Source organism: Pararobbsia alpina, from assembly GCF_965118125.1.
Classification (GTDB): Bacteria; Pseudomonadota; Gammaproteobacteria; order Burkholderiales; family Burkholderiaceae; genus Pararobbsia; species Pararobbsia alpina_A.
In genome coordinates this window covers 1,037,296-1,094,966 of record NZ_OZ221288.1, presented here as the reverse complement: position 1 = coordinate 1,094,966, position 57,671 = coordinate 1,037,296, and the positions used below count along the sequence as shown (strand labels likewise).

Sequence of the window (57,671 nt, the reverse complement as noted above, 5' to 3'; positions counted from 1 at the left end):
CTTCGAAGGCCTTGGCGATCCGCGCCGCGGTTTGTTCGACGACCGCGATAAAGCGTGTGTCTTCGGTTTCGACGCCCGTCGCCGCGGTCAATTCGATGAGGGTTTCCGACACGCTGAGCAGCTTGCCGAGGCGCGTTTTCGCTTGCGTGAAGTTTTCGCTCGAGTCCTGCACGTCTGACGCCATGTCGAGGACTTGTGCTTCAAGCCCCGTGCATTGCGTTTCGATATCGCCGGTTAACGTGGCGATATGGTCGGCGTCTTCATTGAGCTGCGTGATTGCATTGCCGGTCGCGTGAACGATGTCGCTGATCATGCGCGTGCCTTCGCGCACGCGATGCGCGCGTTCCGTGTTCACGGTGCCTTCGCTGATCAGCTGCTCGGTCTGTTGCCGGAGCTTGCTCAGTGTGGCTTCGATCTGGCTGGTGGCTTGCGAGGTTTTTGCCGACAGGTTTTTGACCTCGGCTGCCACGACCGCAAAGCTTCTGCCCGACTCGCCGGCCCGTGCAGCTTCGATCGCCGCGTTCAATGCGAGCAGGTGCGTCTGGCGCGCGATGGTCGAGATCTCTTCCGAGACCGTGTTGACGTGCGCGAGTGCGGCGCGTAACGAGCCGATCTGGCTTTCGATCACCGTCACGCCTTCGACCAGGCCGTGAATATCCGCGAGCGAGGCTTCGAGCGTTTGTTGGGATTGCTGCATGCCGGTCGCGGCGTGCAGCGAGACTTCGCGCATTTCGCGCGCGGCATTGGCGATGCGGCGGTTGCCGTCCATCGTCTGCGCAGCCGATTCGCGCAAGGCCTGGCAGACCTCCGCCTGACGTCCGACGCGAGTGGCGACTTCGTCTACGTGTCCGGACACGTCACAGATTTCGATGCCGAGCTCGCCTGCTTGTGCCGCGATATCGCCGACGACGGCGGGCGCGCGGCCTCCCCGTAGAAACCCGAAACGCATGGTGTGACTGTCTCCGTGAATCGTTATCTCCGTCCGGGCTCTGCCGGTCCGCTCGACACGCGTTCAGGCCGACATGCGATGGCCATGCCCACGTCTCATTCACGGGATATCGACGCGGGGAGGGGCGTAATGCATCGGTGACAACCCTTGAGTAATTATGGGAATACTCAAGCCCTAGTTAGCGAAAGACGTGCGGCCCTCCGAGTCCGATACCCCGCGCGGATTGCGCGACTGACTCGTCGATCAGTGCCCTCCGTTTTTTTTGGATTTCATGCACGAGGCTTTGGCAGAACCAACGCGGGCAGACGCGTAATTCGAGACTTTGAGCGTTCTTGACAAGGCAGAAGGCAGGTTGGACGGCCAATATCCTGCAATCGGATTTGCGATCCAAGTAGCGAGTGCATGGAGATCCAGCGCCACAAGCGGGATGACATTCTCTGTTGTCTGTTGCGAACGAGGCATCGCGAGTGTTCGATGCTAGGCAACTGAATGGATATTTAAATGATGAAAATTACGCGTCGTCTCGCGCTTTTAGTTTTCTCATCTCTTATGGCTTCTGTATCTCGCGCAGAGTCATTGCACATCGCGCCACACGCGTTTCGCTTTGATGCAAGTCACGCCAATGTTACTCGAACGGAACGATTTTATGTGAAGGAGGAAAAAAACTGGAGATTCTCGCTGGTCTTCGATTATGCGGCGGGCGAAGACCAGGGGAAGCTAAATAGGCTTCACGACGCACAGTATGCATTGTTCTTCGCGAACACTGTGGAATGGGGGGCTCCAGTTCGTGCGACTCGAGAAGATTTTATGAGTCGAACTCCCCGCATCGGTTGCCGCGCCATAAAGCAGGCACATCAACTATATTTGAATGCTTTAGCCGAAGCAGTTACTGCGATGATGTGCGGAGGACGAAGTGAATTTATATTGCATCCGCAGAATAAGGCGGGTCGGATTCCAATCGAAATCAAGCTTATACGCATTGATGCTGACGGGCTGCGTGAGACAGTTTACGAGGGAGTTCGCGAGACATTTGGGTGGGAGGCTGACGCAAACCCGTTCATTGTAAGGGATGTAGCTGGAGTTGATATTAAGCCACAGTATTTATACGAATTGCAGCTCAAAACTCTCCAAGATTCACCGGAGTTTTTCGAAGTTCCAATTTGGATGTGGATTGATTATCGCTCTTACACTTTGCCATCTAAAATGACAGGGAGTGAATATGACCAATATGTCGGTGATTATTGCCAATCGCGACGCGAAGTACGTCGATAGGAATAGCGGCGAGAGTACGGAGTCGTATTTTGGCCATGTTTGGTATGAACTTACTGATGCGAATGGCAGAGTGAAATCGTATGGCTTTGCTCCGAAGGATCAATATCACGGCATGCCCGCCGCTCCGGGTGATGTCGTTGATTCAGATTCGGCTAGCTACGCGATCAAATCCTATGTTCGCACAATCGAGCTTTCACCGCTGCAATATGATGCCATTAAAAGATTTTCAGAGGCCACGCTGAATGCCAGGCCAGGGGAGAGGGTCGCCTCATACGACGTAAATGGGCGCAAGCAATCCTTTACTTTGAACTACCACGGCCTATCCAATAGTTGCGTCGATTATGTCTGGAAGGCGCTCAGTGTCGGTGGTATCAACGTCGATGACTTTCAGGGCAAGATTTTGCCGGAGTGGAACCAGAAACACTTCGAATCCACGTTGGCGCAATTCCAGTCGCGCGTACCACTAGACGAGCGCCTTCACGCAGCAGATCGCCAATACTTCAAATGGTTCAGTCGTGGCGCGATCGATATGCCGACGTGGAAGCAGTACACGACGTGGTCGACGTCCCAACTTGTCAGCAACGGAGTGTCGTTGTTTCCGGCACTCGATCACTATCGTGGCTCCCCGATTGGTGCGTTCTACGAAAGCACCACGGTTGTGAAGTCTGACGACCCCGCGATTGTCGGCAAGACATTCCGCATTCTCGATAGCTCAGGCGTTGCCATGACCGCAGCCGCACTCGCAGCGCGGGATCTCGATGGCGACCAGCAATTGAAGGGAGCAGAACTCTCCGGTCTTGTCGCCTGGACGGATCTGAACGAGGACGGCATTGTCAACGCGAGCGGTACGTTGAACTCAAACGATGTCCGCATCAACGAACGCACTTCGCTCGAGGCAGCCCTAGATGCATTGGGGATCTACCGCCTGCATGCGAACAACTACTCTGTCTACACCGCCGGTAACGCCATCTACCGAACCGCGGCAGAAAGCGCAGCTGCGGCACCCGTCGAATCTCGAGAACCCCCTTCGGTATCCGTGCCTGCTGCCAGCAACGAGGCGCTTCATCGAAGCGAGGTTCAGATTTTCGGCACCCCCAGAGCTGAGGCGATCGTGTGGGGTCCCGATGAAGTCGCGCTCACGCAAGATCAACACAGCATGCTCGGCACGAGCGGCAACGACGCCTTTGACGCGCACTACTTCGAGCGTTACAACGGCCGTTATTTCAACCTCGGGTTGCTCCAGAATTTCTACGCTGGAGCGGGCGACGACAGCATGGGGGGCAGTGACCGAAGCGATCGGCTCTGGGGCGGAACAGGAGATGACATGCTGCACGGCTATGCGGGGGACGACGCGCTGTACGGCGAAGAAGGGGATGACTTTCTTGTCGGCGGTGCCGGCAACGATACGCTCGCCGGCGGAGTCGGTCACGATGAGCTGTGCGGAAGCGAAGGAAACGATCGCCTGGATGGGGGGAGTGGCAACGACCGCCTTTTCGGGCAACTCGGCAACGACACATTGCAAGGTGGCGACGGCGACGATTTGCTAATGGGATTCACCGGAACGAACGAAGCAAAGCAAACCCTGCTTCCGGGCGAAACGGACAACGACGCGCTGTTTGGCGGCAATGGCAATGACAAGTTGAACGGTGGCCCCGGCAACGACTATTTGGCGGGCGGTGCCGACAATGACACCCTGGCGGGTGGCGATGGCCACGATACGCTAATCGGCGGATCCGGCGAAGATGAATTGAATGGCGGGACCGGTCACGACGCGCTCAACGGCGGCTCGGGTGCGGACCGCATGGTCGGAGGCGTCGGTGACGACCGCCTCTGGGGTGGCGAAGGAAATGACGTCATCCTTGGTTTTACGGCGACCAATGATCCCAAGCAAAGTCTGGACGCAGGCGAAACCGACAACGACGTCATCTATGGCGGGGCCGGGGACGATTTAATCGGCGGTGGACCGGGACACGACCAGTTGTGGGGCGGCGCGGGCAATGACGAGATTCACGCGGCGGAAGGCAACGACGCGTTGTACGGCGAAGACGGGAACGATCTGTTGCTCGGTGGTGCCGGTGACGACACCATCTACGGCGGCAGCGGCGACGATCGCATCGCTGGCGGTGCGGCAACGAACCAGCCCGAGCTTGCGCCCGGAGTGAGCGATAACAACTTCCTTTACGGCGGTGCGGGGAACGACATGATCCTCGGTGGCCGGGGCGACGACTACATTGACGGCGGCGCCGGTGTTGACCGGATGCAAGGAGGCCAAGGCGATGATACGTATGTTGTGAACACCCTCAGCGACATCGTTCTCGAACGTCCGGACGAAGGGCATGACACCGTCATCAGCAGCACGAACACGATTCTGAGTGCCAACATCGAAGATCTTCGGCTTGCCGAAGGCGCGCCCATCAATGGCACGGGCAATAGCCTAAACAATCGAATCGTCGGCAACCAGAAGAACAATATCCTCGATGGCGTAACGGGGGCAGACGTGATGATTGGCGGCGAGGGACATGACACATACTTCGTCGACAACCCTGGCGACTCGGTCGTTGAGCTCGCACGTGAAGGCACGGACACGGTGAATTCGACCATCAGCTACTGGATAGAGGCCAACGTAGAGAATGCGACTTTGCTGGACTTCTCGAAGCCCGAGCACGGTGTCGCGGACGGCGTGGACATTCTGGTGTACGGATACCCGAAGGCTAACGAGCTCGACTATATGCAGGGCAACGCTGTCGATGGCTTCGAAGGAACCTGCGCGTTGACGTCGATCGTCAATATCAGCATTGAAGCCAACCGCGCGCTATCCGAGTCACAAGTTGTGCAAGACGCCATAAAAAATGGCTGGTGCGTCACCGATTCGTCAGCATCGAACGGCGTACGAGGTGCTTCGACCTACGTGGATCAGCAGGCGCTGCTCGATAGCTACGGCATTCGGAACGGCGTCCGGATGGGCTACGACGAACAAGCGCTTGCCAATCTCATCCGGGGCGGGCGCGGCGTGATGATCGGTACGGATTCGACCGTCCTGTGGGGGACCGATGCGGGGTCAGCCGGACGGCAGTATGCGAGTGGACAGGAACGCAACGCCAATGGCGACATCCGAGGATCCGTTGGTGGAGATCGCGGCAACAGCAGTGGCGATGTAGCACCCGTCATCGCCGAGGCGCAACACGGAGTGGTCAACCATGTCGCTACGCTCACGGGCGTGGCATACGACGCGGCCACGGGCGATATCAACGGCTTCTACATCGCCGACTCGGGCCGGGGCCTTGTCACCGACATGACCCGATACGTGCCGATCTCCCGCTTTCGCGCCGCAGTCGATGTTGCGAATGCGTACGCGATATACACGGTAGAGCCGATCAAGCTCTGGAATGAAGACACTCGTGCTACCGGCAATGAGCTCGATAACGTCATTCAAGGCAATCGTGGCGATAACGTGCTTCAGGGCCGTGACGGCAACGACAAGCTGTTTGGCGGTGCCGGAAACGATACCTTGTTGGGCGGTGAGGGCCATGACTGGCTCGACGGTGGCGATGGCGACGACATGCTTTATGCGGATCCCGGCTGCGATACATTGATCGGTGGCCGGGGCAATGACACCTACCAGTTCGGCGAGGGCGCGGGGTCCGACGAAATCATCGATACCGATAGCACGAGCGGTAACGTCGATGTGCTCGAACTGGGCTTCGCTTTATCTCGAGACGACGTGGAAGTGACGCGCGTGGGTAACGACCTGACCATTGAAATCACCAGCACTGAGGAACGTGTGAGGGTGAAAGACTGGTATCTCGGTCCTGAGCATCAAATCGAAGAGTTTCGCATGCCCGATGGAACGATACTGACAAACGCGGACGTGGAGCGCTTTGTGCGGTCTGATTCTGTACCCGCACCCGCACCCGCACCCGCACCCGCACCCGCACCCGCACCCGCACCCGCACCCGCACCCGCACCCGCAATGGCGCGCATGGCTGCGACGAACGTCATTCAAAGCATCGCGGACGTTGCATCTCGCGAGCCCGCTCTGCTTGACGCATTGAAACGTGAGACACCTGTCGTCATGACGGGCGGAGCCCCTGCCCGAGCAACAGCAGTCGCAAACCTGATGCTGAACATGGCGGTGGAAGCGGCGCATGACATGGCACTGAGCGGAGCTTCGCAGAGGGATGCACGTGCGCCAGCGCCTTATCGAACCACGTTGCCGGCCATCGAGCTTCCAAATCCGATGCAAGACACCGCGATGCCCGAATCCACGGTGTTGGCTCACATCATGCCGTTTCGCGCGCCGCAAAGCCTCTACTCATCCATGCTTAGCGCGGCACGCGTTTAAATTGATTCAATGTGGCTGGTAGTTCGCGAATGTGTTTGGGGGATGTTGCACGTAGACGTTGCGTAGCCCGACGGGTCAGCGTGAGAGGATTGATCGTCGGAATCGGCGCGACGGTATCCAGCCAGGATTCTCGGCCAAGCGATCGAACGACGCTCAACAGTGTTTTGACGGTCGAACCGTGTCCGGACTCAAGATTGCGTAGGGCGCGAACACTTACGCCGGCCCGGGCGGCCAGTGTCTTTTGGTCCAGGTTCTTGTTCAGGCGAAGTCGTTTGAGCTTCTCGCCCAAGTCGTATTCGAGCTCTTCGAGCGTTTGATTGGCAGGCATTTCCACAACCTCAATTCTTCACGGACGCCATCATTGTGTCGTGTCTTCGGAGAAAATTGCGGATAGAAACGCAATTCACGCTGCCAACGTAGCTCGGCTTGGAACGAGAGTCTGTCCTCGCAACAGGTACATTTAGGGCGCTTGGGTAGGAAATTGACGCCAAGAGGCGCATTTGCGCCTCTTACGAGGAACGCTTCGTTACTATGGCACGAGGCGGAGCACGCCCGTCAGTTGCATGGCCATCCCACCATCCGCATTGGGGCGAGCGACCTAAGAATTCGACGACAGCGACGATTGGGCTCCGTCTGTCGCTTTCACCTGCGACTTTGCGAACGCTCGATGGGCGCGCCAGTTGAACAGTGCGCCGACGAGCATGATGGCGGCCGTGCCCCAGAACACGGAGCGCATGCCGTAGTGGCCACCCGCATAGCCGCCTGCGACTGGCCCAAGCACCTGGCCGGTGTACTGTGCGGAGATCGAATAGCCCAGCATGTGACCGGCGACGCCCGGCGGTACGTTGTGGCGAATCACACTGGTGATGCACGGCAGCAACCCACCGAGCGCGATGCCGAGTGCGAAGCGCAACGCGACCAATTGCCAGCCCTTCGTCACGAAGGCCTGCGGGACGAGCAACAAACCCGCCACGGCGAGACAACTGACGATCACGTTCCAGTGACCGATACGGTCCGCCAGCTTGCCCAGTCGCGCTGACGACAGGATGCTGCCCAGCGCCGCGCCCGACATCACGATGCCTGCCACCACGGTCACTTGATGCGCAGGGACGAGCTGCGCCACATACACGGTGATGATCGGCTCGATCGACATGTTGGCGAACATCAGCAAACTGCCTGTCACGAGCATGGCGATCAGGGGGCGCTTGTCGGGCACGGCTGCCCATCCCGCGGGTGCAGCTGTTACGCCGCCCGCGTGCGCAGGACGGTCACGCTTGATCAGGAACACTGTGCCGAGGAAGGCGACGAAGATCAGCGCGCCAGCCGCGAGAAAGGTCTGCCGGATGCCGATCAACGGTGCGATAAACCCCCCGATCAATGGCCCGGCGACGTTGCCCGCCATGATCCCCGACGACAACACGCCGAGCGCCCATCCGCAGCGCGCCTTCGGTGTCTGCGTCGCGACAAGCACCATCGAACCGGACGCATAGCCGCCGAGCAACCCTGCGGCAAGACGCAGTGCAACGAGCTGCCAGACCGAATGCGACATGCCGATCAGCGACATCGTGATGGCCATCCCCAGACTCGCACGAATCAGCATGAGCTTGCGCCCGTAGCGGTCGGCAAGCTTGCCCCAGAGCGGCGCGGTGAGTCCGGCGGTCAGAAAGGTCGCGCCGAACGCGATGCCGGACCATTGCACGATCGCAGCATGATCGGTCACGCCGAGTTGCTCGACGTAAAGCGGCAAGAAGGGCAGCAGCAAAGTCATTGCCACGATCGTCGTGAACGATCCGAAGACGCAGACGGCAAGATTGCGCCGCCAATGTTCGAAGCCCTGCGCTTCCGTATCGCTCGGCGAGGGCGCTGTGTTGGAGTGTGGTGATGTCATGGCGTCAGCGTGATGAATGCTCATCCGGGGCACAGATGCGGCCTGCATGCGTGCTGGCGCAAGCCCGGTGCCCGCCGTCGCACGGTGCAACGGCAATGAGGCGCATCTTAGTGCGCTCAGGCGGGTAGCAAACAGTCCACTGACGATACTGGTATGAAAACTACCCGCTCCATGCGGGTAGAGCGCTTGCGCATAGGGCGCTTGCGGGTAGGGCGTTTGCGTTCAGACGGCGTTGCCGTAGTTGAACTGCATCGTCATGACATGGTTATCGAGCAGGCACGCGTCGCGAATGCCTTGTTTGAGCGGCTTGCCGTGCAAGGCAGGCCTGCCGTTGAACACGGAATCGGTGAGCGCAATGGCGCCCGTTGCAGCCACGGCGCCCACGCACAACAACGTGTAGAGCGTTGCGACATAACGTGTGGACTTGTACATGGCAGCAGCCTCGGGACAGAAAAGGATTCGAAAGATTCGAGCGTGTCAGATTCACGGTGTCGAACGGATTGTCAGATCAACCGTACCCAACCAACCGGTCTGGCTGACCGCATCTCGGCGGCAGCCTGAGCGGTGACGGCATTGACCGGACCGAACTCCTGAGCTGACCTCGTCAAATATAGATGCGCGTTGGTGAGCGTCTCATGATGCTTTTATTAAATGTTTTTAAGCATAGGCGGCAAACGCGGCAAACGCGCCACGGTAGAGCCTCGCTCGATATCGTGCTGATCTGGCAGTCACTGTGCACGTCAGCGTGAACGTCAACTGTGCTTTAAAAACGCAGCGGCATGAACATTCCTTCATGTCGTTGCTATGACAGCTTTTAAACAGGCGAGTACGCTGGCTGCACGCTTTGTGTCCTCAGGTGAACTTGCCGTGAAAAACGCCACATTCCGCCAGCTCAAGACGTTCGAGACCGTCGCCCGCCGTTTGAGTTTCTCTCGCGCCGCTGAAGAGTTGTGTCTGACTCAGCCCGCAGTGTCAGCGCAAATCAAGCAGCTCGAGGAGCACGTGGGACTGGTCCTGATCGAACAGCTCGGCAAGAAGCTTTATCTGACGCCGGCCGGCCACGAAATGCTCGAACAGGCACGCGGCATCATCGAGCAGTTCAGGATCGCGGAGACCGCGATGGCGCGCATGCGCGAAAGTGCGGGTGGGCGTCTCAAGGTCGGCCTGATCAGCGCGGGCAGCTACTTCATTCCCGAAACGATCGCCGCGTTTTCAAAATCCCATGCGGCCGTCGACCTCGAGATGCACGTCAGCAATCGCGAAGAAGTGTTACGCCAGCTTGATCAGAACGCCATTGATCTTGCCATCATGATCGGCGGCTCGCAGGACACGTCCCACGTCAATGCAGCATTTGCGCAACATGCCTTCGTGCTCGCGTGCTCGCCGACGCACCCGCTTCTTGCGTCTGCCTCGCTAAGCCTGCAGGACCTGACCAAAGAAAACTTCATCACGCGCGAGCGCGGCTCGGATACGCGCCGGGTGATGGACGAGGTATTCGCCGGCAAGATTGAATCTCTCGCGAACGCGCTGGAAATCGCGAGTACGGAAACGATCAAGCATGCCGTGATGGCGGGGATGGGCATCAGCTTCGTATCGGCGCAAACCATCACGCTCGAACTGAAGGCCGGTCTGATCGACGTGCTCGATGTTGTGGACTTTCCGGTTGTCGAAAGCTGGTGCGTCGTGCACCGCAGGGACAAGAACCTCACCACCGCAGCGGCGGCGTTCAAAGCGTTTTTACTCGAATGCGGCACCGCGCATAGTGCGCCGCTTAGCGATCCTGCCCTTACTTAAAGCTTGGCAAGGCTGACGGGTCCTGTGAAAGGAACCCGTCTGTCTGACACTTCAGGCACACACTTCATCCATCAATTCTGTGCGGTCGACAACGCAGTGTCGGGTGCTTGCGACGTGTAAGACGTCGGAACATTCGGATGGCGCGCATCGAACGTTTCGGCTTCCTTGTACAGCACCTGGTTGTGCTGCACCGTGTCCGCGCTGGGCGGGTAGTCGACGTTGTTGATTGGCAGCAGACCGGCTGCTTCGGCGTCGATCAATTGCTGACGGACTTCGGAGCGCGTCAGGGGCGCAGTCGGCGCAGTTTGCGCGAAGGCGCTCAGCGAAACGCACAGCGAGAGGCCTGCGGAAGTAGCGAGGATGGCGATCTTGTTCATGAGAATCTCCGGTAGAAAGTCGGGTCAGGGCGACTGCAACGCGCTGTCGCATGACTCTCTTTTTACCGGTGCCCGCCGCGCAAATCGAATCGATTGTTCTTAGGCTAACTATAGAAGTTGGTGATGAAGCGAGGCGTGATGAAGCAACAGGTGACGTCGACGCCTGGGATCAAGCGATGGGTGACGGACGCAGCAACGCTTTCGGTAATAGGGTCGGTTGAAGGGGTTGCGATGTTGACGTTTCTGTAAGTCGACGGGGACGGACCGTCGTGAAGATGACATCTGATTAAATAAATTCTCATCATTCTGACAGGGCGGATTTCAGAGGGCGGCGATATCCTGCTCGGGTTGATCGAAATCCGATCCCGTGCCCGAGCCCGAATCCATCGTGAAACATGCCACCCTGCGACAGCTGAAGACATTCGAAACGGTGGCCCGCCGCCTCAGCTTTTCGCGCGCAGCCGAAGAGCTCTACCTGACCCAGCCCGCCGTCTCCATTCAAGTGAAGCAGCTTGAAGAACACTTCGGCATCGAGTTATTCGCTCACGTTGGACGTCGCATCTTGCTGACTCCGGCGGGTCGCGAGATGCTCGGCTATGCGCGCGCGATCATCGATAACTTTCGCGCAGCGGAAGAGGCGATGGTGCGCGCTCAAGGCGTGACACGCGATGTGTTGCGCGTGGGCGTCGAAATGACGGGCAGCTATGTTTTTCCGCGTGTGATCGCGTCGTACTCGGAACGCGGGCATCGGTTCGAAGTCGATCTGGCGGTACACGAGCGACAAGAACTTTTGGCCCGTCTCGCGGATGGAGAATTCGATCTGGCCATTGCGACGGGCATGCCGGCTGTCAAGGGTGTCGAGTGCAGGCCGTTCGCGCCCCATGCGCTGGTGATCGTCGCGGCCGCGACGCATCCGCTTGCGGCGCAGTTACAGATTCCGCATGAGCTGCTCGCAGGCGAGCCTTTGATTGCACATCATCGCGCATCGCATATGCGAGATCTGATGGAGGCCGCGTTGCCCTGGCATCGCGAGCGCTTCAAGCCTTCAATGGAAATCGCGGACACGGAAAGCATCAAGCAATTTGTCGCGGCGAATATGGGCATCGCATTGCTGTCGTCGCATTCGGTGAGCCTTGAAGTGCAGTCGGGCGTGCTCAAGGTGCTCGACGTCGCACAGTTTCCCTATGTTGCGCAGTGGCATGTCATTCAGCGCGTGGACCGTACATTGCCTCCGGCAGCGCAGGATTTCAGGCGTTTCCTGGTCAGGGACGCGGCGCGCGCCATGTCCCGATCCGGCCCTCCCGAGCGCGCGCGTATCGATACTCGACCGATGGTGCGTTCCGGCGAAGGCGATATCGAGTGTGTGCCGATCGCATGAACAGGGTTGACGTAGAGAAGGTCAAGCCTCGATAGGCGCTTGACCCAAGACGCAATGCGCGTCTTTGCGGATACACATCCATTGCAGCGGGCATAGAATGGCTCACCCTCCTGAATAAGGAGCGTGGGCCTGTTTGCGTTTATGATGCGCTCGCAAGGCGTCTTGCCCGATGTCGATTCCGTAAGCCTGGACATCGTGTTGACGATGCCGCAGTGGTTTGTTTCGTCGCTTAGCGTTACTCGAATGAACGCTCCTTGAATTAGCAATTCTTTGCGTTCTATTCGTCATCCTTCCCATTCTTTATAGGCGCCTTTGCATTCGCATAAGTCGAAGCAAATGGATCGCGCCGATACCCCTATGAACTCCTATTGAAGTGAAACTTCTCTGACATACGTGCCGCATAGCCTAGCGCCACCCAAACAAAACGGGACCTGATGCACGGGGCGATCGAAAGATCGTCAGCATCGCACGCGCTAGATCACTGAGGAATTCACGTATGAAGAAGAAATATGTACTTGCCGCACTGACAGGGTTGATCGCTTCGGCAGCACACGCGCAAAGCAGCGTGACGCTGTTCGGTCTGTTGGACGAAGGTCTCGTCTATTCGAACAATATGCGCGTGGGTGCGCAAGGTTCGACGCAAGGGCATAGCAACTGGCTCGTGAACAGCGGCAATATCTATACGTCGCGTTTCGGCCTGCGTGGCACGGAAGACCTGGGTGGTGGTCTCGCAGCGATCTTCTGGTTGGAAAACGGTCTGAACGTGTCGACGGGTAAGGCCAATAACGGTGGCGATCTGTTCGGTCGTCAGGCGTGGGTGGGTCTGTCGTCGAACCAATACGGTTCGGTGACCCTCGGCCGCCAATATGACTTCATGGTCGACTTCATCGCGCCGACGAGCTCGACGGGTCCGATGTTCGGCGGGAACTTTGCACAGCACCCGTACGACAACGACAACCTGAACAACGACATGCGCCTGAACAGCTCGGTCAAGTACCGCAGCATCGACTACGCGGGCTTCAAGGTCGGTGCGATGTACGCGTTCTCGGGTGACGCTGGCCAGTTCTCGAACAACAGCGCATACAGCCTGGGTGCGAGCTACGCGAACGGCCCGATCCTGCTGGGTGCGGCTTACCTGCAGGTCAATCGTTCGGCAGGCGCGGCGAATGCGAACGCCAACGGCGCAGTGAGCACGGCTGACAACGACGCGCTCACGACCGGTGGCCGTCAACAGATGTGGGGCCTCGGCGGCAAGTACACGATCGGGCCTGCAGCGATCGGCCTGCTGTGGACGCACTCGTCGACGGATGACGTGAACGGCATCTCGCAAGGCGGCAGCATCGCCACGCTCAACGGCAACAACGTCAAGTTCGACAACTTCGAAATCAACGCGAAGTACGCGCTGACGCCGGCCTTGAACGTGGGCGCAGCGTACACGTACACGATGGGCCACTTCGATTCGGCTACGCAGTCGCTGTCGCCGAAGTTCAACACGGCTGTGCTGAACCTGGATTACTCGCTGTCCAAGCGTACCGACCTCTATGCAGAGGCTGTGTATGAACACGTCAGCGGCGGCGAAGGCCAATCGGCGTTCAACGCAGGCATCTACAACCTGACGCCGTCGGCGAACAACGAACAGGTCGTCGCGACCGTCGGTATGCGCCATCGCTTCTAAGCAGCGCGTTCTTAAGGTGTGGTGATCGGCGTTTGCTGGTGTGGCCTGGCGTTGCGTCAGACGGGGTTTGACGCAACGCCGGCATGAGACTCACCGGCTGCACAGAGATCACCTTTGAGCCGGGCCATCATGGCCCGGCTTCTTTTTTCCCGACCGAACGACGCTGAGGCCCAATGCGACTACTGCAGGTGCCCCAAGGTCGAGCCATCCGGTGTCCGGCACTCCGACGCCTTAGTCGCCGAGGTCGGGCGCTCCTACACCCGGCGCTCAGATATTGATCTGACCGCCCATTTCCACGACCCGGTTAGCGGGCAGGCTGTAGTACTCGGCGGCTTGCGCGCCGTTCCTTGCGAGAAAGGCGAAGAGCTTTTCGCGCCACAACGGCATGGATCGACTTTCTCCTGTTGCGACCACCGTATCGCGCGCAAGAAAGAACGAACACTCGGCGGGCTCATAGGTCCAGTCCGGCATCTGCTGCTGGGCGAGCGTCAGGATGTTCGGCACGTTCGGAATTTCCATAAAGCCATGGCGCACCTTCGCCATGTAGCAGCCGTGACCGATGTCAGTGACGACGACCTTCTCCTCGTCCGGAATATGCGGGACGTTTTCGGTCTTGCCGGCCAGAAAGATATTGGTCCGGTGCATCACGCCGTTGTGCTTGAGGTTGTGCAGGAAGGCCGACGGTGCAACGTCCTCGACACCACCCGGGAAGACCGCGGTGCCCGGCACACGCGGCGGTGTGTGCTCGCCGCCGCACAGCGAGCGGATCAGGTCGACGAGCACCAGATTGTCGGCCTTCATCGTGTTGACCAGCGTTTCGCGTCCCTTATGCCATGTCGTCATGATCGTGAAGAGCACGCCACCTGCGAGCAGGGGAAACCAGCCACCTTCGAGCACCTTGCTGACGTTACTCGACACGAAGATCGCGTCGACGAGCGCAAGCGGTCCGATGACCGCTGCAGTGGCAAGCGGGTGCCACTTCCACAACGAGTGCGTGATGAAGTACATCAGCAACGTGGTCAGCAGCATGGTCGATGCGACCGCAATGCCGTAAGCGGCGGCAAGATTATCGGACGATCGGAAGAACAGCACGAGAAACACGACGGCTGCATAGAGCGTGACGTTGATAAACGGCACGTAGACCTGACCGATCTCGTGCGTCGACGTATGCACGACGGGAATCCGCGGCAGAAAGCCGAGTTGCACGGCTTGCTTGGTCATCGAGAACGCGCCCGAGATCACGGCTTGCGATGCAATGATGGTCGCTGCCGTGGCGAGGATGACGAGCGGTACCAGCCCCCAGCTCGGTGCCGACTGAAAGAACGGCTGATCGATCGCCGAGGGTCGTTCGAGAACGAGCGCGGCCTGACCGAAGTAGTTGAGCACGAGACTCGGCAGCACGAGCAGCAGCCACGCCAGACGGATCGGCATCTTGCCGAAGTGCCCCATATCGGCATAGAGCGCTTCGCCACCGGTCAGAGCGAGGAACACGGAGCCGAGCACGACGAAAGCAGTGCCCGGCGCATGGGTGACAAACGCAATCGCGTAGAGCGGCGAGACGGCTTCGATGATCGAGCGATGCGTGAGGATATGCAGGATGCCGAGTGCTGCCAGCGTCAGGAACCAGACGATCATGACGGGACCGAACAGCGAACCGACGGCGCCGGTGCCGCGTTTCTGAAGCTTGAACAGGCCCGTCAGGATCACGAGCGAGATCGGGACGATCCATTCCGTCAGCTTGGCATCGACGAGCGTGACGCCCTCGACGGCGGAAATGACGGAGATGGCTGGCGTGATCATGGAGTCGCCGTAGAACATCGCCGCGCCGAACACGCCGAGCGTGAGCAACAGATGACGCAAGCGCTTGGGCGCGACGCCGGACGCAAGAGCGGTCAGCGCCAGGATGCCGCCTTCCCTGTCGTTGTCCGCGCGCATCACGAAGCTCACATACTTGAGCGTCACGACGACGATGATCGACCAGAGGATCAGCGAGACGATGCCAAACACGTTGGACGGTGTTGCGCCACCGGCCGCTTTCAGGCATTCGCGCAGGGTGTAGAGCGGACTGGTGCCGATGTCGCCGAACACGACGCCGATCGCGCCGAGGACCAGACCCGGTACCGCCTTTTCTTCAGAGGATCCCGCAGGGTGTGTCGAGGAAGACATAGAGAGAGGCGGAAAAGGCCGGCATCGCCGTCAGGGTGCCGAAATGGATGGGTCGGCATGCGTGCATCCGCATGCGATGAATCCGCGCGACACAGCGGCTGACGTGCCCGTTCCCTTAGATGTCGGCCTCGCGCGGCCGGCACACTATAGAGATTCCACCTTTCATTTCTACTGCGTTACCAGCTCATGCCGCGTGCGGCGATGGGCCAGACATCTGCGACGCGTTCGTCCTGGACGACGATAAGGCGGTCGTAAAGATTGAATGTCGGATCGCAATGACCCGGCGCGAGCAGGATCTGCGTGCCCAAAGGCGGGAGCGAGCGATCGTCGACGCTAGCGGGAGCCGATGCGGACGACGTGGTCGATCCGCTCGATCCGGTCGGTTCCGTCGATCCGGTTGAGGGTGCTTGCTCCGCGTTCAGCGGCCGCACGACGCCATGCTCGTCGCTTGCGCCGGCATAGGTCAGCGCGATCGAACGTTGCCCCTGTTCCCAGATCCACGGCAGTCCGGAGTCGACCGACATCGACTTGAGCCCGGCATCGACGACGACCTGACCCTGCACGGCGACACTCATGACGGTCGACGCGATAAAGAGGCTGTGCTCAAACGTCAGCTCGCCCGTATAGATGTTCGACGCATAGTCAGCGTCCATAAACACGTAGGAACCCGCCTGAATCTCCGTGTAGACGCCGTGCGCAAAGTCGAATTCCGCGCTGCCGGTGCCTCCGCCGGTGATCGTGTCGCACGGAAACCCGGCGGCGCGCAGTCCTTGAGCCATCTCGCCCGCGATTTTTGCGGCGTGGCCAGCGGTGCGGTTGCGTTCTTCCGGACTGCGTTGATGCTGGTTGCTGCCGTGATACGCCTGAATGCCGCGGAGTTCGAGTTGCGGGTGAGCGACGATGAGCTTGGCGAGCGCGACGGCCTGTTCGAGTGTCGACACACCACAGCGGTGCTGGCCGACGTCGATATCGATGAAGACGCCCAGCGTCGAACCCGCCACGACAGTGGCGACCGCGAGTGCATCGATCTGCATCGGGTCATCGACGCACACGCTCATGCGCACCTCGCTGGCAAGTTCGGCGAGCTGTCTGACCTTTTGGGCGCCGACGACTTCGTTGCTGATATGGATGTCACGGATGCCGGCTGCCACGAAGGGGATGGCTTCACTGACCTTCTGGCAGCAAATCCCCACTGCGCCTTCGGCGAGTTGCAGGCGCGAGATGTCCGGGCATTTGTGCGCTTTCGCATGCGGGCGCAGCTTCACACCGGCCGCGCTCGTGGCTCGCTGCATGCGCTCGATATTGCGTCGGGCAATGTCGAGGTCAAGCACGAGCGCCGGGGTCTCGATCGCTGCGCTCGCTGTGCCGATTTCGGGCGCTTCGAGCAAGGAGATATGTGGCGGGTTGACCGGAACGGGCTGCGTGTTCGTGCCAGAGGCTTTCGCCGCCAGGGATGAGCTTGCAGAAGTGGCCGGCGCGGGTGTTGCAGAAGAGGCGTAAGAAGCGGACGAAGCGGACGAAGCGGACGAAGCGGACGAAGCGGATGGGGCGGACGAAGCGGACGAGGCAGGCGAAAGCGCCAATTCAGACGAAGCGGACGAAGCAGTCGTGGAGGTCATGGCGCCTCAAAGTGTCGGGGTCCGTGCGTCGGGGTTGCGCACGGACCACAGTATGACACTCAGATCGCGCCGTGCCTTGGCGGCAGGGTGCCGTTCAGATGGAAGTTGCCCACCGCGAAGTATTTCCAGCGGACCGGATCGTGCAGCGTGTGCGTGCGGGCATTACGCCAGTGCCGGTCGAGATTGAATTCCGCGAGCGTCGATTGCGTGCCGGCAAGCTCGAACAGTTTGTTGGTCGCGAGAATCGCGGCTTCGGTCGTCAGGGCCCGCGCTTCGGCCACGGCGACTGATGCCCGCCCGACCGAGTCGGCGTCGAGCGAGCGCCGCGCGGCATCGATCTGCCGGCCGGCGCGCTCGAGCAGGGCATCGGCGGCGTCGACGCGGATCTGGAGGTCGCCAAACTGAATCAGGCTCAGCGGATCGTCGACCGCGCGTTCCGCGGTGCTGTCGATCCAGGGGCGGGTTTGCCGGCGCGTGAACGCGATGGCGTCGCGCAAGGCGGCGTGAGCGATACCGGCGTCGACGGCCGCGTGAATCAGCTGGCCGACAGGCCCCGTCGCGCTGGGCGTCGTGAAGGCAGCCTTGTAGGGAATGATCTGCGAGGGCTCGACACGTACGTTGTCGAGCACCGTCGTGCCGCTACCGGTGCCGCGCTGGCCGAAGCTCGACCAGTCGTCGATGACGGTCACGCCCTCGGCGTCACGCGGTACGAAGACGAAGACCTGGTCGTCGTCACCGAGGTTTGCGCCCACGGGGATCCAGTCCGCGTAGAGCGCACCGGACGAATAGAACTTTTTGCCTTCGAGCAAAGCGCCGTCTGGCGCCGGATGCAGCCGCGTCTTGAACTCCGCCACGCTGCGCGTGCCGGTCTCCGAGAGTGCGTTGCCGAGGCGCTCGCCATGCAGTACGCGGTCGAAGAAAAATCGCTTTTGCGCTTCGGACCCCGTGGCCCGAAGCACTTCGAGTACATAGAAATGGTTTTGCGGCACCTGACCGATCGACGGATCGGCCTCGGATACGGTGCGAATCACCTGAGCGAGCGTGGTCGCGGAGACGTCGATGCCGCCATACGCACGCGGCACGGTGATGGCCCATAGACCCGTCAGCGAAAAGCGCTCGATTTCGGCGCGGGGCCGGACGTGTGCGCGATCGCGATCGGCCGCGCCTTGCGCGATGGAGTCCGCGAACGCCTGTGCGGCGTGCAGCGCCTGGGCATCGGTTTCGATGCGCACCGCGGCAGGCGCTGTCGTATGGGGCGGTGGGGCAAGCGTGGCCGCGCTGGAGTCGGTCATGATAAGTATCCGAGTTTGTGACGTTTAAAAGATGATCGAACGCGTCCCACTTCACAAGTGCTTCGTGCTCTGAATTCGCGCGGCACTCGACCGTTTCCCTGATCGACCGCGTGTTGAGCACGTGCGGAGTGGTGCGGTGCTACTGGGGCACCGCAGCGCACTACCGCGAGGTCGCGCGTCGGCTTGTAAAGCTGAACGCGAGAATCACGAGGATCAGAAGCCCGGTGGCGACCTGCTGCCAATAGAAATTCCAGCCGATCAGCAGCAAGCCATTCGCGACGATGTTGAGAAACAACACACCGACCAGCGTGCCGGCCACGTTAGGCCGTGCCGAGCGGCTCAGTGTCGTGCCGATAAAGGTGGCACCGATTGCGTTGAGCATGAAAGCGTTGCCCGATAGCGGGACATACGCGCTGACCGTCGACGACAACACAATGCCGGCGATCGCCGCGGCGAGTGCGCAGGCGAGATAAGTCAAACCGCTGATCCGCCGCGAGGACAAGCCCGAGTAGTCCGCCACATCGGCTTGTTCGCCGACCGCGATCAACGCGCGGCCAAAGCGTCCGCGCGCGAGCACGGCGCCGTAGACGATTGCGACGACGGCCACGATCACCAGCGGCAAGGCGATGCCTGCGATATGCGCCGTTGTGAGGCCGATATGAATGCCGGATGCAAGGTAGATCGGCAGGCCGCCACCTGACAGTAGCTGCTGAACGCTGGTGCCGACAAACAGCGTGCCGAGCGTGGCGAGGAAGGGTGTCAGGCGCAAGCCTCCGATCAGCACCGCGTTGAATCCGCCGGCAACAAGGCCGGCACCGATCGCGCCGAACGTAGCGACGACCACCCCGTGTCCTGCATTGAGCAGCGTGATAAACGCCAGGCTCGAAAAGTCGAGCGCGGTACCGACAGACAGATCAATGCCGCCTGCCGCTACGGCTACAGTCATGCCGGTTGCGACAATGGCGAGCAGCGCAAAGTTGTTGAGCAGCAGGCTCGAGAGATTGCCCGCGGTCAGAAAGGTCGGCGTGGTCGTCCCGAAGAATGCAACGACGCCCACAAAGATCAACGGTACGGCGAGCCGATGGAGCGAACCCGCCGCTCGGGGCAAGCGGGATAACCCCGTCCCGCTTCCGGACGATGAACGTCCGGAAGACGAAGCGTCCGCTTGCGTCGCATGGGTGTCTCGCACGGTGACAGCTGCCGCTGCGGGTGAAGAGGGCAACGATGACGTCACGGGGGAAGTCGCATCATGCATCTCAGATCTCCTTTCGACGCAATGCCGTCGATGCGGCGACGACGATGATGATCAGCACGCCTTGCACGCCATTGACCCAGAAGCTCGAGATATTGAGCAATTGAAAACCGTTGATCAGGCTGCCGACGAACAGCGCGGCGACCAGCGCACCCGAGATCGTCGGGACGATCCGGCGAGAAAACATGATGCCGAGATAAGCGATCGCGACGACCGAGAGCAGCATCTCGCCCGACCCGGTCGTGCTGCCGTTGAAAAACGCGGCGGAGCACAGGGCTGCGAGTGCGCCGCACAGGCCGCTGACCACGTACGTGGCACCGACATAAGGTTTCAGCGAGAGACCGCTGGCGCGTGCCGCTTCGGGGTATTCGCCAACGGCGTAGAGGCGCAGACCAAACGGGGTGTACTGGATCAGGGCGACCAGCAGGAGCGCGACGGCCAGCAATGTCCACGCGAGCATCGGCACGCCGAGCGGGCCTGCGCCCGCCAGCACCGCAAGCAACGGCGAATCGGCAGGCACGACGGTGTTCTGCGTCAGCACGAGCTCGAGGCCCGCCGCGAGGTTCATTGTGGCCAATGTCGCCAGCAGTGGTGGAATACGCAGCCGGACCACGGCGAATGCATTGAGCGCGCCGATCGCGATGCCGGTCGCCAGTGTTGCCGCCACGGCGTAGGCATCGCCGTGCGCACCGTGCACGAGCGTGGCATAGACCGCGGCGCTGAGTCCTAGATTGGCTGCAAGCGACAGATCGATGCCGCCTGTCACGACATTCTGGCCACCACCGATGATCACGATCGTGAGACCGAAGGCCAACAGGCCCGGCAGCGCAGACTGCGCGACGATGTTCTCAAGGTTGACGGGTGAAATGAAATTGGGCGCGGTCAACGCGAACACGATCAGGATCAGCGCGAACGCGGTAAACGACCCGCCGCGCGACAACGCAACGGCCACGCTCACGCGGCGCGTATTAGTGAGCGACATGAGCGGAGTCCTGTTGGGTCGACGGGTTCTGTGTGCGGGCCGAGTACGCACCGGCGTTGGCCTGGACGTCGGATCGAAGCGCGCCATCGAAGTCGGCGCCGACACTCGCATCGATTTCATTGTCGAACCTGACGTGGCTATCCGCACCCGTTGCACTCGCCAGCAGCGCATCCGTATCGGCTTCTCCCGCTGCGAACGTTTTGACAATGCGGCCGCGATACATCACCGCGATCCGGTCGGATAGTCCGACAAGCTCTTGCAGATCGGATGACAACAGCAGCACGCCCGCGCCCTGCGCGACGAGTGTGCCGATCAAGCGGTAGATCTCGACCTTGGCGCCGATGTCGACGCCGACGGTCGGCTCGTCGAGGATATAGACACGGGAATGCCGGCTCAGCCACTTGGCGAGTGCCACCTTTTGCTGATTGCCACCGCTCAGCTCGCGCACCGGTGCATGCGGACCTGGCGTTTTGATGGCCAGTTCGCGTATGCGTGCGCTGACTGCGTCGCGCTCGCGTCGACGCGACAGGAAGCCCAGCGAAGAGAACGCTTCGAGGCTCGCGAGCGTGATGTTTTCCGTGACGGACAACGATGGCGCGATGCCCTGTGCCCGGCGATCTTCGGGCACAAGCGCAATACCCTGCGCAACCGCGTCGCGCGGCGAGCGAAGGCGCAAGACTTCCGTGCCGGCCACGATCTCACCCGCATCGGCGCGCGTCAGTCCGAACAGTGTGCGCACGAGTTCCTTGGCGCCGGAGCCGACCAGCCCGGTCAGGCCCAATACTTCGCCTGCATGAATCTTGAGCGAGACCGCATCGTAGCTTCGGGCTTGCGTCAGTGCGCGGGTCTCGAGCACCGTGTCGCCGATCGGAACGACCTGTTTCGGATACATCTCGGTGACGTCGCGATTGACCATCGTGCGCGCGATCTCGCTGAGTGAGGTCGTGCGCGGCGAGACGGTGCCGACATCGCGTCCGTTACGCAGAATCGTGACCGCGTCGCACAGCGCTTCAATTTCCTGCAGGTAGTGCGAGATATAGATGATCGATATGCCCTGTGCGCGAAGGCGGCGAATGATGTCGAGGAGCTGATCGACCTCGCGCCGCACGAGTGCTGCGGTCGGCTCGTCGAAGACGAGAACGGAGGGTTTGGCCAGCAACGCGCGCGAGATCTGAACAACTTGCTGTTGCGCTGTGCTCAATTCGCCGATCAAAGCATGCGGTGGCAGCGTCAGGCCGAAGAAGCCGTCGATGACTTCGGCCGCGCGTCGCCGCATGGCGGCCCGATCCAGCAAGGGACCCTTGCGCAATTCACGACCGAGAAACAGCGCCTCGCCGACCGTGAAGCTCGGCGAGAGCAGTCTGTCCTGATGAATGAAGTGCACACCGAGGGACTCGACGGTGGCCGGCGTCAGGTCGCGACGGACCTGGCCACCGATGCGGACCTCGCCCGCATCGGGCCGGTGCATGCCGGCGAGGACCTTGATCAGCGTCGATTTGCCCGCACCGTTCTCGCCGACCAGCCCATGAATCGTGCCGCGTGCGACATGAAGCGATGCCCCGTCGAGTGCGCGATTGGCGCCGAACTGTTTGACGATACCGTCGAGCGCGATCGCGAGATCCGGTGAGGCGTCCTGTGGCAAGACGGGTGTCGATGTCATGGCGAGTCTTTCAAAGGTGTGAGTCGCGTATCGGGCGTGTGTCGGTCGCGTTGCGTGTGAGTCGCGTATTTGCGGCGTGTTGGTGGCGTGTCCGTGGCGTACTAGTGGCGTGTTAATCGCCGCGAAGCTTCTTGACTTCCGAGAGGTTGGCCGAGGTCGTCAGCAGCGCGGGCACATACGTATCGCTCGGCAGCGCCTTGTCGCCCGACAGATAGCGCGCGACATTGTCGACCGCTGTCTTGCCGATCAACGCGGGCTGTTGCGCGGAGACCGCGCCGACCGGCGAGTTGTCGGCCTTCAGCAAGTCGAGCACTTCAGGCGTGCCGTCGACGCCAAACGTCTTGATCTCGGTGCGGCCCGCAGCGACCAGTGCCTTGCTCGCGCCAAGCTGCGGAATATCCCAGGCCGACCAGATTGCGGCGATCTGTCCCTTCGGGTATTTGTTGAGCAGGGCAGTCGTCTGCGCATAGGCGTCCTGGACCGTATTCGGAATCACGTCACGCAATTCCGGTTCGATGATCTTGACGTTCGGGTAGTACTTGAGCACCTGCTTGAGTTCGTCGTAACGGATCGCGCAGACGGGCACGCCGTAGAAACCATTGAAGACGAGCACATTCCCCTTGCCGTTAATCGACTGGACCAGTTTCAGGGCGAGCGACGATCCGATTGACCAGTTATCCGATGTCGTGTTGTTGATGCTGTTCTGCGACGGCACATCGACCGTAAACACGGGAATGCCTGCGTCGCGAATTCGCTTGAGCGACGGATCGATGACCGACAGCGTGCCGAGCGTCTGGATCACGGCATCGGGCTTTTGCGTGATCACCGTCTGCAGCTGAGAGACGAGATTCTTGTCGATGCGGCCTGCATCGAGTGTGATCGGCGTGCCGCCAAGACGCTTGACCTCGGCGACCTGCGCTTCATAAGCCTTGAGATCGAAGTAGTGATCGGTGCCCGTGACGCTGATCGCGATGCGCTTACCCTTGAGCGACGGGACGTCCTCATCGGCGGCATGCGCGAGCGATGCCGCACCAAGGGTGAGGGCAGCGACGGCGACGAGAGATAGCGCGCTCAAACGTGCGCTCAGGGCCGTGCGCAGACGTGATGCGCGTGACGCGCGTGAGGTGTGCGACGAACGTGTCGTGGCCGATTTGAGCGACACCTCAAAAGGAGTAGAGGCGCTGACATCGGTCGAACGATCCGACGACGTCAGCGCGCCTGGTACGCGGGCAATAGCAGATTGAGCAGTGTGCATGGCGGTGAGAGAGTGTGATGTTATTGAAATGAATTCAGAATCGAACCGTACCCGGACGGGTTTCAGTTCCATGCGTGGCGTGCGGGCTCAACGCCGTTGAGCACATAGTTGCCGATCAGGTGGTATTTCCAGCGAACCGGGTCGTGCAGCGTATGGGTGCGCGCGTTGCGCCAATGGCGGTCGTAGTTGTGTTCGGCCAGCACGGATTGCGTGCCCGCGAGTTCGAACAGCTTTTCGCCGGCCCGCAGCGCCGCTTCGGTCGTCAGCACCTTCGCTTTCGCCACGGCGACCGAGGCACGCGCGATATCGGCGGCGGACGGTGTGGCGGGCAAGGTATCGATGGCCTGCGCGGCTTTTTCAAGCAGCGCATCGGCCGCATGCAGACGGATCGCGAGGTCGCCGACCTCGCGGATAGTCAGCGGATCGTCGGCGGCGCGCTCGACGCCACTGTCGACCCAGGCTCGTGAGCGCTCGCGAACAAAGCGAATCGCGTCGTCGAGTGCCGCGTGTGCGATCCCGGCGTCGACGGCGGCCTGGATGATCTGGGAGAGCGGGCCGTTGCGAGTGGGTCTGTCATACGCTTCGTACGATGCGACCACCGCGTCGGGCGCAATCGCGATGTTGTCGGCAATCACGGTGCCGCTCGCCGTGGTGCGTTGCCCGAAGCCCGACCAGTCGTCGACGACTGTGAGCCCTGGTGTCCCTCGTTCGACGAAAGCCAGTACGCCGCGTTGTTCGTCGTCGAGTGCGAGCACCGGAATCCAGTGTGCGAACAGGGCGCCCGTCGAATAGTATTTCGTGCCGTTGAGGCGAAAGCCATCGCCGTCCGCAGTGAGGCGCGTCTTGAGGTCGAGCACATTGCGTGTGCCCCGCTCGGAAAAGCCATTCCCGAAGCGCTTGCCCGCCAGGACCTCGGCGAAGAAACGTTGTTTTTGCTCCGGCGTGCCGGTCGAGCCGATGACGTCGACGATGCCCAGATGGTTTTGCGGCAGTTGGCCGAGCGACGGATCGGCGGCCGATACGATCTTGATGACCTCGGTCAAGGTCACGAATGAGACGTCGGCGCCGCCGTATTCGGCCGGCACCGTCATGGCCCACAAGCCGCTTTGCGAAAACAGATCGAGCTCGTCGTGCGGCAAGCGTCGTTGCTGGTCGCGCAGGGAAGCATCCTTGCGGAAGAGTTCAGCGACATGGTGTGCGGTCGCGATGGCATCCGCGTCGTCGCGGATGATGCGTGCCGGCGAGCCGGCCGGCGGTAAGGTGATCGTCGTCATTCGAGGGCGTCCGTAAAGTTGTGAAAAGCCACTGTCTCGCGGGGCACTGAGGGTTGTGGCGACCGGCGGTACTGCGCCGCCGGATGCGTCGAGGGGAGCCGCGGTCCGTCGCCGAACAGTTTTTCGCGCAGGGTGCCTTCGCGATAGGCCTTCGGATAGGCATCGCGACGTTGCAGCTCGGGCACCAGCAGGTCGACTACATCGGTGAAGGTCTCGTGCGCCACGGCGTAGGCAAGGTTGAAGCCGTCGACGTCCGTGTCTTCGACCCATTCCTGAAGCGTGTCGGCTACCGTTTGCGGCGAGCCGACGAGCACCGGACCCAGGCCGCCGATGCCCGCCCAGCGGGCGATTTCGTTGACCGTCCAGACCTTGTCGGGATCCGCCGTCGAGAAGGCCTCGAGCATCGAACGCACGGCATCGGTCTGGATGTACTGGACGTGCTGCTCCGGCTTGAATTCTCCAAAATTGACGCCGCTCCATCCGGAGATAAACGTCAGCGCGCCGTCGTAGCTCGCGTAGCGGTTGTATTCGTCGACCTTGCGCTGAGCATCGGCATCCGTCTCGCCAACCACCACGGTCAGCAAGGTGTAGATATAAACCTTGCGCGGGTCGCGTCCCGCTTCGGCAACCTGGCGACGGATATCCGCAACAAACTTCTTGAGTACGACCTTCGACGGCGCCGCGACGAAAATGCATTCCGCGTTCGAGGCCGCGAACTGCTTGCCGCGGCTCGATGCGCCGGCTTGATACAGCACGGGCACGCGTTGCGGCGATGGCTCGCTGAGATGGATGCCCGGCACCTGGAAGTGCTTGCCCTGATGATCGATCGGATGCACCTTGCCGGGCTCGGTGAAGACACGCCGCGCGCGATCTCGAACGACGGCATCGTCTTCCCAACTGCCTTCCCAGAGCTTGTAAAGCACCTCGAGATATTCGTCGGCGATTTCGTAGCGGTCGTCGTGTTGCACTTGCGACGCCTGGCCCAAATTGCGGGCGCCGCTGTTGAGGTAGGACGTCACGATATTCCAGCCGGCGCGACCGCGCGTCAGGTGGTCCAGCGTCGACATGCGGCGCGCAAACGGATACGGGTGCTCGAACGAGATCGATGTCGTGAGACCAAAGCCCAGGTGCTGCGTGACGAGCGCCATCGGCGGAATGACCTGAAGCGGATCGTTGACAGGCACCTGTGCGGCCTCGCGCAAGGCGTGCTCGTTCGAGCCGTTGTAGACGTCATACACGCCGAGCACGTCTGCGATAAAGATGCCGTCGAAGATGCCGCGCTCGAGAATTCGCGCGAGATCGGTCCAGTACTCGAGATCCTTGTATTGCGCGGAGCGGTCGCGCGGATGCGTCCACAGGCCGGGCGACTGATGGGCCACGCAGTTCATCTCGAACGCATTGAAGCGAATGTGTCGGGTCATCGTGATAAGCAGAGGGACCAGTGGAGAAGCAGGTCCCTGTGCTATGCAGCAAGCGTGCCATCAGCGACACGTCCGCCGGGAGGGGCTTTGAGGGTGATACGAAGGGCTTTGCGCAGGCGCGATGTGTGACTTGTGCGTGATGGGGAGCAGGCGTGTTGATCGGGTGTTGCGTGAGCAACACCCGTAGCTACAGTTCAGCTAGGCGTAAAAGCTCGGGCGAGGCAACTGGCCGTTAAGCGCCCAATCGCCGAGCTCGCGAGTCTTGTAGTCAAGCGGATCGTGAAGCGTATGCGTGCGCAGATTGCGCCAGAACCGGTCGAAGCCGAGGTCGGCCCGTGTCGAGCGTGCGCCGAGCACATCGAACATGCGTGTCGTGATGTCGAGACCGGCGCGTGCTGAAGCGACTTTGGCGGTCGCAATCGCAATGGCGGTTTCGCCTCGCTCCGTGTCGGTCAGTCGATCTTCCGATGACCATGCGCGATCGAATGCGGCGCCGGCCTGTTCGGTCAATGCACGTGCGCCCGAGAGCGCGAGAAAGAACTCGCCGCCGCGTTCGAGCGCGTACGGGTCGTTCGATTGCCGGTCCGCGCTTGAGAGCGACCAACGATGCGATTCGGTATGGACGTAGTTTCGCAGCGTTTCGAAGGCACCTTCCGCGATGCCCAGATAGATCTGCGTGAGGATCGCTTGCGCGAGCAGCGGCCGTAGCGTCGCGCGCGTGGAGCCGAGCGGCCCGGGGTTGACGAGGATTTCGCGTTCGTCGACGCGAACCCGCTCGAAGGTGGCGCTGCCGCTATCGGTCTGCCGCTGACCCATATTGTTCCAGTCGTCGTGCAGCGTGATGCCGCTACGCGACGTCGGAATCGCGGCGATGACGAGCCGGTCGAGATTCTCCTGGCGCGCCGATGCGATCAGCATGTCCGAGTCGAGTGCGCCCGAACAGAAGCTTTTGTGCCCGCTGAACTCGCGCCAGCCTTCGTGCGGCGTGCTGAGAGTGCGCGTGTCGAGGGGGTTCAGGGCATTCCCCCAGAACCATTTCTCGCGCACGGTGGCTTCGAACAGCGGTGCCCATTGCTCGCGCTCGCCGAACAGGCGCAGCGTCGCAAGCATCAAGTGATGGAAGCCGAACACGTGGGCCACCGAGCTGTCGGCGCGCGCCAGAATACGCACGGCTTCGAGCGTGACGGCCCAGCTCTGGCCCAGGCCGCCAAACTCGGTATCGACGCTCAGCGCGAGGAGCTCGCTTTCGCGCAGCACGTCACGTTGGGCTTTCGGTGTTTTACCGGCCTTGTCGCGTTCAACGGCGGTTTCGGCCATCCAGTCGGCGATGGATTGCGCGATCCGCAGCGGGCTCGACGGCAACACCGCGAGAGCGGGGGGAAGATTCGGTGACATGTGCGGACTCCAATGACCAAGGGCGATATGACAAGAGACAAGGCGCCGGACTGATGCATCGATTGTGCCAAGTCGTGAAGCGCACGGAATGCAATGACATGCACGCGAAATCCGCGGGGAATCCACATGAACGGACTGTCGAAGGCGGGCGCTGGCCCAAAAAACGTCGTCATGTGCTTCATGTGTTGCGTGCGAAGCAACACAAGTACCCACACAAAGCCCGTCCGGTGTTGCCTGAGCAACACCGGATGCGCATCGCTACGCGTGCATGTTCATAAACTTAGCAATCTTCGTTGTTTCCCGCCGTGCGGCGATCAAGGTAGCCTGTTGAATCCAGGCCACGGTCGGCCCGGCGACTCACGGAGCGACGGATGACGCAGCGCGCAGAACCCACGGCTTTTTCTGTTCCGATCTCACTCGCGCCGCATAAGGCGAGTGCGTTTGTCTTTGAGGACCCCGCGTCCCATGCGCTGCTTGCGCGCATCGAGCGAATCGGGCCGAGCGATGCCAACGTGCTCGTCGTCGGCGAAACGGGTTCAGGCAAGGAATTGATCGCACGCATGCTTCATGCACGCAGTGCGCGCGCGGAGCGTCGATTCGTGGCGGTCAATTGCGGTGCGCTATCCGAGTCGCTGGCCGACAGCGAATTGTTCGGCCATGAGCGCGGTGCGTTTACCGGCGCTGCGATGGCCAAGCCCGGATGGTTCGAGGCGGCCAATGGCGGCACCTTGTTTCTCGATGAAATCGGGGATCTGCCGTTGTCGATTCAGGTCAAGTTGCTACGGGTGCTTCAGGAGCGTGAGGTGGTCCGACTCGGCTCGCGTACCCCGGTGCCGATCGACGTACGCGTCATCGTGGCGACGCATGTCAATCTCGCCCATGCCGTGGCTCAGGGCCGCTTTCGCGAGGACCTCTACTACCGGCTGCGAGTCGGTGCAATCGAAGCCTATCCGCTCAGGGCACGACGCGGCGACATCGTGCCGCTCGCGCGCTATTTTGTCGCGAAGCACAACACGCGCGAAGGCGCGGCTGCGATCGAGATCGCCGAAGAAGCAGCACAGCTGCTGGTCGAACACGCGTGGCCCGGCAATATCCGGGAGCTTGAGAACGTGATTCACGGCGCACTCGTCGATGCGCACGACGGGGTGCTCGGCGCCGACGCGATCCGCCATGCGATGGCGCCGGAGTTTGGCCATCCGCCGATACTCGGCGCGCTACGACATGTGCTGACCGATGACGCTTTGCGAGCATCCTTGGCGCTCCCTGCGGACACGTCGCAGTCGGCGCATCCGTCGAATGGCGCACAACCGTCGAACGCGCATTCGCATGCCTCGCGCCCGGTCCCTTCCGCGCTCGAGCATGCGTTGCTCGAGCTTTTCGAGGCCGGCACGAGCGACTTGTTCGATCGCATCGAGGGGGAGATCGTGTCGGCCGCATACCGCTTTTGCCATCGCAACCAGGTGCAGACCGCGCGATTGCTCGGCCTGAGCCGGAATATCGTGCGCGCGAGGCTGATCAAGATTGGCGAACTCGACGGCGGCCGACGTGCCGCGCTCCGCTCCGGTGTGTCGCCGGAGCAGCGCGCGGGCGCCTGACGCTACGCCGTGCGAGGCGTGGACACTTTCGCGAACACGAGCGCCAGCCCCGCAAGGATGGCCCCCATGCCTGCGAGGCTCAGGACCGGCAGCGTGTTGCCCAGCACGAGGTAGTCGAGCACGGCTGTCACGATCGGCACGAGATAGAAGAGGCTCGTGACGTTGACGAGGTTGCCTCCGCGAATCAGGCGATAGAGCAGCAGCTGCGCGACGACGGAGATCACGAGGCCCATATAGATCAGCGGGATCGCAAAGCCGATCGACCACTCGAAGTGGAACGGCCGGAACGGCACACAGATCAGACACATGACGAGGCTGATCGTGTACTGCATCGGAAGCACCTGCTCGGGCCGCTGATGAATCCGTTTCTGCAGGATCGATCCCATCGTAATGCTCACGAGCGCGCCGAGGGCATAGAGCGTTCCGCTTTGCCGGACGTCGGCATGCGCGAGGCTTTGATAGACCACGAGCGCGAGCCCGCCGAGGGCAAGGACCAGGCCTGCCATGCGCGACAGCGGAAAACGGCGTTCCAGCAGCACGAGCGTCAGGATCGGCTGGATGCCGAGCACGGTCGCGAGGATGCCGGGATTGACGCCGTGTTCAAGCGCGAGAAAGAAGTTGATCGTATAGCAGCCGACCATCAGGCAGCCCGCCGATGCGACTTGCCAGCGAGTGCCTTTCTCCGGCAACCATTGCCGTCGCGCAATGCCGACAACAAGCAGCACGGCCAATGCGAGTGCGAAGCGCATCACTAGGAACGCAAACGCAGACGCGTGTTCAAGGCCCCACTTCGTGAAGATGGCGCCCGCGCTCCAAAGCAGGACAAACAAAGCCGTGGAGCCCAATGTGGCCCACGCGTTCTTAAAAGCATTCATGACTCGATATCACCTGTCGAATATTCCGTACAGGCTCCAGCCTTGCGATGACCGATTCGATGCCGAAGCATGTGTCGTACGGCGACGTGCGCGTCTGACACATGTGTTGCCGTGCGTCTTGCCTGCGCTGCATGCGCCGGCACGTGGATGAACGTGTTCTCTGCAACCTGTTGAAGGTTGACGGTCCGGACGTATTGGCATTCAAGCCCGGCACGCAAACTCGGCACGCAAAAACACAAGGCATCACGATGCAACGGCCATGACATGCCAACGCACGTCATGCGAACAATCGAAACCGGAAAGGGGCTGGAGCCGCTAAAAGCGAAACGTCAGTCCCGCGGAGGGGACTGCGGCGGCGGGTAGGCGCCTGCGACGCCTGCCACTGCGACCACCGGGGCAACTGCCACTGCGACGTTCGTCGGCGGTGCGACAGCGAGTCGAAGCAACGCAACACGAACGCGCGCACCGGCCGGCGGGGCCACTGCGGTATCGATCATCGTGTGCATTGCCTGATTCATTGAGCGATGAAGAAGGGTGTGTATTAAACGCAATCGAAGTTAATCGGGGTGGACGAAACGCACAAGCGATTCGATTCGTTCACGATGACTTCGTCTGCAGCGATCGCAAACAAGGCCATAATGGCAAGCCCGCGATCAAGCTGCTGGCCACTATATTCGATGGCCGCACGGTTCGTCAATTCGGTCGTGCCGACTCGCGGACGGGATCACTCTGCCTTACAACGAAGACGCCATGCCGCACATTGACGACCACGACGACCCCCAAAGTCACACTCAAAGCCACTCTCAAAGCCACTCCCAAAGCGACACCCAGGCCGCCGCCGTCACACCGCGTATCCAGGACTGGCACGCGCACGTGTATTTCGACGCATCGAGTCGCGACGCTGCGTGGGATTTGCGCCAGGTGATCGAGGCCCGGCTGGGTGACGTCGTCGCGCTCGGCCGGTTTCACGAGAAGCCGGTCGGACCGCACCCGCAGTGGTCGTATCAGATCGCATTCGACGATGGGCAGTTCCGACGCGTGTTTGAGTGGCTTGTGATGCACCACGGTGCGCTCGATATCTTTGTGCATCCAAATACGGGGCACGCGTTGAGCGATCATCGCGATCGCGCCGTGTGGATCGGCCGCTCCTATCCGCTGAATCTCGGCATCTTCGGTTAGAAACGCAGGTTCGGGGAGAACCTGGCAGGGCCGGGATTCCGGGCAGGTTGACCTGCATTCGTTTTTTTTGCCCGTCCCGAGCGAAGGCAGCCAAGCGCGAGTATCGTGTCACAGACGATCGACGTGCAGGAGGAGCGCGCATGACGACAGCGCTGGACGTACTCGCAGACGAATTGCGGCTGACGCCGCTCGAACATCATATGGCCAAGGCCATCCTCGGCGGCTCGCCGGTTTCGCGCGCAGGCGCGCCCGCGCTGATTCCGATGGACGATCTATGTGCGATTGTCGAATCCGAATCCGGGGCGGAATCCGGCGCTGAATCGGATGCCGACACTGATGCGCGGGGATGGCATGGCGACGATTCGGAGACGTATCTGCGCGATCGCGTCGCCGACTGCCTTGCGAACCTGCTGCGTTCGCCGCGCTCGCTGGTTCCTGCGAACGGGCGCTCGAATCTGACCCTCTTCGTCCTTGCGCGCGTCGAACTCGGGAGCACGACGTTCTTCGCGCAATGCCAGTTCGATTCGCGCTTTCTGGCGCTGCTGCGCAGCGTCGCCGCCGAGCAGCATCTCGATCCGTATTGAGTTCAAACAGGCGTCACGGCCCCTTTGCCCTGTAAAAACGCATCGACGTTGCGCACGACGAGCTCGCCCATCAGCGCCCGTGTGCGATGCGTGGCGCTGCCCATATGTGCCTGGAGCACGACATTGGGTAAATGCGCAAAAGCCGGATCGATAGCGGGCTCGTTGTGGAAAACATCGAGCCCGGCGCCGGCGATACGCCCCGAGCGGAGTGCGTCGATCAAGGCGGCCTCGTCGACGACAGAACCGCGCGAGATATTGATGAAGATGCCGCGCGTGCCCAGCGCGTCAAGTACCTCACGGCTGACGATGCCCTGCGTGGCCGGGCCGCCCGGGCATGCGGCAATCAGTACATCGACGTCTCGCGCGAGCTCGACGATGTCGGCGACGTACGGGTAAGGCGCGTCGGGTTTCGCTCTCGGCCCGGTCCACGAAATCGCGGCATTGAATGCTTCGCAACGGCGCGCGATGGCGTGACCGATACGGCCGAGGCCGACGATACCCACGCGACGCCCCTGAAAGCTCGCAGTCAGACCGTAAGGTTTGTCGGTCCAGCGTCCTTCACGTACGTAAGCGTCGTTGACACACATCTCGCGCACGGTGGCGAGCGTCAATCCCAACGCAAGATCGGCAACATCGTCGACGAGCACGTCAGGCGTGTTCGTCACGACAATGCCGCGCGATTTCGCGTACCCGACATCGATGGCATCCACGCCCACGCCAAAACATGCGATCAGCTTGAGATGCGGCAAGCGATCAATGACGTCGCGGGTGATACCCCGGGAGCCTGACGTCACGACGACGGTGACCTCGTCAGCGATCCGGCCGATCAGCGCATCGGGGTCGTCTGCCTTCCATAAAGCGTGGCACGTGTATTGACTCGACAGCGTCTCGAGCGTGGCGGCGTGAAATGAACTCATCAAAAGCAGTGTCGCGGGCATGGGTATCAAACGGGCTCGAAGGGGAAGGGGAGAATGCGTCATTAAATCGGAGGTTGCCCCTGCGATGCAAATAGAGACCGGTGTACGCGTGTCGAACACGAACGTCGTGCACGATCAACGTGTCCCAGTATTCGTGGACGAATAGGCAACAATCCTGCAAGAGCAAGCAACAGCATTTCCAGCGCTTCAAGGTACATTGCCACAATCGCGGCCCGTGTTTGTTTCGGATTCTGCCGCCACGCGTCATGCGGTGCACTTTGACGCGTTGCGCAAGGATTCGGCAAGACACGTGGCCCGCCGGGTCGGACTTCGCCGGGCCGGATCGCTTTGGAAACTCGAATTCATGTCGTCCTCGCTCCCCACCAATCGTCCCCTCGTGATCGGATCGATCATGGCCTCGATGGCCATGGTCGCGATCGAAGCCACCATCGTCGCGACCGCGATGCCGCAGATCGTCACCGAACTCGGAGGCCTGCGCCTGTATAGCTGGGTGTTCTCTTCGTTCCTGCTTGCGCAGACGGCCATGACGGTGGTGTTCGGCAAGCTCGCCGATGTCTATGGACGCAAGCCCGTGATGTTGTTCGGCATTGCCGTTTTCCTGATCGGCTCGGTATTGGCGGGTTTTGCATGGTCGATGCCGATCATGATCCTGTTCCGGCTCATCCAGGGCGTCGGTGCCGGGGCGATACAGCCGGTGTCGATGACGATCGTCGCGGATCTTTATCCGGCGCGTGAACGCGGCAAGATCCAGGGCTATCTGGCGAGCGTATGGGCCATCTCGGCCGTGCTCGGACCGATGGCCGGCGGCCTGATCATCCGGGACCTCTCGTGGTCGTGGATTTTCTGGCTCAATGTGCCGATTGGCTTTATTGCAGCGGCAGGCTTTATCGCGTTTCTGCGTGAAGCGCCGCGTCACGAGCGACCGCGGCTCGACGTGCCGGGCGCCGTCCTGTTCACCGCATCGATCGCTGCGCTGATGATGGCGTTGACGGATGCGGGCACGTCGAACAAGGAACGCGCATGGATCGAATGTGCGGTGTTTGTGGTCTGCGCGGTGCTGTTTGCATGGCAGGAACGGCGTGCGCATGACCCGATGGTGTCGTTTTCCGTCTGGGGCCTGCGACCGGTCGCGGTCGCGAATGCGGCAACGGTGTTGTCGGGCATGGCGATGATGGGCTTGACGACGTTTCTGCCGGTCTATGTGCAGGGCGTGCTGCATCGCACGCCGGTCGTCGCGGGTCTTGCACTGACGATGATGATGGTCGGCTGGCCGACGGGCGCGACGCTGACGGCGAAGTCGTTCCATCGCTTTGCCTTGCGCCAGCTCTTTGTGTTCGGCGGTGCGGTGATTCCGCTCGGCGCGCTTGCGTTCACGCTGCTCACGCCCGATAGCTCGCCGGTCGTGGCGGGTATCGGCTCGCTGATCATGGGCCTCGGCATGGGTATTTCGAGCGTCAGCGCGCTCGTGATCATCCAGGAGATCGCGGCCCCGACGCAGCGCGGCAGCGCGACCGCGTCGAACCTGTTCTCACGCAATCTGGGCAACACGCTCGGTGCAACGCTGTTTGGCGCGGTGCTCAACTACGGCCTCGCGCACTCGTCGGCGGGCGTGGTCATCACGGCAGATCAGATCAAGCAGTTGCTCGACGCGCAGGCATCGAGCGGGCTCGGCGCCGCGACGGTCAGGTTCGCGCTGCACGACTCATTGCATATGACGTTTCTCGCGATGTTCGCGATCTCGGTCGCGGTGTTCCTGACGGCCTGGCTCGTGCCTTCTGTCCGAATCGCAGGTCGTCAGCCGCCGACGATCTCGGCGGGCGAAGCGCTGTAACCGACCCAACGCTATTTGACCGACACCTTTTGCGGCTTGGTTGCCTTCTCGAGCTTGTTGTACTCGAATTCCGGCGCGGCCTTGAGCGCGTCCTTCGATGCCCCTGCCAGGAACAGGTTGCCATCCTTGATCGCGAACTTGTTGATGTCGACCGCGACATAGTGCTTGCCCATGCCGAGGAAGCCGCCGACGGACAGGACCGCGTAGGTTGCGGTGCGGTCAGGCGCGATGATGATGTCGTAGATGCTGCCGATCTGGTCGTTCATATCGTTGTAGACCGGCTCGTCGACGAGCGCTTTGCGTACGCTCCAGCCTTTCAACAACCCTGTAGACGTTTCGGCGGTCACACCGATCGGCTGCAGGCCGGCGACCTGGGCTTCGGCAATACCGGCCGTCGTGACGCAGGCCATCGCGAGGACAGCGCTCGTGATCAAAGTCTTCGTTTTCATAGGCGGCTCCTTGAATTCTTGAAATCCGGTGCGTGCCTCCCGCATCGGCGAGGTATATCCCGGGGCGTTAGACGACATCCCGGAGTTAGCACGCGGCATGCCTGTGGGGCTTTTGCGGGACTTTTACGACCCGGAAACAGAGCGCGCAGCGCCTTGTCGGACGGGCCTCGACGGGATTTCGCCGTTCGCGCGCGGCGGACTCGCGTGGCGCTTTGGGCACATCCCGTGCCCGGAGGCGATAAGCGGGTTGACCGGGCAATCAGGAGACGACTAGAATTCCGGCGTCGTTACAAATGGGGCCAATGCCTTGGACAGTTGCAGTAGTCGATCTTCGAACAGTTTTACTGCCTGAGTCGCAGGACGTCCCCAGCCCTTTCCAGAGCCGCCGTCTTGCGAGTCAGCAGACGGTGCGCGTCAAAGTCATCTTTCCCGTGCATCTGATTCAGCGCCAGGCTGATGCGTCGGTTTCGACCATCCGCGTGGCGAGACGCTGCGAGCGTATCGGCTCGCGGCAAGGCCCGCTCGCGAGTACTTACCGGCCCGCGACGTGCTAACGAACATGTGCAGCCTGCCGATATCCAAGCTATAGATCTGGCGCGGATCGCGGCACTGCGGTGAATCAAACGCCTTGACTCGATTGGAAAGGACAAGCAATGCAATCCACGACGACCGTATCTCCGCAACGCCTCGAGTCGCTCGTGCCTGACGGGCGTGAAGTGCTCGATGTCAAGAATGTTTCGCGTGGGTTCGATACCACGCCGGGCGAGTCGCTCGTGCTCGACGGCGTCAACCTGACGCTGAAGGAACGCGAGATCGTTGGCTTGCTTGGCCGTTCAGGCTCGGGCAAGTCGACGCTGCTGCGCATTATTGCGGGCCTGATCGAGCCGTCCGGCGGCGAGGTCAATTACCTTGGCAAGCCGCTGACCGGCCCCGCCAAGGGTGTCTCGATGGTCTTTCAGACGTTTGCGCTGTTTCCGTGGCTGACCGTGCTCCAGAACGTGGAAGCGGGTCTTGAGGCCCTGGGCATCGGCGCGCGTGAGCGTCGCGAGCGTGCGCTCAAGGCGATCGACCTGATCGGTCTGGACGGGTTCGAGAATGCGTATCCGCGCGAACTCTCGGGCGGCATGCGCCAGCGCGTGGGTTTTGCGCGTGCGCTTGTTGTCGATCCGACGCTGCTGCTGATGGACGAGCCGTTCTCGGCGCTCGACGTGCTGACGGCCGAAACGCTGCGGACCGACTTGCTCGACCTCTGGAACGACGGCCGGCTGCCGATCAAGTCAGTGCTGATTGTCACGCACAATATCGAAGAAGCGGTGTTCATGTGCGACCGCATTCTCGTGTTGTCGTCGCATCCGGGGCGTCTGACGGCCGAAATCAAGGTGCCGTTCGCGCACCCGCGCAATCGACTCGCACCGGCCTTCCGCAAGCTCGTCGATGAGATCTACGCGACGATGACGGCGCGGCCGAGCGGCGAAACCGCCAAGAAGGGACTTTCGCTGGGCAGCGCGTTGCCGCAGGTGTCGACCAATCTGATGGCCGGCTTTATCGAAACGCTGGCTGCGGCGCCGTACCATGGTCGCGCCGACATGCCGGATATCGCACGCTCGCTGCAGCTCGAGATCGACGATCTGTTCCCTGTGGCGGACGTGCTCCAGCATCTGGGCTTTGCCGATATCCGTGAAGGCGACGTGTTCCTGACCCCGCAAGCGCGCGTGTTTGCCGAGTTCGGCACGCAGGCCCGCAAGGTCATGTTCGCCGACCACCTGCTCAAGAACGTGCCGTTGGCCTCGCGAATCCGCCAGGTGCTTAACGAGCGCCCGGGCAACAAGGCGCCGCGTGTGCGTTTCGAGCAGGAGCTCGAGGACTTCCTGGCCGACGAAGCTGCCGAGGAGACGCTCGACGCCGTGATCGACTGGGGCCGCTACGCGGAAGTGTTTTCGTACAACGATCAGACCGAGTTGTTCAGCCTGGCCGACGTCGAGGCCTGAGTCCGTCGCAGTGACTCATCCTGGTGAGGCCGCCATAGTGCGCACACCGTAGTGTGCGCACCGCAACGGGTGCGCGTCACTGTGCCCGTCGTTGTAGAGCGGCGGTGGTTCAGGACTGCGACGTTTCCATGGCTTCATGGGTGCGACCGTCTGCGGCCGCACTCCACTGAGCCACATATTTCGGTGTACCTGTCGGCGCGGATTGCACGATGGGTTCAAACGCAGCCAGTCCCATCGGCAGTACGCCCGCCCAGACCGGGATCTCCAGATCCACATCGTCATCTGCCGGTCCGCCCGTGCGCATCTTCGAAACGCCTTCCGCAAGCGAGATCCGCAGCAGGGTCGTGGCGGCCAGCTCCTTCGCATTGCCCGGCCGCACTTCGGCCTGCCGACCCGGCGCGAGGCCTTCCAGGAAGGTCTCGAAGGCCGCCGCCTTATGCGCATCCGGAACGAGTTCAAACGAACCGTAGATGATCGCCGATCGATAGTTCATCGAATGATGAAATGCCGAACGCGCGAGCACAAGGCCGTCGAGATGCGTAACCGTGACGCAGGCCTGTGCGCCGTTGCGCAGCTGCTTGAGCATACGGCTTCCATTCGATCCGTGGATGTACAGGTAGTCGCCTTCGCGCCAGCAGGCGGTCGGAATGCAATGCGTGCCGTGTTCATCGGCGAACGCGATATGGCAGACGTACGCTTCGTCCAGAATGGCCTCGAGCGTGGCACGATCATAGCGGCCGCGCTCGGCCATGCGGCGCACGCGCGTGCGCACGGAAGGGGGAACGCCTGCGTCGGCCGTCGTCATTGAATGCTCCTCGGTGTAGTCGTCAAAGTCAGTTTCGAACCCAATCCCCGGCACGGTGCCCTGGTTCGGTCCCGTAGCTCGGTGCTGTGTTTCGGTCATGAACTCAGGTTTGAGCATGGGTGGTTCGCAAGCACTCACAATAGAAAAATCGTGGCACCATGTATAGATCCACGGCCTGTACAGAAATTGGAGCCATGATGGACTATCGAGTGCTGCTATCCGGCTTCGAGCGCGATGCCGCGCACAGGGGGCTTGCACGATCGTCGCAGCAACATCGGCTTTACGCATGCCTGCGATCGGCGATTCTCGACGGCAAGATCGAGGAGGGCACGCGATTGCTGGCGTCGCGCACCTTGGCCGAGGAACTCGGTATGGCGCGCAATTCAGTGTTGTACGCGTATGAGCGACTCGCGACTGAAGGGTTCGTGCTGAGCCAGCGGCAGGGCACGGTCGTGGCACGCGTCAGGCTCGAGCGGACAGAAGTGCGCCCGAGCGATGAAGCGTCCGAGCTATCCCGGCGCGTGGCGACGATCGATCCGCCGCCCGAAGGCATGAACGATTTGCTCCCGTTTTTGACCGGCACGCCGGCGCTCGATGAATTTCCGCTCGCGCAATGGCGGCGCTGCATGGACCGCGCGATGCGCGATCTTGGGCCGGGCCAGCTCGGCTATATGCCCGTCGAAGGCGCCGAGGCATTGCGGCAGGCGATCGCCGGATATCTGCGCATTTCGCGCGGCGTGCGGTGCGACGCATCGCAGGTACTGATCACCGACGGCACGCAAAGCGGGCTCGACCTCTGTGCGCGCACGCTGGCTGATGCAGGCGACACCGCGTGGATCGAAAACCCCGGCTATAACCGGGCGCGCGGATCGTTTCTCGCTGCCGACCTCAAGCTGGTCCCGATTCCGGTCGACGCGGACGGGCTTGCGCCCACAGCGACCGACTGGGCGGACCGCACACCGCGCCTGATCTACATCACGCCATCGCATCAATACCCGCTGGGTTCGGTGATGAGTCTCGAGCGACGCCTCTCGCTGCTCGAGCAGGCTCACGCGTCGGGGGCGTGGATTATCGAAGACGACTACGACAGCGAATTCCGGCACCAGGGTGCGCCGTTGTCGGCATTGCAGGGATTGACCGACGATGCGCGTGTGATCTATCTGGGCACCTTCAGCAAGGTCATGTTTCCGGCCTTGCGCATTGGATTCATGGTCGTGCCGGTGGCGCTCGCGCGCTCGATGCGGCGTTCCGCGGCGGCGTTGCTGTTGCGTGGGCGCGTGGCCGAGCAGATGGCGCTGGCTGACTTTATTGACGCCGGACATTTCACGCGGCATCTGCGCCGTATGCGCCGGCTCTATGCCGAGCGGCGCGCTGTGCTGCAGGATGCGCTCGAACGCCACCTCAGCGATGTGTTGACCGTCTCCGGTGGCGCCGGAGGCCTGCACCTGTCGGCGCGCCTCGATATCGATGTCGCGGACACGGTCGTGAGTCTCGCTGCACGTAAGCGGGGGCTTGTTTTGCGTGCGCTATCCGGCTTTTGCCTGCCCGGGTCGGATGCAGCAGCGCACTACAACGGATTTGTGCTCGGATATGGCGCGGTGCAGGCTTCAGAAATGGAGGTGCATGTCAGGCGTCTGCGTGAAGTGATCGACGAAGTCGTGCGTGGATGAGCGACACGTCGGGTGGTTCGAAGATCGCCAGCCATTGCCTCCGCTCAACCGGGCTTGCAACCTCGTCCGCGGATTGCACGTGTCGATCTCTGCGTTGCCGGGTCGTGCTCGATACCCGCAAGTGCAAGGGGTAAGTCCCTATCTATTCATCGCGTTTTGCTGCCGATGTATGGGTATCGGCACGGGTAAGTGCGTGCCGACTGAGGTGGCTGTGTTCAGCCGCCGTCACAGGCCCTGCGCATGGACAGGGCACGCTTTCTTAACGGGCCGCCGCGATGAACGACACACCACTGACAGCACTCGTATTGAGTGGCGGTGGTGCGCGTGCGGCCTATCAGGTCGGCGTGTTGCGTGCGATTGCGCAATTGCGGCACGAGGCACGATCCCATGCATCCGCGCTTTCATCATCTTTCGCTTCATCATCGGCCCGTGCCGATTCATGGGCACCGTCCGGCTCGGCCCGCGATCCTGTCGCATCGGCCACCGCGACGGGTCGCGGCGCATCTGACCCACGCCGTACGTCCAAGCCGTCAGACAACCCATTTGACATCATCGTCGGTACTTCGGCTGGCGCGATCAACAGTGCGGCGCTCGCAAGCCGTGCCGATCGATTCGAAGAGGCAGTGGACATGCTTTGTGATGTCTGGGCGAATTTCAGTGCCGACCAGGTCTACCGCGCAGACTCGATAGGCGTGATTCGCAATGGCGCCCGCTGGGCGACGATGTTGTCGCTGGGCTGGGCGCTCGCGCGCTGGCGGCGGTTTCGGCCGCGCTCGCTGCTCGACAATGAGCCGCTTGCCGAACTGTTGCAGCGGCTCGTACCGATGCATCGCATCCCTGCGATGCTCAAGCGCGGACATCTGCACGCGCTTGCCGTCACGGCATCGAGCTATGGCACGGGCGAGCATGTGACGTTTTACGATTCGCGCGAGCCGATCGAGCCGTGGATCCGTACGCAGCGTCAGGCGGTGGCGACGAAAATCGACTACACGCACTTGCTTGCGTCGTCGGCCATTCCGTTTATTTTCCCGGCTGCGAGTATCGAGCAGCATGGGCACGAGGTGTGGTTCGGCGATGGCTCGATGCGCCAGACCGCGCCGCTCGCACCTGCAATCCATCTGGGCGCCGAGCGCATGCTCGTGATCGGCGCGGGGCGACTGCAGGAGCCTTCCGTCGAACGTGCGCCTGAGCGCCGCTATCCGAGCGTTGCGCATATCGCGGGTCATGCGTTGTCGAATATCTTCCTTGATGCGCTGGCGGTCGATGTCGAACGCATGGCGCGCATCAATCACACGCTGTCGCTGCTGCCGAACGAAGCCCTCGAACAGACGCCGCTGCGTCCGATTGACTTCCTCGTGATCGCGCCAAGTGAGCGGCTCGACGACATTGCGGCACGACACCTCGACGCGTTGCCGCGCCCAGTGCGCGCACTGCTCCGAGGCGCAGGCGTCGGCAAGGCCGGCCCACGCGCCCAGGGCGCCGCGCTGGCGAGCTATCTGCTCTTCGAAGCGCCTTACACACAAGAACTCATGGCACTCGGCGTGCGAGACACGTTGAGCCGCGCGGAGGAAGTGCGGAAGTTCTTTGGATGGGATGTGGCGTCTCAACGAGGGCAGGCGCGTGCCTCGCGTGACACCGATCAACGACCGGAATCCTTGCAGCCTGCTGAACTGACGTCGTACGCACACGTGTAGCAAGGGGGGCGCGACAGGGTACTCGTCGCGGATCGATGGCCCTCTGCGAAGCCGGGACGCGCGTAGCGAGCGGACAGGTACCGAACCAAGTCATTGCCACGGCTCAGTGGCATACTCTGGGCCTGTTCAGCCGTTTGACGATCTTTCGATGCGTAATTCTGTTTCCGATTCCGGATTGCGGGCCTCTTCGATCCACGCGAGTGCTGGTGGCCCTATAGGCATTGTCGCGGCCATGCCAGGTGAAATCACGGCGCTTCTCCATGCGATGCGAACCGACCGGGCGGTCGAATCGCACCTCATCGGAGGTCGCGAGTTCTACAGCGGTGAACTGTTCGGCAGGCGTTGCATAGCGGTGCTCGCAGGCGTAGGTAAGGTGGCTGCCGCGATCACGGCGACGACGATGATCCGGACGTTCGACATTTCGGCGCTCGTCTTCGTGGGTGTCGCTGGCGGCCTCGCGCACGGTATCAGCGTCGGCGATATCGTGGTCGCCGAGACGCTGCTCCAGCATGATCTCGATGCCAGCCCGCTGTTCCCCCGTTATGAAGTCCCGTTGTTGGGCGTCAGCCGTTTTCCGGCGCACGCGGACCTTTCGAACGCATTGGCGCTGGCCGCTGAACAGTACCTCGGTTTCGTTGGCGTCGGACGCGTGCACCGCGGGCTGATCGTCAGCGGCGATCAATTCGTCAACGATGCGGACGACGTGCGCGCCCTGCGTGACGCATTACCGGACGCGCTTGCTGTCGAAATGGAAGGGGCATCGATTGCGCAGGCCTGCGATGCGTTCAACGTTCCGTTCGCTGTGGTCCGTACGATCTCGGATTCAGCAGACGGCGAGGCCGGCCGCGACTTTCCGCGCTTCCTTGAGGAACGTGCGAGTGGCTACTCACTGGGGGTGATCGAACGCTTCCTGCAGGGCACACCCGTTACGTTCGGTGAGGCAGAAGCGGACGTTTGACGCCGCAGCATGACGCGATGGACGGGCGTGGGTGAGGCGCACGACTGCGGCGGTCACCAGGCCCAAGGCCGGCTCGGATCGGCGGCCTAAGTCAGTACCCGAAATCCGAATCTCAGATCCGAGTCCCAAATCGGGACTGACATTTCGCCTCAGACACCCACGCGCGCTTCGACGGCATCGATCAGCCGGTTGACCCAGCGCGTGACGAGGCTGTCGGACATCACCACCGCAAACGAGTACGCAAGAATCCGGTAGACATCATTTCGCCGGATCTTCGACACGCGCGCCGGATCAAGCCAGGCATCGTTATCCGCAAGCAACACCAGCGTTTCGAGCCCGATGATGATGGGCCAGATACACGCGAGTCTTAGCCGGATGGCGGTGCCCGGAATGGCCAGCGTGTAGGCAAGGGCGTCGCGATAGAGCGCGAGCGTTGTTCGCAAAAGGGCGTCCCGCACGGGACGGGCACGCAACGACGCGTCCGGCAGCAGCAAATCTTCGGCTCGCAACTCGTGGTGCGCCAGCATGTCGGCCGGCAGATAGCACCGCCCGATCCGCAGATCCTTGCCCGTATCGCGCAGCACATTGGTCATCTGCAACGCCTTGCCGAAGCGGATGCCGCGATCGATGACCGTCGGTGGTTCGCCTTTGAGCGTGCCAGGGACATGGGCGTACGTCATGCGCGTCCAGAATTCGCCGACGCATCCAGCCACGAGATAGGTGTATCGATCAAGGGCCTCGGGCTCAGGCAGCGCGAGGATGCGGCCCGATTGTTCGTCGGGGAACGTACGAAGGTCAAATTCCATCCCTTGCGTCAGCGTCGTCACGATATCGCGCACCGCGGCACGATCGGCTTCGCCGAACCCCTCAAGTACGTCCAGCGCAGGTCCGATCGATTCGAGCAGCACCTTCTCATCGGATTGCGTCTGTTCCCGCGCGACTTCGGTCGCCAGCGTGCGCGAAAGTGTGCCGTCGTCGCGCGCGCCATTGACCTGTGCACGCAAATCCAGCAGCAACGCTAACCGACGCTCGGGGTCGACCAGCGACGTATCGGCAATGGTGTCGGCAGCGCGCGCAAGCAGATAGGCGAGCCCGACCGGGTCGCGCATCCCGGCGGGCAGCACGCGCAGTGTCAGGTAAAACGAGCGGGAAACCCCTTTGAGCAGCGTGCCGAGCAAATAGGCTCGGTTCGAATCAGGCATGGATGGCGCGAAAGTGGATGGAGACGTGACTTCGTGTCGGGCTGCCGAATTGTATCTGTCCTCCGAGAAACGAGTCGATCCGCCGAGCATTCAGGCCATTGCGGACCCGGTCGACATGCTTGTGGCATGCGCCGGGTCCGGGAGCGCCATCACCGGCCGGGTAGGCCGGAGCGCCCGCTCGAGGTCACTTCGTGAGTGTGCGGTTCGCAATTCGGGGCGTTGCGGCTGTTCGAGGCGGCCGGTACTCCTTCAACGGTCGATCCAGTTCACGGACCTGCCCCTCCGCGCCATGCGATGTCATCCGTTCCTGGTTTGCCGATCAGATACGCTTCGCACAGGCTTCGACAAATTCGGCGCGCTCGGCGACAAAGCTCACACGATCGAAATTGATGTTCGCGCCGGAGGTGACTGCGACGTATTCGCGGCCCTCGTGACGCTCGTTGCCCTCGCGGCCTTCGATCTGTTCGCGTTCGATGTACTGTTTGAGACCCGCGACAGCGAGTGCACCCGCGGGTTCGAGCACGCAGCGGGTTTCCTGAAACACATCCTTGATGGCGGCGCATAGCGCATCCGTATCGACGAGCACGACTTCGTCGAGATACGCGCGGCATACGCGGAACGTCTCTTGTCCGACGAGCTTCACGGCCGTCCCATCCGAAAACAAACCCACTTCATCGAGCGTGATTCGTTCGCCGGCTGCGAGGGATCGGGCCATCGCGCACGAGTCGATCGTCTGCACACCGATGACTTTGATTTCGGGTCGTACGGCCTTGACGTAGGCCGCAATACCCGATGCCAGGCTGCCGCCGCCGATCGGCACGAAGATCGCATCGAGCGGCCCTGGATGCTGGCTCAGGATTTCCATCGCGACGGTCCCTTGACCGGCGATCACGTCGGGATCGTCAAACGCAGGGACGAAGGTCAGTCCGCGCGCGAGCCCGAGTGCCCACGCATGCGCATAGGCATCGCTGTAGGAATCGCCGTGCTGAACCACCTCGACTGTATTGCCTCCGAGCGTGCGAACCGCGTCGACCTTGACCTGAGGCGTGGTGAGCGGCACGACGATGACGGCCTGAATGCCGAGCTTCTCCGCCGAGAACGCGACACCCTGCGCGTGATTGCCGGCAGACGCGGTGATGACGCCTCGTTCGCGCATCGCGGCATTGAGGTTGGCAACCTTGTTGTAGGCCCCGCGCAATTTGAATGAGAACACGGGCTGCGTGTCCTCGCGCTTGAGCCATATGCGGTTGCTTGTGCGCCGGGACAGGGCGGCGGCGTAGTCGAGCGGTGTCTTGCGTGCGACTTCGTAGACGCGCGCCGTCAAGATCTTGCGCAGATAGTCATGGCACGTGAGCGCGCGTTCATCGCTGCTGCGCGAGTGTGTGTCACCGACTCGATGAGTGTCGGTGACGTCCGTCTCGTCGGTGAGGTCTGCGACTTCTGAGGCTACTGTAGCTACGGTGGCGTGTGTGGCCTCGGTCGCGTCCGTGGCCTGTGTGGCTTCGTGTGTCATCTGTTTTCCTTATCGGATTAAGACGACCCAGGAGGCGGACCCAACAAAAAACCCGCCTCAGGGGGCGGGTTGCTTGTCTTGAAGATACCGACGCGTGCTAGCCCACCCTTCGAGGAATGGTGCTAATAATAATCAGCGCGAGGGCAGCGGTGCGGGTCTTCATGTGCTGCAGTCTCGCCGAGCGAACAGGATCTGTCAAGCTCACACCTGCGCCGACGTTTTCGACGCCGGGCCCAGCGTGCCACGCAATTCGGCGAACTGCCACGCAAGCAGGCCAGGTACGTACATGACGAGATCGCGCAGGCGGCGCGCGCCCGCGAGGGCCAGGCACGTCGACGGATCGAGCCCCAGTGCTCCGCCGATCAGCACAAAGCCGCCTTCCTGCACACCCAGGCCAGCCGGCACGAAAAACGCTGCGCTGCTCACGGCCTGAATCAGCGACTCGATGACGACGGCTTCGACAAAGCTGACGTGAGCCCCAAGGAAATGCAGTGCGATCCAGATTTCCGCGGACGTCGCCAGGCACTGGGCCGGTTGCCAGACAAACAGGAATCGCACGACGTCGCCGCGACGGCGCCACACGAGCTTGAGCGCGAGATCGATGCGCGCGGAGTGTCCGACGAGTTCGTCGAGCTTGCCGCTCGTCACGTGATTGAGCATGCGGCTCACGCGTTCGAACGGTCGGGCGTGTTGAACCATCGCAAAGAGCACGAGCAACGGCATCAGTGCGACGACACCCCAGGCGAGATCGCTCGCAAGTTGCAGCGCTTGCGAATCGGCATGGCGAAACAGAAAGCCGATGCCGACCATCGTAAAGACGAGCTGACTGATCAACGTGAGCTGCATATCGGCGACGATGCTCGCCGCGGCCCACGAAGGCCGCACACCAAAACCGCGAAGCATGCGGAACGACACAAGCTCGCCGCCGATACGTGCGACCGGCAGCAGTCCGTTAACCGATTCGCGCAGCCATACGCAGTGGAACATCTGAAGCAAGCTCGGGCGGCGCGAACCGCGCACGAGAATCTGCCATGCACGCGCGTTGAGCGGCATCGGTATCAGATGCGCAAGCGCGGCGATAAAAAGGCCGAAGCCGGCCGTGCGCATCAACGCAAAAATGGCCTGCGGCTGCGAGCGGTAGACAAGCCACGCGGCAATCAGCAAGCCGGCGAGGGCGGAAAGACGACTCAGGTGCTTCATGACTGGAGAAAGTCTGCGAAACCGCCACGTGTGAGTGCGAGCTTGTCGAGCGCAGCGCGGACGCGGGGTGACAGCAGTGCATCGAGTTCATCGACATGGCGATACGCACGCATGGTCGGCGTGATCGGCTCGTCGCCCTCGATAGCGGGATGCAAATAAATTTCGTTGAGTCCGTCGGGCAAGGTGTTGATGGCGTCGAGCAGCGCCTGCTCATCCATGGCACCGGTGTGCCGCACGCCGACGACATAGCGGTTGTGCGCGATACCCGCACGCGTGAGACGCGCGCGCGTCAGCGCGAGCCACGGACGCAGCCCCCAGGGCGCATCGGGTTCGCATGGCACGCGCATCGATCGCATGCCAAACTCACGGCCGATCGACAGGATCAGCGACAACACCGTCGGATGCAGATGGAAATGCTTGTGCGTATTGACGTGGTCGAGCATGAGGCCGCTGGCGGCAAAGGCCTCGAATTGCGCGCGAATCTCGATCGCAAGTTCTCGGCGAGCGCGTGGCGAGAAGAAAAACCGCACGCCTTCGCGCGCCATGGCATCGGGAAAATAGCCGCGATCGTCGACGATCGAAGCGATCGACGGCGGCGCAGACACCGCGCGGCCGTCAGCCAGCACGATATGCAGACCGACACGCAGTGACGGGTGACGCCGCGCAATCTCGATGGCTTGCGCCGCGGCGGGCGCACCCACCATCAGACTGGTCGACGTGAGCACGCCTTGCGTGAAGGCTTGTTCGACAGCGAGATTGACCCGCGCATGCAGGCCAAAATCGTCGGCATTGATAATGAGGCCCTGCCGGCTCATCGCGGTGCGTCCTTCATTCTGATGCCGCGCCGTGCGCGATGAGCCTTTGCCAAACGGTCTGCCAATCGGTCTACCAATCGATCAGCTCTCGTGGGCACGCAGGAAGCGGAAGAACTCGACGCCTTCACGCAAGCGACGCTGCATCATCTCCCAGCTGCCGAGCATTTCGCGAACGATTTCCCAGATCTTGCTCGGGCGGAAATAGAAGCTCCGGTAGAAGCGTTCGACGCCGTGATAGATCTGTTCCTTCGACAGGTGCGGATAGCTGATGGCGGCGAGCTGCACGCCCTTGTCGCTGACAAGATTGATCGTCTTGTTCGCTTCCATCCAGCCGTTCTCGACGGCTTCGTTATAGAGGCGCGTGCCCGGGTAAGGCGCGGCGAGCGACACCTGGATCGTGTGCGGATTGATTTCCTTCGCGTACTCGATCGTCTTCTGGATGGTGTCTTCGGTCTCGCCAGGCAGCCCAAGAATGAACGTGCCGTGCACCTTGATACCGAGCTTGCGGCAGTCTTCGCTGAAACGGCGCGCGATATCGGTACGCAGGCCCTTCTTGATGTTCAGCAGGATCTGGTCGTCGCCCGATTCATAGCCGACGAGCAGCAGACGCAGACCATTTTCCTTCATGATCTTGAGCGTCGAATACGGCACGTTGGCCTTGGCATTGCACGACCACGTGACGCCCAGCTTGCCGAGGCCGCGAGCGATTTCTTCGGCGCGCGGCTTGAAGTCGGTGAACGTGTCGTCGTCGAACATGATCTCCTTGACCTCAGGCATGTTCTCCTTGATCCACTTCACTTCCTCGAGCACGTTGTCGACCGAGCGCACGCGATAGCGGTGACCGCCGACCGTTTGCGGCCAGAGGCAGAACGTGCACTTCGAGCGGCAGCCGCGACCCGTGTAGATCGACACGTACGGGTGCTGCAGGTAGCCGATGAAGTAGTTGTCGAGCTTGAGGTCGCGCTTGTAGACCGGAGCGACGAACGGCAGTTCGTCCATGTTCTCGATCATCTGAGCCGGACCGTTGTGCTCGATCGAACCGTCGGCGAGGCGATAGCTGATCCCGGCGATGTCCTTGAACGCCATGCCGCTCGCGACATCGCGGCACGTGTAGTCGAATTCTTCACGGCACACGAAGTCGATCGCATCGCTGGCGGTCAGCGAGCCATGCGGATCGACAGCGGTCTTCGCACCAACCATGCCGATCAGGATCGACGGGTTGCGCTTCTTGATTTCCTCGGCGAACTTCGCATCCGTCGGGAACGACGGCGTGCTCGTGTGCATGATCACGAGTTCGTAATCGAGCGCGATCTTGAGCGTCTCTTCGACGCCGATTTCGTCGGCAGGTGCGTCGAGCACACGGCTGCCCGGCACGAGTGCGGCCGGTTGCGCGAGCCAGGTCGGGAACCAGAACGACTTGATTTCGCGTTTGGCCTGGTAACGCGATCCGGCGCCGCCGTCGAAGCCGTCAAACGAAGGGGCCTGGAGAAATAGCGTCTTTTTCATAGTGATGTCCAGTCGAACCGCTTATTCAAATGCGTTGGGAAGCTTGGCGTCAACGGTTTTGTCGTGCAACGACACACTGTTGTTGCGCCATAACACGTGGTCGCCCGTAAAGGCGGCAATCCATTGCGTCGCGAGCAGCAGGTCGCGGATCGGGCCCAGTGCCATTTCTCGCAGACGCGGCCGCTTGACTCCGGTGCGCGCCCGCGTGCGCCAGCGCGTAATGAGCCGTGCAGCACCACCGACGCTTGCAATCGCAAAACTCAGCGTCGTATGGCTCAGGCACGCGCCAACGGCAATCAGCGGCCACGAGAATGTCACGAACACAAACGCAAATCCAACCGGGTTCAGCGTGCGAATCGTACGCAGCCAGCGGATTTCACGTTGCCACAGATGTGTGAAGCTTTGTTCGATGACATCCGTATGAACGACCACAGGCGACAGTACGGTATGCAGACCTTTTTGCCGCGCATATTCGGCCAGCCAGAAATCATCGGCGAGCCGGTCGCGCAGTGACTCGAAGCCGCCGATATGCGTGAGCGTATCGCGGCGAAAAGCCAGGGTCGCGCCAAAACCGAAGCTGCGGGAGCCGAGTGCCGCCGATACGCGGACCGACGGTGCAAACCACCCGTCAATAAATTCGCCGCCCATCTGCGCCCAGAATCCCGCTTCGCTGCGCGCATGATACAGACAAGTGACGACGCCGACGCGCTGATCGACGAGCGGCGCGGTGACATTCACGAGATAGTCCGGATCTACCGAAATATCGCTGTCGGCGACAACCATCCATTCATGACGCGCTTGTGACGCAATGTTGATCAGATTGCTGACTTTAGGGTTGCTGCCATGCACGCTCGGATCAACGACAAGCTTGATATCGCGATGCGGATGTTTGGCACGAAGCTCGCTTACGACACTGATTGCCGGATCGTTCGGCGAGCGCACGCCGAACACGAGTTCATAGTCAGGATGCGTCTGTTCGCAGAAGGTGTCGAGGTTCGACAGAAGGCGCGGCTCCGCGCCGCACAAGGGCTTGAGCACCGAAACAGGTTGTGCCGACGACGCGTCATGCGGGTGCTTGCGGCGCTCGAACCGACCGAATCGCTCGAGCGTGAAGGCAGCAAAGCACGCGTATCCGGTACCGAGAATGCACAGGCCGTAGCCGATCGTATGCACCCACCATGCGGCTTCGGTCATCGAGTCATGCTCCTTCATCGTAATGCATTGAAACAATCGACGGAGTGTGCTCGTCGCGTGCTTAAGAAAGCCTTAAGAGCGTGCCAGCTCTCAGGGTTTAAAGGCTTTCAATTCTGGAAGGAAATTGTGTCGCGGAAACTTCGGGTGTTGCGGGAACGCCGCGTTTAAGGCCGCTGATAATGACGTGCACGCCTTGACCCGATTTGACGTTCTCGAGCGTGATCGTGAGCTTGAGCCGCTCAGCCACGCGTTTGACGATGGACAAGCCAAGACCGCTGCCCAGCGCGTGTGAATCGGACCCGCGATAAAAGCGGTCGAATACGCGGTGGAGCTCGTCGGTCGGTATACCGATGCCGTTGTCGATAATCTCAACGGCCGCTTCTTCCTCGGAGACATCAATAATCCTGACATCCACGCACCCTCCGTCCTGCGTGTAGCGGACAGCGTTGTCGATCAGATTCCAGAGCAGCGTGCGCAATCCGTGAGCGTCGGCGACGACCCAACACGGTGTGTGCCCCTCAATGATGCCAAGGTCGATCTTTTTTTTCTCAGCGACCACGGAGAGATCCGTCACCACGTCGCTGACGACCGCAAGCAGATCGTTGGCCTTGGGTTCTGTGGCCCCGTTGGCGTCTTCGCGGGCGAGCGTAAGCAGTTGTTCAGCGAGGTGAATCGTGCGTGTCAGGCGCGCGTCGATGCGCGCCATGTGGTGTTGATGCGACGGTTCGGTGATGTCGGTCTGCGCAAGCTGAACCTGTAGTTTGAGCGCGGCGAGCGGCGAACGCAGTTCGTGCGCGGCATCGGCAATAAAGGTGCGTTGCGCTTGCAGGCTATCGTCGAGTCGCTTAAGCAAACCATTTAGCGCGCTCACGACCGGGCGGATTTCTGCCGGGGCTTCCATCGTGATGGGTGCCACTTCGGACACTGAGCGCCGCGACAGCTTGGACGACAGCACGCGCAGGCTGCGCAGCGAGTGTCCGATCGTCCACCATACGAACACCGCAAAAATGGCGGCGCCGATGCCCAGCGGCACGAGCGTTCGCAACGCGATGCGGCGCGCGAGCAGATCGCGGACTTCGATGGGTTGCGCGACCTCCACGTAGCGCTCGGGCTCACTCAGGCCGAACACACGCCATTCAATGCCGTCGTGGCGAATCGTATGCAGCCCGGGAGGCAGGCGCGGCAAGGTCGAATTTTCGGGCCAGCGGTAGTCCGGGTCGACCTTGTTGTCGACCCAGACCTGCGTGCCGACTTCTTCTTCGGAGAGTTCGATAAACAGCTTGTCCTGACTCGCGAGCCTCGCGGCATCGAGCGATGGCGGCACGGTCACCGCGAGTTCGCGTAGCGCGAAGTCGAACAACTCCGTCGCCTCGTCGAGCGCCTGACGGTAGACAAGCACGGAAGCGATCGCCATCACGATGGCCAGGCCGCCCAGCAGCCAGACGAGCAGCATGCGGCGGATCGAGTTCACCGAGGTGCTCATTGCGCTTTCATGCGGTATCCGACACCGCGCACCGTGACGATGACGCCTGGCGAGATCTTTCGGCGCAGGCTGTGGATATGCACCTCTATCGCGTTGCTTTCGATTTCCTGACCCCAGCCATACAGCTTGTCTTCGATGACTGCCTTGGCAAGCACGCGTTCGGGGTCTTCCATCAAGGCCTGCAATACGGCAAATTCGCGCGGCGACAGCGCGATCGACTTGCCCTCGAACACGACCTCGTGCGACGTGATGTTGAGCGTCAACGCCTCGTGCTGAAGCACGGCGGATGGCGCAAGACCGCGTCGTCGCGACAGCGCGCGCACACGCGCCGCAAGCTCGAGCACGCTGAATGGTTTGACGAGATAGTCGTCCGCTCCGGCGTCGAGGCCGTGAATACGATCTTCGAGCGCATCGCGGGCCGTCATGATCAGCACCGGCGCCGTGCCGCCGTCCTTGCGAAAGGCGGTGAGCAAGTCGATCCCGCTTCGACGCGGCAGACCCAGGTCGAGCACGATCAGGTCGTACACATCGTGCCCGAGCGCAAGCGAGCCTTCGTGGCCGTCGCGGACCCAATCGACCGCATGGGACTCACGACGCAGCGCATCGGTGACGGTCTCGCCGATCATCGGATCGTCTTCAATAAGGAGAATTCGCATGGCGGAAATGCTACACGTTCGAGGCTTGGCTGGAAGGTCAGGGCGTAGTCGGGTATTCCATTGAGCGCGCGTAGCATGCGTACAATGCGCGTGCTGATGTTTGCCAACTGATCTGCCGTGCGATCCGAGATGCCCAAGTCCTTACTGCCTGCTTTCCCCCTTCGCCTGTTGTCGAGTGTCGCCGCGATCGCGGCCGTGAGTCTGTCCGCGTGGTCCACGCCGGCTGCTGCCGGTACGGTGGTCGTGCTCGATTCCGCCGAAGCTCAGTTGTCGTTGATCGATGAGGCGACGCATAAAGTCATGAGCACCGAGCCGACTGGCAAGGAACCTCATCACTTGATGATCACGCCCGATGGCTCCTCGCTGATCGTCGCTGATTCGATTTCGAACGATCTGATGTTTCTCGATCCGCATACGGGCAAGGTGCAAAAGCGCCTCGCCGATATCGAGGATCCGTATCAGCTCGGTTTTTCGCCTGATCACAAATGGTTCGTGACGGCGGCCCTGCGACTCGATCGCGTGGATATCTACCACTACGACGGGCAGAACTACACGATCGCCAAACGGATTCCGCTTGGAAAGACACCGAGCCATATGACGTTCGCATCGGATGGCAAGACCGTCTATGTGACGTTGCAGGATTCCGGTGAGCTCGCCGCGATCGATCTCGCGACGCAGAACGTGCTCTGGAAGATGCCCGTCGGCAATGCGCCGGCAGGGCTATGGATGACGCCCGGAGACAAATACCTGCTGGTGGGCATGACGGGTGAAGACGATGTCGCCGTGGTCGACCCGCATACGCATCAGGTCGTCAAACGTATTCAGACGGGGCGCGGCGCGCATAACTTCCGCAACCTCGACGACGGCAAACACATTGCCGTGAGCAATCGTGTCGAGAGCACGATCAGCATTCTCGACTACACGACGCTGACCAAGGTCGACGACATCACGGGGCTGTTACCCGGACCCGACGATATGGAATTGTCGGCCGACAAGCGCACGTTGTGGGTCACGTTCCGCTTCGCGCGCCACGTCGGCGTAATCGACCTCGCGTCGCGCAAGCTCGTCGACACCATTCACGTTGGTCGTTCGCCGCACGGTATCTATTTCGCGGACCGTGCGCCGGTATATTCGCCGAATCCGGATTGATCTCGGATTGATCGGGCGCGCGGACTTTGATGATGCGCTTCGGTTTGCTTTAGTCCGCTATCGGCGGACTGAAGCATTGATGCATTGGTGCAAAAACGGCGATCCTGGATCGCCGTTTTGTTTTTCCCGACTTATTCGCTGGCCAGCAGATGCTTGAACAGCTTCGGCTTGGCGACGCCCGTGCGATCCTGCGCACGAATCACGTCGCGGCTCGCCATGCTCTGGTCGGGGTAGCTGACTTTGTTCAGACGGCCCACGTCGCCCGTGCGATACGCTTGTGCGAGTTGCGCACGGACTTCGGCGCGGGTCAGGCCTTGCGTCGGCGTCGTGTCGGCGAAGGCGCTCGATGCGGCAGCGGTCAGGGCGGTCAGAAGGGCGGCAAGGGCGATCAATTTCATGGTGTAGTCCTGTTGGGTATTGCGTCCCGCTGTGCAGCGGCTTGGTGCGTAATGTATTGTGCGGCGCAGTAAGGGTAAACGTGTATTCCGTGAATTGACCGATCAGAATCGCTGAACAATCCGCCGAGATCGCCTGCTGGCAAGGGTTTGGATGATTATTGCGTGGGCGTGAAGAGTTCGTTGCGCTGCGGTGTAAAGAGGGTGGTAGTGGCAGAGAAGAGCCGCGCCAGCGCGTCGATTCAGCGCATATCGCGGTCTGCAACGGGCAGGAAATCAGTCGCGGTATTCAGCTACGGTCGGGACTCGATGTGGCCGTCGACAACACGAGGCATAAGAAACGATGGTTCGACTCGAAGATCTGGTGGTGTTCGTGACAGCGGCCGATCACGGCAGTTTGAGTGCGGCGGCGCGGCAGCTCGATATCTCACCGGCGGTGGCCAGCATGGCGCTCAAGCGGCTCGAAACGGAGGTCGGCGCCCGGTTGCTTGCCCGTTCGACCCGGAGCCTGCGTTTGTCGCCTGACGGCGAGCGGTACCTGAAGTTCGCCCGTACGGCGCTGACGGAGATCGAGGCGGGACGCGTGGCCGTTGCGCAGGGTCGGCAACGCGTCGGCGGCGAACTGACGCTGTCGATTCCGTCAGACCTCGGGCGGCATGTACTGGTCGACTGGCTTGACGAATTTCAGGCGCGTTATCCCGACGTGCATCTGCAGGTCCGGATCAGTGACCGCGTCGCAGACATTTTCAAGGAGCCGGTCGATCTGGCGGTGCGCTACGGCACGCCTGAAGACTCGACGCTCATCGTGCTGCCGCTCGCGCAGGACAACCGGCGTGTGCTGGTCGCAGCACCTGCGTATCTGGCCCGGCACGGCCGGCCGCTGCACCCCGAAGATCTCTCGCAGCACAACTGTCTGCGCTTTGCGTTGAGCGACACGGTCCATTCGCGCTGGACGTTTCATCGCGGCGGCGAGTCTCAAGTCGTGTCGGTCAAGGGCGATCGCGTCAGCGACGACGGTGAGCTTGTGCGGCGCTGGGCCGTCAATGGGCAGGGCATCGCCTACAAGTCGCGCATCGATGTGCTCGAAGACCTGCGAGCGGGCCGGCTCGAGCCGGTCATGCCGGACTACGAAGCCGAGGCCGCGCCGCTGAATCTGGTCTGCGCGCATCGCCTGATGTTGTCGCCCACCGTCAACGCGCTACGCGAATTGCTGGTGGAGCGCGTCGAGGGGTTTCTCAACGGTCGTTGATGCGTCGGCCTCGTCTCGCTTAACGCGTCACTTGTTTAACGCGTCACATGTTCAACTCGTCACGTGGGCCAGCAGCGTGCGTAAGACCGTCAAGCCGTGTTCGCCGGCCAGCATGCCAAAGAGTCCGACGAGTGCAATCGTCGGCGGCGCCGGGGATCGCACATGGGCGACGTTGTAGATCAACCCCACGACAATGCCGAGGCCCAGTGAAATCAGATAGGGCTTCATGACGCGTCTCCCTCACGTGCCGCCGACATATTGATCACGACGCGACCGCGCGTGCCACCGGCGACGGCGCGGTATGCGTCGCGCGCGTGATCGATCGAAAAGCGTTGCGCAATGACGGGCGGCTTGAGCTTGCCGCTGTCGAACCCTTCGGCAATGGCAGTCATCAAGGGTGCCGAGTCCGCGACACCAAGCTTCGCGCTATCGGTGCCGAACAGCTGCGTCTCATTGTGATAGAAGTCGATCAAGTCGAACTCCACGCGGCGCTTGCCCGTTGCGCTGATCTCGACGACGCGTCCGCGCCGGCGTGCGAGGCTCAGCGCCATCTCGAAGGCCACACCGCCTACCGCGTCGTACACGACATCGGCGCCGAGGCCATCGGTCAGCTCACGCACGCGCTCAGCCGAGTGCTCATCGAACGGCACGTATTCGTCAATCAGCTCGGCGGCAGGCGAGCCTTCGGCAGGTGCATGACGATCGACGCCAATCACGCGCGCACCGCGCGCCTTGGCGATCTGCGTAACGGCACCGCCGACACCGCCACCCGCACCGATCACGGCAATTGTCTCGCCTTCAGCAAGCTTCGCGTACTCGACGGTGCCAAGCCACGCGACGACAAAGTTCACGCCAATCGATGCGGCCTGTTCGTGGCTCAGCGTCACGGGCTTGCGTGAGAGCGCGGCCACGGGCACCTTGATGAACTGCGCATGCGTACCGTCGCGCGTGAAGCCGATATCTCCGCCGGTGCCCCAGACCTCCGCACCGATCCATTCAGCGGGACCGTCGATGACCACACCGCTGAAATCGCGACCCGGTACGCGGGGCAACACGGTGTGGGAGAAATGACCCGACACATTCTTGACGTCGCTTGGATTGATCGATGCGCTGCGGACTTCGACGATCGCGTTGCCGGCGTCTGCCGTGGGCGTCGGCAGTTCAATAAGTTCGAGCGTTTCCGGTTCGCCGAACGAGGTGATTTGCAGGGCTTTCATGACACGGACTCCTGGGATGAGGGTGAAGCAGCAGTCGACGGGTTTGCATGGCCCCGCTCGGGGCGACACCGTGTTTCTGCAGCGTTGGACGTCAGTGTAGGGAGACGCGCTGGCCGTGTTCAGACAGACGCTTTCGAATTTCGGACAGCCATATCGGGCTCGTCATCGGACACGCCGAGCGTGGAAGCCGGACGAAAATCGCTCGGAGCAACGCCAAGCTCGCGGCGGAACATGTCGCTGAAGCTGCTCGGCAGAAAGCCGAGCGAACGTGCGACGCTGCTGACCGACTGGCCCTCGGCCAGCTTTGAGACTGCGATGGCAAGCTGCACCTGACGACGCCATTCGGCGAAGCCAAGGCCCAGTTGGCGCGTGAACAGGCGTGCAAGCGTGCGTACGCTTGCGCCGACCGATGTCGCATGCTGCTCGAAGCTGATGTCGACTGACGGGTTGGCGATCACGGCACGGCACAGTCCTTCGAGACGCCGGTCCGTAGCGTCGGGCAAGCGGATGCGCAGCGAATAGCGTGCGGCGCGCGCGAGTTCGAGTGCGGCGAGCTGGTACGCCACTTCGAGATAGCCGTCGTCGCCTTCCTGCTCGCGTTGCGCGATGGTGGTGATGAGCTCCCGCAGCAGCCCGTTGACTTCGAAGACTTCGCCCTGCCGGCTCAGGTGGCCGATGTTCTGTCCATGCAGATACAGATTGCGCATCTCGACCGCGCTCATCATCAGGATCGAGTGGGTGGTGCCAGGGGGCAGCCAGACCGCGCGTTGCGGTGGAACGACGAGGGCTTCGCGTTCGATTTCGACCCACATGACGCCGGACACCGCATACAGCACCTGCGCCCAGTCGTGCACGTGCGGATCGATGCGCACGCCGCGTTCGTAGCGACGCGCAAGCGAATGTCCGCGTCCGGGCACGTCGTCGAGTACGGGAGGTGCTGGCTTGGCCATGGCAGCTAGAGCTTCAGACCGTTCAGAAAGTGGTACCAGAGGGCGCTGAACGCATGAGCGGGTGTGGCGGGGGCGTCGTCGGCGTGAAGCGTGTCGTCGGCCGGGTCCTCACCCTGAGACTCCGTCGCGTCGTCACGCGTCTTGCGCGTTGCCCTGCGGGACGGGCGCTTTGCCGAAGCGGACGTCGAGGCTGACGTCGCGGCAGCGGCTTCGGGAGTCTCAGAGGGTGATTGCGGAGAGGCTTGCGATGTTGTTGGAGCGGCATGTTCCGACGCTTCCGGAGCGCCTTCCCGCGGAGCAGGCGCAGGTGCTGCCTGCTGCGTTCGATGCCACGCCGATACGCTATCCGCGATGCGCTGCGCCTCGAGCACGTCGCACTGCTTGCCTAGCAGCACGCCGAACACGACATCGCGGTTGTAGCCGTCGCCGGCATACCGCATGGCGAGCGCAACCATGTCGGCGTAGCGAGATTCAGCGCGCATCCGTGTCTCGGCTTCGCGTTCGGTGTGCTCGCGCTCTGCACGTTCACGTTCGACGCGTTCACGTTCAATGCGCTCTCGTTCCGCATCTTGCCTGTGCCTGGCG

At 61.7% G+C, this 57,671-nt stretch carries 46 protein-coding genes and 1 pseudogene (1 of these 47 running past the window's edge); 15 read left to right on the top strand and 32 right to left on the bottom strand.

Features of this window, described 5'->3' with window-relative positions; genetic code table 11:
• A protein-coding gene (locus ACMFWR_RS23085; RefSeq protein ID WP_413197015.1) for a methyl-accepting chemotaxis protein crosses the window boundary here: on the bottom strand, positions 1-949 show its 5' portion. The gene continues 452 nt to the left of window position 1, outside the view; 949 of the gene's 1,401 nt are visible here — the first part of the coding sequence; its start codon is at positions 947-949; its stop codon lies off the left edge, out of view.
• A gap of 501 nt (positions 950-1,450) precedes the next feature.
• On the opposite strand from ACMFWR_RS23085, the gene ACMFWR_RS23080 reads away from it, so the two are divergent.
• Positions 1,451-2,221: a hypothetical protein gene (locus ACMFWR_RS23080; protein WP_413197014.1), complete on the top strand. Its 771-nt coding sequence runs from the start codon at positions 1,451-1,453 to the stop codon at positions 2,219-2,221.
• Positions 2,169-6,563, top strand: coding sequence for a calcium-binding protein (locus ACMFWR_RS23075; RefSeq protein WP_413197013.1), 4,395 nt, complete (start codon positions 2,169-2,171; stop codon positions 6,561-6,563). The genes ACMFWR_RS23080 and ACMFWR_RS23075 overlap by 53 nt, the downstream gene beginning before the upstream one ends.
• On the opposite strand, the gene ACMFWR_RS23070 is transcribed toward ACMFWR_RS23075, so the two are convergent.
• From ACMFWR_RS23070 to ACMFWR_RS23060, 3 genes are all read right to left on the bottom strand, one after another.
• Positions 6,544-6,891, bottom strand: coding sequence for a helix-turn-helix domain-containing protein (locus ACMFWR_RS23070; RefSeq protein WP_413197012.1), 348 nt, complete (start codon positions 6,889-6,891; stop codon positions 6,544-6,546). The two genes, ACMFWR_RS23075 and ACMFWR_RS23070, sit on opposite strands and share 20 nt — an antisense overlap.
• A 270-nt stretch (positions 6,892-7,161) precedes the next feature.
• Positions 7,162-8,451 carry an MFS transporter gene (locus tag ACMFWR_RS23065; RefSeq protein ID WP_413197011.1) on the bottom strand — a complete coding sequence of 430 codons (1,290 nt, stop codon included), beginning with the start codon at positions 8,449-8,451 and terminating at the stop codon, positions 7,162-7,164.
• A gap of 222 nt (positions 8,452-8,673) precedes the next feature.
• A complete protein-coding gene (locus ACMFWR_RS23060; RefSeq protein ID WP_413197010.1) occupies positions 8,674-8,883 on the bottom strand; it encodes a hypothetical protein in 210 nt (69 codons plus the stop codon).
• A 435-nt stretch (positions 8,884-9,318) separates the two neighbouring features.
• Between ACMFWR_RS23060 and ACMFWR_RS23055 the strand changes: the two genes are divergently transcribed.
• On the top strand, positions 9,319-10,245 hold the full coding sequence (locus ACMFWR_RS23055; protein WP_413197009.1) for a LysR family transcriptional regulator: 927 nt from the start codon (positions 9,319-9,321) through the stop codon (positions 10,243-10,245).
• A 71-nt stretch (positions 10,246-10,316) separates the two neighbouring features.
• Here ACMFWR_RS23055 and ACMFWR_RS23050 read toward each other — a convergent pair whose 3' ends face one another.
• Positions 10,317-10,622 carry a DUF4148 domain-containing protein gene (locus ACMFWR_RS23050; protein ID WP_413197008.1) on the bottom strand — a complete coding sequence of 102 codons (306 nt, stop codon included), beginning with the start codon at positions 10,620-10,622 and terminating at the stop codon, positions 10,317-10,319.
• A 388-nt stretch (positions 10,623-11,010) separates the two neighbouring features.
• On the opposite strand from ACMFWR_RS23050, the gene ACMFWR_RS23045 reads away from it, so the two are divergent.
• Positions 11,011-12,000, top strand: a complete 990-nt coding sequence (locus tag ACMFWR_RS23045) for a LysR family transcriptional regulator (protein ID WP_413197007.1) — start codon at positions 11,011-11,013, stop codon at positions 11,998-12,000.
• Positions 12,001-12,496: 496 nt separating this feature from the next.
• On the top strand, positions 12,497-13,675 hold the full coding sequence (locus tag ACMFWR_RS23040) for a porin (protein WP_413197006.1): 1,179 nt from the start codon (positions 12,497-12,499) through the stop codon (positions 13,673-13,675).
• 267 nt (positions 13,676-13,942) lie between these two features.
• Here the strand turns inward: ACMFWR_RS23040 and ACMFWR_RS23035 are convergent, their stop codons facing one another.
• The 10 genes from ACMFWR_RS23035 to ACMFWR_RS22990 form a co-directional block, all read right to left on the bottom strand.
• Positions 13,943-15,841, bottom strand: a complete 1,899-nt coding sequence (locus tag ACMFWR_RS23035; RefSeq protein WP_413197005.1) for a potassium transporter Kup — start codon at positions 15,839-15,841, stop codon at positions 13,943-13,945.
• A gap of 176 nt (positions 15,842-16,017) precedes the next feature.
• Positions 16,018-17,460: a DSD1 family PLP-dependent enzyme gene (locus ACMFWR_RS23030; protein ID WP_413197004.1), complete on the bottom strand. Its 1,443-nt coding sequence runs from the start codon at positions 17,458-17,460 to the stop codon at positions 16,018-16,020.
• Positions 17,461-17,519: 59 nt separating this feature from the next.
• Positions 17,520-18,752, bottom strand: a complete 1,233-nt coding sequence (locus ACMFWR_RS23025; protein ID WP_413197003.1) for an SfnB family sulfur acquisition oxidoreductase — start codon at positions 18,750-18,752, stop codon at positions 17,520-17,522.
• A 160-nt stretch (positions 18,753-18,912) separates the two neighbouring features.
• Entirely contained in the window at positions 18,913-19,860 is a 948-nt protein-coding gene (locus ACMFWR_RS23020; RefSeq protein ID WP_413197326.1) for an ABC transporter permease, read from the bottom strand.
• Positions 19,861-20,008: 148 nt separating this feature from the next.
• The gene (locus ACMFWR_RS23015) at positions 20,009-20,986 is read right to left on the bottom strand and encodes an ABC transporter permease (protein WP_413197002.1); all 978 of its coding nucleotides are present in this window, start codon (positions 20,984-20,986) and stop codon (positions 20,009-20,011) included.
• The gene (locus ACMFWR_RS23010; RefSeq protein WP_413197001.1) at positions 20,973-22,646 is read right to left on the bottom strand and encodes a sugar ABC transporter ATP-binding protein; all 1,674 of its coding nucleotides are present in this window, start codon (positions 22,644-22,646) and stop codon (positions 20,973-20,975) included. The genes ACMFWR_RS23015 and ACMFWR_RS23010 overlap by 14 nt, the downstream gene beginning before the upstream one ends.
• A 112-nt stretch (positions 22,647-22,758) precedes the next feature.
• The gene (locus ACMFWR_RS23005; protein WP_413197000.1) at positions 22,759-23,721 is read right to left on the bottom strand and encodes a sugar ABC transporter substrate-binding protein; all 963 of its coding nucleotides are present in this window, start codon (positions 23,719-23,721) and stop codon (positions 22,759-22,761) included.
• Between the two features lie 242 nt (positions 23,722-23,963).
• Positions 23,964-25,175 carry an SfnB family sulfur acquisition oxidoreductase gene (locus ACMFWR_RS23000; protein ID WP_413196999.1) on the bottom strand — a complete coding sequence of 404 codons (1,212 nt, stop codon included), beginning with the start codon at positions 25,173-25,175 and terminating at the stop codon, positions 23,964-23,966.
• A complete protein-coding gene (locus tag ACMFWR_RS22995) occupies positions 25,172-26,596 on the bottom strand; it encodes an LLM class flavin-dependent oxidoreductase (protein WP_413196998.1) in 1,425 nt (474 codons plus the stop codon). Before ACMFWR_RS22995 ends, ACMFWR_RS23000 begins: the two co-directional genes overlap by 4 nt.
• 198 nt (positions 26,597-26,794) lie before the next feature.
• Positions 26,795-27,991: an acyl-CoA dehydrogenase family protein gene (locus tag ACMFWR_RS22990; protein WP_413196997.1), complete on the bottom strand. Its 1,197-nt coding sequence runs from the start codon at positions 27,989-27,991 to the stop codon at positions 26,795-26,797.
• Positions 27,992-28,362: 371 nt separating this feature from the next.
• On the opposite strand from ACMFWR_RS22990, the gene ACMFWR_RS22985 reads away from it, so the two are divergent.
• Positions 28,363-29,586: a sigma-54 interaction domain-containing protein gene (locus ACMFWR_RS22985; protein WP_413196996.1), complete on the top strand. Its 1,224-nt coding sequence runs from the start codon at positions 28,363-28,365 to the stop codon at positions 29,584-29,586.
• 2 nt (positions 29,587-29,588) lie between these two features.
• On the opposite strand, the gene ACMFWR_RS22980 is transcribed toward ACMFWR_RS22985, so the two are convergent.
• Both ACMFWR_RS22980 and ACMFWR_RS22975 read right to left on the bottom strand, forming a co-directional pair.
• Positions 29,589-30,461, bottom strand: coding sequence for a DMT family transporter (locus ACMFWR_RS22980; protein WP_413196995.1), 873 nt, complete (start codon positions 30,459-30,461; stop codon positions 29,589-29,591).
• Positions 30,462-30,790: 329 nt separating this feature from the next.
• Positions 30,791-30,967, bottom strand: a complete 177-nt coding sequence (locus ACMFWR_RS22975) for a hypothetical protein (protein WP_413196994.1) — start codon at positions 30,965-30,967, stop codon at positions 30,791-30,793.
• A gap of 244 nt (positions 30,968-31,211) precedes the next feature.
• Here ACMFWR_RS22975 and ACMFWR_RS22970 point away from each other — a divergent pair, with 244 nt between their 5' ends.
• Both ACMFWR_RS22970 and ACMFWR_RS22965 read left to right on the top strand, forming a co-directional pair.
• Entirely contained in the window at positions 31,212-31,640 is a 429-nt protein-coding gene (locus ACMFWR_RS22970) for a DOPA 4,5-dioxygenase family protein (protein WP_413196993.1), read from the top strand.
• 140 nt (positions 31,641-31,780) lie between these two features.
• Positions 31,781-32,224, top strand: a complete 444-nt coding sequence (locus tag ACMFWR_RS22965) for a hypothetical protein (protein WP_413196992.1) — start codon at positions 31,781-31,783, stop codon at positions 32,222-32,224.
• Between the two features lie 2 nt (positions 32,225-32,226).
• On the opposite strand, the gene ACMFWR_RS22960 is transcribed toward ACMFWR_RS22965, so the two are convergent.
• Positions 32,227-33,141, bottom strand: a complete 915-nt coding sequence (locus ACMFWR_RS22960; protein ID WP_413196991.1) for a 2-hydroxyacid dehydrogenase — start codon at positions 33,139-33,141, stop codon at positions 32,227-32,229.
• Between the two features lie 364 nt (positions 33,142-33,505).
• On the opposite strand from ACMFWR_RS22960, the gene ACMFWR_RS22955 reads away from it, so the two are divergent.
• Entirely contained in the window at positions 33,506-34,993 is a 1,488-nt protein-coding gene (locus ACMFWR_RS22955) for an MDR family MFS transporter (protein WP_413196990.1), read from the top strand.
• 11 nt (positions 34,994-35,004) lie between these two features.
• Here the strand turns inward: ACMFWR_RS22955 and ACMFWR_RS22950 are convergent, their stop codons facing one another.
• Positions 35,005-35,442, bottom strand: a complete 438-nt coding sequence (locus ACMFWR_RS22950) for a PRC-barrel domain-containing protein (protein WP_413196989.1) — start codon at positions 35,440-35,442, stop codon at positions 35,005-35,007.
• A gap of 653 nt (positions 35,443-36,095) precedes the next feature.
• Between ACMFWR_RS22950 and ACMFWR_RS22945 the strand changes: the two genes are divergently transcribed.
• Positions 36,096-37,430, top strand: coding sequence for an AAA-associated domain-containing protein (locus ACMFWR_RS22945; RefSeq protein ID WP_413196988.1), 1,335 nt, complete (start codon positions 36,096-36,098; stop codon positions 37,428-37,430).
• Positions 37,431-37,539: 109 nt separating this feature from the next.
• Here the strand turns inward: ACMFWR_RS22945 and ACMFWR_RS22940 are convergent, their stop codons facing one another.
• Positions 37,540-38,235 (bottom strand): pyridoxamine 5'-phosphate oxidase family protein, encoded by a 696-nt coding sequence (locus tag ACMFWR_RS22940; RefSeq protein WP_413196987.1) that lies wholly within the window; start codon positions 38,233-38,235, stop codon positions 37,540-37,542.
• A 197-nt stretch (positions 38,236-38,432) separates the two neighbouring features.
• Here ACMFWR_RS22940 and ACMFWR_RS22935 point away from each other — a divergent pair, with 197 nt between their 5' ends.
• From ACMFWR_RS22935 to ACMFWR_RS22925, 3 genes are all read left to right on the top strand, one after another.
• Entirely contained in the window at positions 38,433-39,905 is a 1,473-nt protein-coding gene (locus ACMFWR_RS22935) for a PLP-dependent aminotransferase family protein (RefSeq protein WP_413197325.1), read from the top strand.
• Between the two features lie 275 nt (positions 39,906-40,180).
• Positions 40,181-41,599, top strand: a complete 1,419-nt coding sequence (locus ACMFWR_RS22930; RefSeq protein ID WP_413196986.1) for a patatin-like phospholipase family protein — start codon at positions 40,181-40,183, stop codon at positions 41,597-41,599.
• A 148-nt stretch (positions 41,600-41,747) separates the two neighbouring features.
• On the top strand, positions 41,748-42,557 hold the full coding sequence (locus ACMFWR_RS22925; protein ID WP_413196985.1) for a 5'-methylthioadenosine/adenosylhomocysteine nucleosidase: 810 nt from the start codon (positions 41,748-41,750) through the stop codon (positions 42,555-42,557).
• A gap of 149 nt (positions 42,558-42,706) precedes the next feature.
• On the opposite strand, the gene ACMFWR_RS22920 is transcribed toward ACMFWR_RS22925, so the two are convergent.
• From ACMFWR_RS22920 to ACMFWR_RS22885, 8 genes and pseudogenes are all read right to left on the bottom strand, one after another.
• The gene (locus tag ACMFWR_RS22920; RefSeq protein ID WP_413196984.1) at positions 42,707-43,759 is read right to left on the bottom strand and encodes a phytoene/squalene synthase family protein; all 1,053 of its coding nucleotides are present in this window, start codon (positions 43,757-43,759) and stop codon (positions 42,707-42,709) included.
• A 337-nt stretch (positions 43,760-44,096) separates the two neighbouring features.
• Positions 44,097-45,095: pseudogene (ilvA, locus tag ACMFWR_RS22915) on the bottom strand (threonine ammonia-lyase, biosynthetic); the annotation flags it as partial.
• Positions 45,096-45,473: 378 nt separating this feature from the next.
• Positions 45,474-46,472: a lysylphosphatidylglycerol synthase domain-containing protein gene (locus ACMFWR_RS22910; protein WP_413196983.1), complete on the bottom strand. Its 999-nt coding sequence runs from the start codon at positions 46,470-46,472 to the stop codon at positions 45,474-45,476.
• Positions 46,469-47,287 carry a hopanoid biosynthesis-associated protein HpnK gene (gene hpnK / locus ACMFWR_RS22905; protein ID WP_413196982.1) on the bottom strand — a complete coding sequence of 273 codons (819 nt, stop codon included), beginning with the start codon at positions 47,285-47,287 and terminating at the stop codon, positions 46,469-46,471. The genes ACMFWR_RS22910 and hpnK overlap by 4 nt, the downstream gene beginning before the upstream one ends.
• Before the next feature lie 81 nt (positions 47,288-47,368).
• Complete coding sequence (gene hpnJ, locus ACMFWR_RS22900) at positions 47,369-48,793, bottom strand: hopanoid biosynthesis associated radical SAM protein HpnJ (RefSeq protein ID WP_413196981.1); 1,425 nt, start codon at positions 48,791-48,793, stop codon at positions 47,369-47,371.
• 21 nt (positions 48,794-48,814) lie between these two features.
• Entirely contained in the window at positions 48,815-49,987 is a 1,173-nt protein-coding gene (hpnI, locus tag ACMFWR_RS22895) for a bacteriohopanetetrol glucosamine biosynthesis glycosyltransferase HpnI (protein ID WP_413196980.1), read from the bottom strand.
• A 97-nt stretch (positions 49,988-50,084) separates the two neighbouring features.
• The gene (locus ACMFWR_RS22890) at positions 50,085-51,470 is read right to left on the bottom strand and encodes an ATP-binding protein (protein WP_413196979.1); all 1,386 of its coding nucleotides are present in this window, start codon (positions 51,468-51,470) and stop codon (positions 50,085-50,087) included.
• Positions 51,467-52,126: a response regulator gene (locus tag ACMFWR_RS22885; RefSeq protein ID WP_413196978.1), complete on the bottom strand. Its 660-nt coding sequence runs from the start codon at positions 52,124-52,126 to the stop codon at positions 51,467-51,469. Before ACMFWR_RS22885 ends, ACMFWR_RS22890 begins: the two co-directional genes overlap by 4 nt.
• Before the next feature lie 129 nt (positions 52,127-52,255).
• Between ACMFWR_RS22885 and ACMFWR_RS22880 the strand changes: the two genes are divergently transcribed.
• Complete coding sequence (locus ACMFWR_RS22880) at positions 52,256-53,275, top strand: beta-propeller fold lactonase family protein (RefSeq protein ID WP_413196977.1); 1,020 nt, start codon at positions 52,256-52,258, stop codon at positions 53,273-53,275.
• A 131-nt stretch (positions 53,276-53,406) separates the two neighbouring features.
• On the opposite strand, the gene ACMFWR_RS22875 is transcribed toward ACMFWR_RS22880, so the two are convergent.
• Complete coding sequence (locus ACMFWR_RS22875; RefSeq protein ID WP_413196976.1) at positions 53,407-53,673, bottom strand: DUF4148 domain-containing protein; 267 nt, start codon at positions 53,671-53,673, stop codon at positions 53,407-53,409.
• Between the two features lie 340 nt (positions 53,674-54,013).
• On the opposite strand from ACMFWR_RS22875, the gene ACMFWR_RS22870 reads away from it, so the two are divergent.
• The gene (locus ACMFWR_RS22870) at positions 54,014-54,919 is read left to right on the top strand and encodes a LysR family transcriptional regulator (RefSeq protein WP_413196975.1); all 906 of its coding nucleotides are present in this window, start codon (positions 54,014-54,016) and stop codon (positions 54,917-54,919) included.
• A 51-nt stretch (positions 54,920-54,970) separates the two neighbouring features.
• Here ACMFWR_RS22870 and ACMFWR_RS22865 read toward each other — a convergent pair whose 3' ends face one another.
• The 3 genes from ACMFWR_RS22865 to ACMFWR_RS22855 all read right to left on the bottom strand — a co-directional run bounded on the left by ACMFWR_RS22865 (position 54,971) and on the right by ACMFWR_RS22855 (position 57,086).
• Positions 54,971-55,147 carry a DUF1427 family protein gene (locus ACMFWR_RS22865; RefSeq protein WP_413196974.1) on the bottom strand — a complete coding sequence of 59 codons (177 nt, stop codon included), beginning with the start codon at positions 55,145-55,147 and terminating at the stop codon, positions 54,971-54,973.
• A complete protein-coding gene (locus ACMFWR_RS22860; protein ID WP_413196973.1) occupies positions 55,144-56,136 on the bottom strand; it encodes a quinone oxidoreductase family protein in 993 nt (330 codons plus the stop codon). Before ACMFWR_RS22860 ends, ACMFWR_RS22865 begins: the two co-directional genes overlap by 4 nt.
• A gap of 119 nt (positions 56,137-56,255) precedes the next feature.
• Complete coding sequence (locus ACMFWR_RS22855) at positions 56,256-57,086, bottom strand: AraC family transcriptional regulator (protein ID WP_413196972.1); 831 nt, start codon at positions 57,084-57,086, stop codon at positions 56,256-56,258.
• Between the last annotated feature and the right edge of the window lie 585 nt (positions 57,087-57,671).

What these genes read in the sequence shown, in the direction of transcription:
- ACMFWR_RS22925 (WP_413196985.1), top strand. Translation starts at nt 41,748, where the DNA reads ATGCGTAATTCTGTTTCCGATTCCGGATTGCGGGCCTCTTCGATCCAC.
- ACMFWR_RS22920 (WP_413196984.1), bottom strand. Translation starts at nt 43,759, where the DNA reads ATGCCTGATTCGAACCGAGCCTATTTGCTCGGCACGCTGCTCAAAGGG.
- hpnJ (WP_413196981.1), bottom strand. Translation starts at nt 48,793, where the DNA reads ATGAAAAAGACGCTATTTCTCCAGGCCCCTTCGTTTGACGGCTTCGAC.
- ACMFWR_RS22935 (WP_413197325.1), top strand. Translation starts at nt 38,433, where the DNA reads ATGGACTATCGAGTGCTGCTATCCGGCTTCGAGCGCGATGCCGCGCAC.
- ACMFWR_RS22870 (WP_413196975.1), top strand. Translation starts at nt 54,014, where the DNA reads ATGGTTCGACTCGAAGATCTGGTGGTGTTCGTGACAGCGGCCGATCAC.
- ACMFWR_RS22940 (WP_413196987.1), bottom strand. Translation starts at nt 38,235, where the DNA reads ATGACGACGGCCGACGCAGGCGTTCCCCCTTCCGTGCGCACGCGCGTG.
- ACMFWR_RS23030 (WP_413197004.1), bottom strand. Translation starts at nt 17,460, where the DNA reads ATGACCTCCACGACTGCTTCGTCCGCTTCGTCTGAATTGGCGCTTTCG.
- ACMFWR_RS22950 (WP_413196989.1), bottom strand. Translation starts at nt 35,442, where the DNA reads ATGAAAACGAAGACTTTGATCACGAGCGCTGTCCTCGCGATGGCCTGC.
- ACMFWR_RS22945 (WP_413196988.1), top strand. Translation starts at nt 36,096, where the DNA reads ATGCAATCCACGACGACCGTATCTCCGCAACGCCTCGAGTCGCTCGTG.
- hpnK (WP_413196982.1), bottom strand. Translation starts at nt 47,287, where the DNA reads ATGAGCCGGCAGGGCCTCATTATCAATGCCGACGATTTTGGCCTGCAT.
- ACMFWR_RS22865 (WP_413196974.1), bottom strand. Translation starts at nt 55,147, where the DNA reads ATGAAGCCCTATCTGATTTCACTGGGCCTCGGCATTGTCGTGGGGTTG.
- ACMFWR_RS23000 (WP_413196999.1), bottom strand. Translation starts at nt 25,175, where the DNA reads ATGACGACGATCACCTTACCGCCGGCCGGCTCGCCGGCACGCATCATC.
- ACMFWR_RS22855 (WP_413196972.1), bottom strand. Translation starts at nt 57,086, where the DNA reads ATGGCCAAGCCAGCACCTCCCGTACTCGACGACGTGCCCGGACGCGGA.
- ACMFWR_RS22975 (WP_413196994.1), bottom strand. Translation starts at nt 30,967, where the DNA reads ATGCACACGATGATCGATACCGCAGTGGCCCCGCCGGCCGGTGCGCGC.
- ACMFWR_RS22990 (WP_413196997.1), bottom strand. Translation starts at nt 27,991, where the DNA reads ATGTCACCGAATCTTCCCCCCGCTCTCGCGGTGTTGCCGTCGAGCCCG.
- ACMFWR_RS22930 (WP_413196986.1), top strand. Translation starts at nt 40,181, where the DNA reads ATGAACGACACACCACTGACAGCACTCGTATTGAGTGGCGGTGGTGCG.
- ACMFWR_RS22980 (WP_413196995.1), bottom strand. Translation starts at nt 30,461, where the DNA reads ATGAATGCTTTTAAGAACGCGTGGGCCACATTGGGCTCCACGGCTTTG.
- ACMFWR_RS22880 (WP_413196977.1), top strand. Translation starts at nt 52,256, where the DNA reads ATGCCCAAGTCCTTACTGCCTGCTTTCCCCCTTCGCCTGTTGTCGAGT.
- ACMFWR_RS23010 (WP_413197001.1), bottom strand. Translation starts at nt 22,646, where the DNA reads ATGACATCGACACCCGTCTTGCCACAGGACGCCTCACCGGATCTCGCG.
- ACMFWR_RS23075 (WP_413197013.1), top strand. Translation starts at nt 2,169, where the DNA reads ATGACCAATATGTCGGTGATTATTGCCAATCGCGACGCGAAGTACGTC.
- ACMFWR_RS23040 (WP_413197006.1), top strand. Translation starts at nt 12,497, where the DNA reads ATGAAGAAGAAATATGTACTTGCCGCACTGACAGGGTTGATCGCTTCG.
- ACMFWR_RS22860 (WP_413196973.1), bottom strand. Translation starts at nt 56,136, where the DNA reads ATGAAAGCCCTGCAAATCACCTCGTTCGGCGAACCGGAAACGCTCGAA.
- ACMFWR_RS23015 (WP_413197002.1), bottom strand. Translation starts at nt 20,986, where the DNA reads ATGTCGCTCACTAATACGCGCCGCGTGAGCGTGGCCGTTGCGTTGTCG.
- ACMFWR_RS23080 (WP_413197014.1), top strand. Translation starts at nt 1,451, where the DNA reads ATGATGAAAATTACGCGTCGTCTCGCGCTTTTAGTTTTCTCATCTCTT.
- ACMFWR_RS23035 (WP_413197005.1), bottom strand. Translation starts at nt 15,841, where the DNA reads ATGTCTTCCTCGACACACCCTGCGGGATCCTCTGAAGAAAAGGCGGTA.
- ACMFWR_RS22955 (WP_413196990.1), top strand. Translation starts at nt 33,506, where the DNA reads ATGTCGTCCTCGCTCCCCACCAATCGTCCCCTCGTGATCGGATCGATC.
- ACMFWR_RS23065 (WP_413197011.1), bottom strand. Translation starts at nt 8,451, where the DNA reads ATGACATCACCACACTCCAACACAGCGCCCTCGCCGAGCGATACGGAA.
- ACMFWR_RS22875 (WP_413196976.1), bottom strand. Translation starts at nt 53,673, where the DNA reads ATGAAATTGATCGCCCTTGCCGCCCTTCTGACCGCCCTGACCGCTGCC.
- ACMFWR_RS22995 (WP_413196998.1), bottom strand. Translation starts at nt 26,596, where the DNA reads ATGACCCGACACATTCGCTTCAATGCGTTCGAGATGAACTGCGTGGCC.
- ACMFWR_RS22970 (WP_413196993.1), top strand. Translation starts at nt 31,212, where the DNA reads ATGCCGCACATTGACGACCACGACGACCCCCAAAGTCACACTCAAAGC.
- ACMFWR_RS22910 (WP_413196983.1), bottom strand. Translation starts at nt 46,472, where the DNA reads ATGAAGCACCTGAGTCGTCTTTCCGCCCTCGCCGGCTTGCTGATTGCC.
- ACMFWR_RS23050 (WP_413197008.1), bottom strand. Translation starts at nt 10,622, where the DNA reads ATGAACAAGATCGCCATCCTCGCTACTTCCGCAGGCCTCTCGCTGTGC.
- ACMFWR_RS22890 (WP_413196979.1), bottom strand. Translation starts at nt 51,470, where the DNA reads ATGAGCACCTCGGTGAACTCGATCCGCCGCATGCTGCTCGTCTGGCTG.
- ACMFWR_RS23025 (WP_413197003.1), bottom strand. Translation starts at nt 18,752, where the DNA reads ATGACCGACTCCAGCGCGGCCACGCTTGCCCCACCGCCCCATACGACA.
- ACMFWR_RS22985 (WP_413196996.1), top strand. Translation starts at nt 28,363, where the DNA reads ATGACGCAGCGCGCAGAACCCACGGCTTTTTCTGTTCCGATCTCACTC.
- ACMFWR_RS22885 (WP_413196978.1), bottom strand. Translation starts at nt 52,126, where the DNA reads ATGCGAATTCTCCTTATTGAAGACGATCCGATGATCGGCGAGACCGTC.
- ACMFWR_RS23060 (WP_413197010.1), bottom strand. Translation starts at nt 8,883, where the DNA reads ATGTACAAGTCCACACGTTATGTCGCAACGCTCTACACGTTGTTGTGC.
- ACMFWR_RS22965 (WP_413196992.1), top strand. Translation starts at nt 31,781, where the DNA reads ATGACGACAGCGCTGGACGTACTCGCAGACGAATTGCGGCTGACGCCG.
- ACMFWR_RS22960 (WP_413196991.1), bottom strand. Translation starts at nt 33,141, where the DNA reads ATGAGTTCATTTCACGCCGCCACGCTCGAGACGCTGTCGAGTCAATAC.
- hpnI (WP_413196980.1), bottom strand. Translation starts at nt 49,987, where the DNA reads ATGACCGAAGCCGCATGGTGGGTGCATACGATCGGCTACGGCCTGTGC.
- ACMFWR_RS23070 (WP_413197012.1), bottom strand. Translation starts at nt 6,891, where the DNA reads ATGCCTGCCAATCAAACGCTCGAAGAGCTCGAATACGACTTGGGCGAG.